49 protein-coding genes, 2 tRNA genes and 2 pseudogenes (2 of these 53 cut by a window edge) are annotated in these 57,671 nt (G+C 63.0%); 19 read left to right on the forward strand and 34 right to left on the reverse strand.

Features of this window, described 5'->3' with window-relative positions; genetic code table 11:
* From CUJ90_RS12155 to CUJ90_RS12185, 7 genes are all read right to left on the reverse strand, one after another.
* Positions 1 to 439 carry the 5' portion of an amino acid ABC transporter permease gene (locus tag CUJ90_RS12155; RefSeq protein WP_083084094.1) on the reverse strand. It extends 239 nt beyond the left edge of the window, so the window shows 439 of its 678 coding nt (coding positions 1-439); its start codon is at positions 437 to 439; the stop codon falls past the left edge of the window.
* A 22-nt stretch (positions 440 to 461) separates the two neighbouring features.
* Complete coding sequence (locus CUJ90_RS12160; protein ID WP_114162853.1) at positions 462 to 1,244, reverse strand: amino acid ABC transporter substrate-binding protein; 783 nt, start codon at positions 1,242 to 1,244, stop codon at positions 462 to 464.
* 347 nt (positions 1,245 to 1,591) lie between these two features.
* On the reverse strand, positions 1,592 to 3,043 hold the full coding sequence (hydA, locus tag CUJ90_RS12165) for a dihydropyrimidinase (protein ID WP_114162854.1): 1,452 nt from the start codon (positions 3,041 to 3,043) through the stop codon (positions 1,592 to 1,594).
* Positions 3,044 to 3,102: 59 nt separating this feature from the next.
* Positions 3,103 to 4,614, reverse strand: coding sequence for an NCS1 family nucleobase:cation symporter-1 (locus tag CUJ90_RS12170; RefSeq protein WP_114162855.1), 1,512 nt, complete (start codon positions 4,612 to 4,614; stop codon positions 3,103 to 3,105).
* 110 nt (positions 4,615 to 4,724) lie between these two features.
* The gene (preA, locus tag CUJ90_RS12175) at positions 4,725 to 6,059 is read right to left on the reverse strand and encodes an NAD-dependent dihydropyrimidine dehydrogenase subunit PreA (protein WP_073430525.1); all 1,335 of its coding nucleotides are present in this window, start codon (positions 6,057 to 6,059) and stop codon (positions 4,725 to 4,727) included.
* Between the two features lie 60 nt (positions 6,060 to 6,119).
* On the reverse strand, positions 6,120 to 7,475 hold the full coding sequence (locus tag CUJ90_RS12180; protein WP_114162856.1) for an NAD(P)-dependent oxidoreductase: 1,356 nt from the start codon (positions 7,473 to 7,475) through the stop codon (positions 6,120 to 6,122).
* A gap of 107 nt (positions 7,476 to 7,582) precedes the next feature.
* A complete protein-coding gene (locus CUJ90_RS12185) occupies positions 7,583 to 8,869 on the reverse strand; it encodes a Zn-dependent hydrolase (RefSeq protein ID WP_114162857.1) in 1,287 nt (428 codons plus the stop codon).
* 301 nt (positions 8,870 to 9,170) lie between these two features.
* On the opposite strand from CUJ90_RS12185, the gene CUJ90_RS12190 reads away from it, so the two are divergent.
* Positions 9,171 to 9,911, forward strand: coding sequence for a TetR/AcrR family transcriptional regulator (locus CUJ90_RS12190; protein ID WP_073430528.1), 741 nt, complete (start codon positions 9,171 to 9,173; stop codon positions 9,909 to 9,911).
* 69 nt (positions 9,912 to 9,980) lie between these two features.
* A complete protein-coding gene (locus tag CUJ90_RS12195) occupies positions 9,981 to 10,217 on the forward strand; it encodes a type II toxin-antitoxin system Phd/YefM family antitoxin (protein ID WP_083084105.1) in 237 nt (78 codons plus the stop codon).
* 64 nt (positions 10,218 to 10,281) lie between these two features.
* Here CUJ90_RS12195 and boxA read toward each other — a convergent pair whose 3' ends face one another.
* The 4 genes from boxA to CUJ90_RS12215 form a co-directional block, all read right to left on the reverse strand.
* Entirely contained in the window at positions 10,282 to 11,508 is a 1,227-nt protein-coding gene (gene boxA / locus CUJ90_RS12200; RefSeq protein WP_073430529.1) for a benzoyl-CoA 2,3-epoxidase subunit BoxA, read from the reverse strand.
* 60 nt (positions 11,509 to 11,568) lie between these two features.
* Entirely contained in the window at positions 11,569 to 12,996 is a 1,428-nt protein-coding gene (gene boxB / locus CUJ90_RS12205; protein WP_114162859.1) for a benzoyl-CoA 2,3-epoxidase subunit BoxB, read from the reverse strand.
* A gap of 119 nt (positions 12,997 to 13,115) precedes the next feature.
* Positions 13,116 to 14,786 carry a 2,3-epoxybenzoyl-CoA dihydrolase gene (gene boxC, locus CUJ90_RS12210; RefSeq protein ID WP_114162860.1) on the reverse strand — a complete coding sequence of 557 codons (1,671 nt, stop codon included), beginning with the start codon at positions 14,784 to 14,786 and terminating at the stop codon, positions 13,116 to 13,118.
* 118 nt (positions 14,787 to 14,904) lie between these two features.
* Positions 14,905 to 15,897 (reverse strand): helix-turn-helix transcriptional regulator, encoded by a 993-nt coding sequence (locus tag CUJ90_RS12215; protein WP_114162862.1) that lies wholly within the window; start codon positions 15,895 to 15,897, stop codon positions 14,905 to 14,907.
* Positions 15,898 to 16,082: 185 nt separating this feature from the next.
* Between CUJ90_RS12215 and CUJ90_RS12220 the strand changes: the two genes are divergently transcribed.
* From CUJ90_RS12220 to CUJ90_RS12250, 7 genes and pseudogenes are all read left to right on the forward strand, one after another.
* Positions 16,083 to 16,562, forward strand: coding sequence for a DUF4863 family protein (locus CUJ90_RS12220; RefSeq protein ID WP_114162864.1), 480 nt, complete (start codon positions 16,083 to 16,085; stop codon positions 16,560 to 16,562).
* A gap of 15 nt (positions 16,563 to 16,577) precedes the next feature.
* Positions 16,578 to 16,880 (forward strand): annotated as a pseudogene (locus CUJ90_RS12225) (aldehyde dehydrogenase family protein); the annotation flags it as partial.
* A gap of 234 nt (positions 16,881 to 17,114) precedes the next feature.
* Positions 17,115 to 18,707, forward strand: a complete 1,593-nt coding sequence (locus CUJ90_RS12230; RefSeq protein ID WP_114162865.1) for a benzoate-CoA ligase family protein — start codon at positions 17,115 to 17,117, stop codon at positions 18,705 to 18,707.
* An 8-nt stretch (positions 18,708 to 18,715) separates the two neighbouring features.
* A complete protein-coding gene (locus CUJ90_RS12235; RefSeq protein ID WP_114162866.1) occupies positions 18,716 to 19,549 on the forward strand; it encodes an alpha/beta fold hydrolase in 834 nt (277 codons plus the stop codon).
* Between the two features lie 374 nt (positions 19,550 to 19,923).
* The gene (locus CUJ90_RS12240; protein ID WP_114162867.1) at positions 19,924 to 20,802 is read left to right on the forward strand and encodes a prohibitin family protein; all 879 of its coding nucleotides are present in this window, start codon (positions 19,924 to 19,926) and stop codon (positions 20,800 to 20,802) included.
* A 176-nt stretch (positions 20,803 to 20,978) separates the two neighbouring features.
* Positions 20,979 to 21,308, forward strand: a complete 330-nt coding sequence (locus CUJ90_RS12245; RefSeq protein ID WP_083084123.1) for a hypothetical protein — start codon at positions 20,979 to 20,981, stop codon at positions 21,306 to 21,308.
* 80 nt (positions 21,309 to 21,388) lie between these two features.
* The gene (locus CUJ90_RS12250) at positions 21,389 to 23,500 is read left to right on the forward strand and encodes a phosphocholine-specific phospholipase C (RefSeq protein ID WP_073430537.1); all 2,112 of its coding nucleotides are present in this window, start codon (positions 21,389 to 21,391) and stop codon (positions 23,498 to 23,500) included.
* A 141-nt stretch (positions 23,501 to 23,641) separates the two neighbouring features.
* On the opposite strand, the gene CUJ90_RS12255 is transcribed toward CUJ90_RS12250, so the two are convergent.
* Complete coding sequence (locus tag CUJ90_RS12255) at positions 23,642 to 24,022, reverse strand: DUF5594 family protein (protein WP_073430538.1); 381 nt, start codon at positions 24,020 to 24,022, stop codon at positions 23,642 to 23,644.
* 51 nt (positions 24,023 to 24,073) lie between these two features.
* On the opposite strand from CUJ90_RS12255, the pseudogene CUJ90_RS12260 reads away from it, so the two are divergent.
* Positions 24,074 to 24,328: pseudogene (locus tag CUJ90_RS12260) on the forward strand (DUF2000 family protein); the annotation flags it as partial.
* A 37-nt stretch (positions 24,329 to 24,365) separates the two neighbouring features.
* Here CUJ90_RS12260 and CUJ90_RS12265 read toward each other — a convergent pair.
* Positions 24,366 to 24,554, reverse strand: a complete 189-nt coding sequence (locus CUJ90_RS12265) for a hypothetical protein (protein WP_114162869.1) — start codon at positions 24,552 to 24,554, stop codon at positions 24,366 to 24,368.
* A 448-nt stretch (positions 24,555 to 25,002) separates the two neighbouring features.
* Here CUJ90_RS12265 and CUJ90_RS12270 point away from each other — a divergent pair, with 448 nt between their 5' ends.
* Entirely contained in the window at positions 25,003 to 26,211 is a 1,209-nt protein-coding gene (locus CUJ90_RS12270) for an acyl-CoA dehydrogenase family protein (protein WP_114162870.1), read from the forward strand.
* Between the two features lie 12 nt (positions 26,212 to 26,223).
* A complete protein-coding gene (locus CUJ90_RS12275) occupies positions 26,224 to 27,363 on the forward strand; it encodes an acyl-CoA dehydrogenase family protein (RefSeq protein WP_114162872.1) in 1,140 nt (379 codons plus the stop codon).
* Here the strand turns inward: CUJ90_RS12275 and CUJ90_RS12280 are convergent.
* From CUJ90_RS12280 to CUJ90_RS12295, 4 genes are all read right to left on the reverse strand, one after another.
* A complete protein-coding gene (locus tag CUJ90_RS12280; protein ID WP_422879689.1) occupies positions 27,356 to 28,903 on the reverse strand; it encodes a UxaA family hydrolase in 1,548 nt (515 codons plus the stop codon). The genes CUJ90_RS12275 and CUJ90_RS12280 overlap by 8 nt on opposite strands.
* Before the next feature lie 5 nt (positions 28,904 to 28,908).
* Complete coding sequence (locus CUJ90_RS12285) at positions 28,909 to 30,195, reverse strand: MFS transporter (protein ID WP_083084130.1); 1,287 nt, start codon at positions 30,193 to 30,195, stop codon at positions 28,909 to 28,911.
* 130 nt (positions 30,196 to 30,325) lie between these two features.
* Positions 30,326 to 31,462 carry a mannitol dehydrogenase family protein gene (locus CUJ90_RS12290; protein WP_114162873.1) on the reverse strand — a complete coding sequence of 379 codons (1,137 nt, stop codon included), beginning with the start codon at positions 31,460 to 31,462 and terminating at the stop codon, positions 30,326 to 30,328.
* A 16-nt stretch (positions 31,463 to 31,478) separates the two neighbouring features.
* Positions 31,479 to 32,489, reverse strand: coding sequence for a zinc-binding alcohol dehydrogenase family protein (locus CUJ90_RS12295; protein ID WP_114162874.1), 1,011 nt, complete (start codon positions 32,487 to 32,489; stop codon positions 31,479 to 31,481).
* A 331-nt stretch (positions 32,490 to 32,820) separates the two neighbouring features.
* Between CUJ90_RS12295 and CUJ90_RS12300 the strand changes: the two genes are divergently transcribed.
* The 4 genes from CUJ90_RS12300 (at position 32,821) to CUJ90_RS12315 (ending at position 38,557) form a co-directional block, all read left to right on the forward strand.
* The gene (locus CUJ90_RS12300; RefSeq protein WP_244219919.1) at positions 32,821 to 33,537 is read left to right on the forward strand and encodes a FadR/GntR family transcriptional regulator; all 717 of its coding nucleotides are present in this window, start codon (positions 32,821 to 32,823) and stop codon (positions 33,535 to 33,537) included.
* 172 nt (positions 33,538 to 33,709) lie between these two features.
* Positions 33,710 to 34,336, forward strand: a complete 627-nt coding sequence (locus CUJ90_RS12305; RefSeq protein ID WP_114163542.1) for a dihydrofolate reductase family protein — start codon at positions 33,710 to 33,712, stop codon at positions 34,334 to 34,336.
* A gap of 253 nt (positions 34,337 to 34,589) precedes the next feature.
* Complete coding sequence (locus CUJ90_RS12310; protein ID WP_114162878.1) at positions 34,590 to 35,726, forward strand: substrate-binding domain-containing protein; 1,137 nt, start codon at positions 34,590 to 34,592, stop codon at positions 35,724 to 35,726.
* Positions 35,723 to 38,557, forward strand: a complete 2,835-nt coding sequence (locus tag CUJ90_RS12315) for an ATP-binding protein (RefSeq protein ID WP_114162879.1) — start codon at positions 35,723 to 35,725, stop codon at positions 38,555 to 38,557. The genes CUJ90_RS12310 and CUJ90_RS12315 overlap by 4 nt, the downstream gene beginning before the upstream one ends.
* Before the next feature lie 190 nt (positions 38,558 to 38,747).
* Here CUJ90_RS12315 and CUJ90_RS12320 read toward each other — a convergent pair.
* The 15 genes from CUJ90_RS12320 to CUJ90_RS12395 all read right to left on the reverse strand — a co-directional run bounded on the left by CUJ90_RS12320 (position 38,748) and on the right by CUJ90_RS12395 (position 52,626).
* Positions 38,748 to 38,824: transfer RNA gene (locus CUJ90_RS12320), tRNA-Pro, on the reverse strand.
* A 63-nt stretch (positions 38,825 to 38,887) separates the two neighbouring features.
* A complete protein-coding gene (locus CUJ90_RS12325) occupies positions 38,888 to 39,301 on the reverse strand; it encodes a MerR family transcriptional regulator (RefSeq protein WP_073430548.1) in 414 nt (137 codons plus the stop codon).
* A 46-nt stretch (positions 39,302 to 39,347) separates the two neighbouring features.
* Entirely contained in the window at positions 39,348 to 39,758 is a 411-nt protein-coding gene (locus CUJ90_RS12330; protein ID WP_028200202.1) for an integration host factor subunit alpha, read from the reverse strand.
* Between the two features lie 69 nt (positions 39,759 to 39,827).
* Positions 39,828 to 42,263 (reverse strand): phenylalanine--tRNA ligase subunit beta, encoded by a 2,436-nt coding sequence (gene pheT, locus CUJ90_RS12335; RefSeq protein ID WP_114162880.1) that lies wholly within the window; start codon positions 42,261 to 42,263, stop codon positions 39,828 to 39,830.
* Between the two features lie 143 nt (positions 42,264 to 42,406).
* Positions 42,407 to 43,420 (reverse strand): phenylalanine--tRNA ligase subunit alpha, encoded by a 1,014-nt coding sequence (gene pheS / locus CUJ90_RS12340; protein ID WP_073430550.1) that lies wholly within the window; start codon positions 43,418 to 43,420, stop codon positions 42,407 to 42,409.
* 158 nt (positions 43,421 to 43,578) lie between these two features.
* On the reverse strand, positions 43,579 to 43,938 hold the full coding sequence (rplT, locus tag CUJ90_RS12345; RefSeq protein ID WP_006052502.1) for a 50S ribosomal protein L20: 360 nt from the start codon (positions 43,936 to 43,938) through the stop codon (positions 43,579 to 43,581).
* 29 nt (positions 43,939 to 43,967) lie between these two features.
* Positions 43,968 to 44,165: a 50S ribosomal protein L35 gene (gene rpmI, locus CUJ90_RS12350; protein WP_006052501.1), complete on the reverse strand. Its 198-nt coding sequence runs from the start codon at positions 44,163 to 44,165 to the stop codon at positions 43,968 to 43,970.
* 248 nt (positions 44,166 to 44,413) lie between these two features.
* Entirely contained in the window at positions 44,414 to 44,938 is a 525-nt protein-coding gene (gene infC / locus CUJ90_RS12355) for a translation initiation factor IF-3 (protein ID WP_073430551.1), read from the reverse strand.
* A gap of 49 nt (positions 44,939 to 44,987) precedes the next feature.
* The gene (thrS, locus tag CUJ90_RS12360; RefSeq protein ID WP_114162882.1) at positions 44,988 to 46,895 is read right to left on the reverse strand and encodes a threonine--tRNA ligase; all 1,908 of its coding nucleotides are present in this window, start codon (positions 46,893 to 46,895) and stop codon (positions 44,988 to 44,990) included.
* Between the two features lie 250 nt (positions 46,896 to 47,145).
* Positions 47,146 to 47,222: transfer RNA gene (locus CUJ90_RS12370), tRNA-Val, on the reverse strand.
* A 131-nt stretch (positions 47,223 to 47,353) separates the two neighbouring features.
* Complete coding sequence (locus CUJ90_RS12375) at positions 47,354 to 49,597, reverse strand: RelA/SpoT family protein (RefSeq protein ID WP_073430553.1); 2,244 nt, start codon at positions 49,595 to 49,597, stop codon at positions 47,354 to 47,356.
* A 63-nt stretch (positions 49,598 to 49,660) separates the two neighbouring features.
* Complete coding sequence (locus CUJ90_RS12380; protein ID WP_073430554.1) at positions 49,661 to 50,014, reverse strand: RidA family protein; 354 nt, start codon at positions 50,012 to 50,014, stop codon at positions 49,661 to 49,663.
* Between the two features lie 95 nt (positions 50,015 to 50,109).
* A complete protein-coding gene (locus tag CUJ90_RS12385; protein ID WP_114162883.1) occupies positions 50,110 to 51,021 on the reverse strand; it encodes an alpha/beta fold hydrolase in 912 nt (303 codons plus the stop codon).
* Between the two features lie 256 nt (positions 51,022 to 51,277).
* Positions 51,278 to 51,919 (reverse strand): CoA transferase subunit B, encoded by a 642-nt coding sequence (locus CUJ90_RS12390; RefSeq protein ID WP_114162884.1) that lies wholly within the window; start codon positions 51,917 to 51,919, stop codon positions 51,278 to 51,280.
* A 2-nt stretch (positions 51,920 to 51,921) separates the two neighbouring features.
* On the reverse strand, positions 51,922 to 52,626 hold the full coding sequence (locus CUJ90_RS12395; RefSeq protein ID WP_073430557.1) for a CoA transferase subunit A: 705 nt from the start codon (positions 52,624 to 52,626) through the stop codon (positions 51,922 to 51,924).
* A gap of 240 nt (positions 52,627 to 52,866) precedes the next feature.
* Here CUJ90_RS12395 and CUJ90_RS12400 point away from each other — a divergent pair, with 240 nt between their 5' ends.
* Positions 52,867 to 53,412 (forward strand): LuxR C-terminal-related transcriptional regulator, encoded by a 546-nt coding sequence (locus CUJ90_RS12400; RefSeq protein WP_073430558.1) that lies wholly within the window; start codon positions 52,867 to 52,869, stop codon positions 53,410 to 53,412.
* A gap of 28 nt (positions 53,413 to 53,440) precedes the next feature.
* Here the strand turns inward: CUJ90_RS12400 and CUJ90_RS12405 are convergent, their stop codons facing one another.
* Both CUJ90_RS12405 and CUJ90_RS12410 read right to left on the reverse strand, forming a co-directional pair.
* Complete coding sequence (locus CUJ90_RS12405; RefSeq protein WP_073430559.1) at positions 53,441 to 53,872, reverse strand: acyl-CoA thioesterase; 432 nt, start codon at positions 53,870 to 53,872, stop codon at positions 53,441 to 53,443.
* 62 nt (positions 53,873 to 53,934) lie between these two features.
* Positions 53,935 to 54,711, reverse strand: coding sequence for an SDR family oxidoreductase (locus tag CUJ90_RS12410; protein WP_073430560.1), 777 nt, complete (start codon positions 54,709 to 54,711; stop codon positions 53,935 to 53,937).
* A 188-nt stretch (positions 54,712 to 54,899) separates the two neighbouring features.
* Here CUJ90_RS12410 and CUJ90_RS12415 point away from each other — a divergent pair, with 188 nt between their 5' ends.
* Positions 54,900 to 56,573: an electron transfer flavoprotein-ubiquinone oxidoreductase gene (locus CUJ90_RS12415; protein WP_114162886.1), complete on the forward strand. Its 1,674-nt coding sequence runs from the start codon at positions 54,900 to 54,902 to the stop codon at positions 56,571 to 56,573.
* A 157-nt stretch (positions 56,574 to 56,730) separates the two neighbouring features.
* Positions 56,731 to 57,671, forward strand: the 5' portion of a protein-coding gene (locus CUJ90_RS12420) for an LLM class flavin-dependent oxidoreductase (RefSeq protein ID WP_073432469.1). 55 nt of this gene lie beyond the right edge of the window; only the first 941 of its 996 coding nucleotides appear in the window; its start codon is at positions 56,731 to 56,733; the stop codon falls past the right edge of the window.

Consider the following 57,671-nt stretch of genomic DNA (forward strand, 5'->3'; position numbering starts at 1 on the left):
GCGCCACGCGCGCCGCTTGCGGCAGGATCGCACGACGCAGCGCCTGCTCGCGCGTCATCCCCATCGAATACGCCGCCTCCCACTGCCCTTTCGGAATCGACTCGATCACCCCGCGTATCACTTCGGAGTTATACGCGCCGACGTTCAGCGAAAAGCCGATGATCGCCGCCGTCAACGGGTCGAGCACGATGCCCACGTTCGGCAAGCCGTAGAAGATCACGAACAGTTGCACGAGCAGCGGCGAGCCCCGAAAGAGCCACACGTAAAAGCGCACGATCGCGATCGCCCACTTCGGCCCGAACAGCCGGACCAGCGCGACGACGAACGCGAGCGCGAGGCCGATGCCGAACGATGCCAGCGTGAGCGGCACGGTAAAGACGAGCCCCGCGTACAGCAGGGGCCTCAGCGAGTGCGCCATCAGTTCCAACCATGCCGGCATGATTCAGACTCGCAGGTGGTGTTTATTGGGAGACGTCCTTGCCGAAATACTTCTGCGAGAGTTTCGCGTAGGTGCCGTCTTTCTTGATCTCGGCGAGCGCCTTGTTGATCGCCGCCTGCAACTCCGGATTGCCCTTGCGGATCAGCACCGCGGATTTGTCGCTGCTATCCGGCGAGGTATCGAGCGCGGCGATCTTCACCTTCGCATCCGGCTTGTGCTTCTTGAAGTCGAGGAACGACAGCGAATCGTTGACGGTCGCATCCACGCGGCCCGAGGTCAGCAGGTCGATCGATTCGTTGAAGCCCTGCACGGGAATCACTTCCGCGCCATGCGCCGCCGCGATCTTGCCGAAGTTGCTGGTCAGCGTGTTGGCGGATTTCTTGCCCTTCAGGTCGTCGAAATTCTTGATCGCGCTGTTGTCCGAACGCACGATCAGCGCCGCGTGCGACGTGATGTACGGGTCGGAGAAATCGTATTTGGCCTTGCGCGCCTCGGTGACGGCCACTTCGTTGATCACGGCGTCGTAGCGGTTCACATCGAGGCCGGCGATCAGGCCGTCCCATTTGCCTTCGACGAATTGCGGCTTGACGCCGAGGCGCTGCGCGATCGCCGTGCCGATCTCCACGTCGAAGCCGGTCAGGTTGCCCCATTCGTCGTGATACGTGAACGGCGCATAGGTGCCTTCAGTGCCGATCTTGAACACGCCGGCGGATTTGATTCGCGCGAGTTCATCGGCGGCGAACGCGGAGCTCACGGCCACCGCTTGAAACAGCGCGATCAGCAGGATGGAACGAATCGACTTCATCAGGTGGCTCCGTAAAGTTTGCTACGTCGGTTGCATGGTCTTGTTCGACAGATCCCCGCCTGGGTCGCGCCGGGCGGAGTGGGCGGACTGTAGCAAACGGTCCGCCTTTTTACAAAGGATCAGGTTTGCGATCAATATGCGCACGCGTGCTAAGCGGACAGCGGCGGCCTCCGGTGCGACATGGAATTCCACTCTACAGCAGATAGAGCGGACGCGGCATGCATCGCAACATGGAACGCATGCCGCGCGCCATCGGGGAAAACGCGGGCGAGGTGCTGCCGCGGCGAACGCGCGGCATTGAGAAACGGGCGGCGCCGAAGGCCGCCCGTCGTGCGATGGGCGAGAATCTAGCGCTCCACGCGATGAGGTTCCTTCAACTTGTTGGCCACGCGAATCGCCTCGAAATACGCCGGGTTCGGCGGGCGCTTCAGGTAGCGCCCCGCGCCGCGCACCGCGCGCAGTTCGCCGTCGGTCCACGCGAGCGCGCCGCGCGTGAGCGTATGCATCGCCACGCCCTGCACCGTCATGCCTTCGAATACGTTGAAGTCGACGTTCTGATGATGCGTCTTGACCGAGATCGTCTTGCTCGCATTCGGGTCCCACACCACGAGGTCGGCGTCCGCGCCGACCTGCACGGCGCCCTTGCGCGGATACAGGTTGAAAATCTGCGCGGCGTTCGTCGACGTGATGCGCACGAATTCATTCGGCGTGAGACGTCCTGAATTCACACCGTGATGCCACAGCACGGCCATGCGATCCTCCACGCCGCCGCAACCGTTCGGGATCTTCGTGAAGTCCTCGCGGCCCATGGCCTTCTGCGACGCGCAGAACACGCAGTGATCGGTCGCCGTGGTATGCAACTGGCCGGCTTGCAGACCGCGCCACAATGCCTCGCGATGCTCGGCCGAGCGGAACGGCGGGCTCATCACGTGCGCGGCGGCGCGGGTCCAGTCCGGATCGCGATACACGGCCTCGTCGATCACCAGGTGGCCCGGCAGCACTTCGCCGAACACGCGCAGGCCCTCGCTGCGCGCGCGGGCAATCGCATCGACCGCGTCTTTCGCGGACACGTGCACGATATACACCGGCACGCCCAGCACCTGCGCGATGCGGATCGCGCGATTGGCCGCCTCGCCCTCCACCTCGGGCGGCCGCGACAAGGGATGCGCCTCCGGTCCCGTCAAGCCTTTCGCCAGCAACTGACGCTGCAACTGAAACACCAGTTCACCGTTTTCCGCATGCACGGTAGGCAGCGCGCCGAGTTCGAGCGAACGCGAGAAGCTGTTCACCAGCACTTCGTCGTCGGCCATGATCGCGTTCTTGTAGGCCATGAAATGCTTGAAGCTCGACACGCCATGGTCATGCACCAGCGTGCCCATGTCGCGATACACCGACTCGTCCCACCACGTCACCGCGACGTGAAATCCGTAGTCGGCCGAGGCTTTTTCGGCCCAGCCGCGCCACGCGTTGAACGCATCCATCAACGGTTGCTTCGGGCTCGGAATCACGAAGTCGATGATGCTCGTCGTGCCGCCCGACAAACCCGCGGCCGTGCCGGTGTAGAAATCGTCGCTTGCCGTCGTGCCCATGAACGGCAGTTCCATATGCGTGTGCGGATCGATGCCGCCGGGCATCACGTATTGCCCGCCGGCATCGACGATCGTCGCGCCCGCCGGCGCCTCCAGGTCCGCGCCGATTTGCAGGATCGTGCCGCCGTCCTGCGGGTCCGCGCACAACACGTCCGCGCGATACGTGTTCTGCGCGTCGATGATGGTCCCGCCGCGAATCAGGGTCGTCATGTTGCCGCCTCCTCATTGCTGGTTTTCATGCCGCGTACTTCGTTCGAGCGCGCGGCTGTTCATGCGCTCGCCACGCGCGCGCTGGTTCCCTTGCTCAGCTTCATCCACGCGCTGTACACGATCGACGCGAGCGCGAGTCCCACAAACCATGCATACGTGTAGAGCGTATTGAAGATCGCCGGCACGTTCGGAAACGCCGCGGGAAACGCGGTGTGCAGGAAGCCCGGCAAATTCGGCAGCACGCCGATGACCAATGCGACCACCGCACCGATATTCCAGCCGCCCGTATAACTGTATTCGCCATGCTCGTCGAACAATTCTCGCGGGTCCAGCCGCGTGCCGCGAATCAGGGAGTAGTCGACCATCAGAATGCCCGCCACCGGACCGAGCAACGCCGAATAGCCGACCAGCCACGTGAAGATATAGCCTTGGGTGGTGGCGAGAATCTTCCACGGCATCATCACGATCGCGATGGTCGCGGTAATCATGCCGCCGACGCGATACGAAATACCCTTGGGCCACAGGCTCGAAAAATCATAAGCCGGACCGACGAGATTCGCCGCCAGATTGCAGCACATCGTGTCGAGCGTCAGGATGATCAGCGCGAGGCCGACGCCGATGCCGGTCATGCGGCTCGTCAGATCGATCGGATCCCAGATCGCCTTGCCGTAGATCACCACGGTCGCCGACGTCACCACCACCGAAATCACGGAGAGCAAGGCCATCGGCACGGGCAAGCCGATCGACTGGCCGATGATCTGGTCGCGCTGCGTTTTGGCGAAGCGCGTGAAGTCGGGAATATTCAGTGCGAGCGTGGCCCAGAAGCCCACCATCGCAGTCAGGCCCGGCCAGAACGTCGCCCAGAACAAGCCCTCTTTCTTGCCGCCCGGCACGAACTGCGACGGCGCGGACAACATCGAACCGAGCCCGCCCGCCTTCGAGGTCGCCCACCACACGAGCGCGATGCACATCACGATCTTGATCGGCGCGGACCAGCTTTCGAGCCAGCGGATCGAATCGGTGCCATGCACGATGAAGTAGATTTGCAGCGCCCAGAACACCAGAAAGCACGCGAGTTGCGCCGCCGAGATGTCGAGAAACGGCAATGCCGCGCCGTGCAGCGCGTTGCCGGTGAGAATGTTCAGCAGCGTATAGATCGCGCTGCCGCCGAGCCAGGTCTGAATCCCATACCAGCCGCACGCGACGATCGCCCGCAGCATCGCCGGCAATTTCGCGCCCTGCGTGCCGAACGACGAGCGCACCAGCACCGCGTACGGAATGCCGTGCTTCGCGCCCGCGTGACCGATCAGCAGCATCGGCACCAGCACGATCAGATTGCCGAGCAGCACGGTCAACACCGCCTGCCAGGGCGACATGCCCTCTTCCGTCAGGCCGGCGGCGAGCATGTACGACGCGATGTTCATCACCATGCCGACCCACAGCGCGGCGAAGTGATACCACCTCCACGTGCGTTGCGCGACGCCGGTGGGCGCCAGGTCGTCGTTGTAAAGACTGCTGCCCTGCGCGCCGGCCGCGAACTGCGGATCGACGGGATGCGCTGTCTGCTTCATCGAAAGATCTCCACTGGATCGTTGGGGCCCGCGCGGCTTCTCGTGGCGCGTCGGGTCTTTGGGGACACTCAGGTTCAGTACAGGCGCTTCCTCGATGGGGACTGCGTGTTTCAAGCCGCCTTGGCCGCATGAGCCTGCGCGTGTTCGGCGGTTTCAGCCGCGCTCGATGTGTCGCTCTCTTGCGCCGTCGCCCTCGTGGGATTGTTCGGATGCGTGGTCCAGTTCGCGTACTCGCCGTTGTCCACGCGTTCCATCGTGATGCACTGCTCCACCGGGCATACGTGCATGCACAGATTGCAGCCGACGCACTCGGAGTCCATCACTTCAAAATGCCGGACGCCATCTTTTTCTTTCATGATCGCCTGGTGCGCGGTGTCCTCGCAGGCGATATGGCACAGCCCGCACTGAATGCATTTGTCCTGATCGATGCGCGCCTTGATGTCGTATTTGAGGTTCAGGTATTTCCAGTCGGTGACGTTCGGCACCGCGCGGCCGCGAATCTCGTCGAGCGTCGCGTAGCCTTTTTCGTCCATCCAGTTCGAAAGGCCGTCGGCCAGATCGGAGACGATGCGAAACCCGTAGTGCATCGCCGCCGTGCAGACCTGCACGCTTCCCGCGCCCAGCACGATGAATTCGGCGGCGTCGCGCCACGTCGAAATGCCGCCGATGCCGGAGATCGGCAAATTCGGCGTTTCCACGTCGCGGGCGATTTCCGCGACCATGTTCAGTGCGATCGGCTTCACCGCCGGGCCGCAGTAGCCGCCGTGCGTGCCTTTGCCATCGACCATCGGCAACGGCGACATCGCGTCCAGATCGACCGCGACGATCGAGTTGATCGTATTGATCAGCGAAACGCCGTCGGCGCCGCCTTGATACGCCGCGCGCGAACCGAGCCGTATATCGCTGATATTCGGCGTGAGCTTCACGAGGCACGGCAGCTTCGTGCCTTCCTTGACCCAGCGCGTGACCATCTCGATGTACTCGGGCACCTGGCCCACCGCCGCGCCCATGCCGCGTTCGCTCATGCCATGCGGACAACCGAAATTCAATTCCACCGCGTCGGCGCCGGTGTCCTCGACGAGCGGTAGGATCCATTTCCAGTCGCGTTCGTTGCACGGCACCATCAGCGAGACGATCATCGCGCGCTCGGGCCAGTCGCGCTTGACTTGCGCGATCTCGCGCAGATTGACGTCGAGCGGACGGTCCGTGATCAGTTCGATGTTGTTCAGGCCCGCGATGCGCTGGCCGTTCCATTGCACCGCGCCGTAGCGCGAGCTGACGTTCACGACGTGCGGGTCGAGGCCGAGCGTCTTCCACACCACGCCGCCCCAGCCCGCTTCGAACGCGCGGTTCACGTTATAGGCTTTGTCGGTCGGCGGCGCGGAAGCGAGCCAGAAAGGATTCGGCGAGGTGATGCCGGCAATCGTACAGCGCAGATCGGCCATGTTCGGCTCCTTGGGGACTGCTGTTTTTGTCTGGTGTGATGCGTGGCTTCGCGGCCGCCGCTAGGCGGCCTTGATCGCCATGCGGGCGAACTGCGCATCGATCGCCGCGGCGGCGAGCTTGCCGTCCTGCACCGCCTGCACCGTGAGATCCACGCCGCCGGTCGCCGCGCAATCGCCGCCCGCCCAGACGCCTGCAAGCGAAGTCTGCCCGTTCGCATCGACGGCGATGCGGCTGCCGTCGAGCGTCAGCAATTCCCGTTCGATACCCACGGCAACCAGCGTTTGACCGATCGCCTTGAGCACCATGTCGGCCTCGACCACGAAGCGCTCCTGCGCCTGATTGCCTTCGTCCGCTGTCCGTTCGAATTCGACACCGGTGACGACGCCGCCCTCGCCGATCAACCGCACCGGCCTCGCATGCGTGACGAGCGTGACGCCGTTGGTCTGCGCGAACTCGCGCTCGGCCCACGTCGCGCTCATCGCTTGCACGCCGCGCCGGTACGCCATCGTCACGGCGGTCGCGCCGAGCTTGCGGCTCTGCACGGCGGCGTCCACCGCCGTATTGCCGCCGCCGATCACGACCACGCGGCGGCCTACCGGCACCGTGCCGAGGTCGCTCGCGCCGCGCACCTGTTCGATGAAATCCACCGCGTTCATCACGCCGCTCAGGTCTTCGCCTTCCATCGCCAGCGCGCGCACGCCGGTCAGGCCGATCGCGAGAAACACGGCGTCATGGTTCTTGCGCAGCATGTCGAGCGTGACGTCACGCCCGAGCGCCACGCCGTATTCGATCTCGATGCCGCCGACCGAACACAGCCACGCCACTTCCCGCTGCGCGAAATCGTCGACGGTTTTATAAGCGGCAATGCCGTATTCGTTGAGGCCGCCCGCTTTCGCGCGGGCGTCGAAGAGAGTGACGCGATGCCCCGCGAGCGCGAGCCGATGCGCGCATGCGAGCCCCGCCGGCCCCGCGCCGACCACCGCGATGTGCCGCCCTGTTTCCGCCGCGCGCTTGAACAGCACCTCGCCGCGCGCCATCGCCCAATCGGTCGCATGGCGTTGCAGCGCGCCGATCGCCACCGGCTTCGCGTCCTGGTGGTTACGCACGCAAGCGCCCTCGCAAAGAATCTCGGTCGGGCAGACGCGCGCGCACATGCCGCCCATCGGATTGGCCGACAGGATATCGACAGCCGCCCCCTTCAGATTGCCGTTGCCGATCTTGCGGATGAAGCTGGGAATGTCGATCCGCGTCGGGCACGCATTCACGCATGGCGCGTCGTAGCAGTAGTGGCAGCGGCTCGCCGCCGCGGCTGCGGCGCTTGCGTCGAGCAAGGGTGCGATGTCGGAGAACTCGCACGCCAACTGCTCGGGCGACAGGCGCTGGGCGGCAATATCGCCGGTTTGCTTGATGGCCATACACGTTCCTTCTTCGTTGTGAGGACGTAGCCGTACCTGCCGGCTGCGTTTCAGGCGAAGCCGGGACGGCGTGTTTCATGGGCACTACGGTGAAGCCGCAAAAAGCGTTATGAAACCGGCTCGCACGCCCGTCCGAGCATCGCGTGCAACAACACGTTGGCACCCGCCTCGATCCATTCGAAGGTGGCGTCCTCGATTTCGTTATGGCTGATCCCGTCGACGCAAGGCACGAACACCATCGAAGTGGGCGCGACTTGCGATAGATAACAGGCGTCGTGCCCCGCGCCGGACACCATGTTGCGATGCGGATAGCCGAAACGTTCGGCCGCGGCGCGCACGGATTTCACGCAGGCTTCGTCGAACGCGACCGGCGCGTAGTAAAAGATCTGTTCCAGTTCGGTTTCGAGACCGATGCCGCTCGCGATCTTCGCCACGCCTTCACGCAGCGCGGCATCCATCTTCGCGAGCACCGCATCGTCGGGATGACGAAAGTCGACGGTAAAAAACACGCGGCCGGGAATCACGTTGCGCGAGTTCGGATGGACTTGCATCATGCCGACCGTCGCGCAGCCGAACGGCGCGTTATCGAGTCCGATGCGATTGACCAGATCGACCACGCGCGCGGCGCCGAGCAATGCGTCACGACGGCGCGGCATCGGCGTCGGACCCGCATGCGCCTCCTGTCCCGTCAACGTGATCTCGTACCAGCGCTGACCTTGCGCGTCCGTCACCACGCCGATGGTTTTCTGCTCGGCTTCGAGAATCGGCCCCTGTTCGATATGCAGTTCAAAAGCCGCATGCAACGCGCGCCCGCCGCACGGAACATCGCCCGCATAGCCGATACGTTGCAGTTCCTCGCCGATGGTCTTGCCGTCCACGTCCTTGCGCGAGAGACCATACTCCAACGTGAACACGCCGGCGAACACGCCCGACGCGACCATCGCCGGCGCGAAGCGCGAGCCTTCCTCGTTGGTCCAGATCACTACTTCGACGGGGTGCTCGGTTTCGATGCCGTGATCGTTCAGGCTGCGAATCACTTCGAGACCGCCGAGCACGCCATAGATGCCGTCGAAGCGGCCGCCGGTCGGCTGCGAGTCCGCGTGCGAGCCGGTCATCACCGGCAGCGCATCCGGGTTGCGCCCGGCGCGGCGCATGAACACATTGCCCATCTGATCGACACTGACCGTGCAGCCCGCTTCCTTCGCCCAGCCGACGATCAGATCGCGCCCCTGCTTGTCGAGGTCGGTGAGCGCGAGACGACAAACGCCGCCCTTGGGCGTCGCGCCGATCTTCGCCATCGTCATCAGGCTGTCCCACAGCCGCTGGCCGTCGACCTTGATCGACGTAGCAGGTTCTGGGTGGGCCTTCTTCAGCGCTTCGGATACCGCGTTCATTCGTCTCGCTCCTTTCGGTGAACCGACATGAAACTGGTGCATTGACGGCGAATTCCGGGGCGTGGCCGCACGGCGGCGGTGCACATTCGATCGCTTCGCTCGCCCCTTAGGGAAAGGGCAAACCCTGGCCATCGCCCGCTCTCTCAATCCTGTCCAGTTGGACAGGTTGTAGACGATTAAGACCGCCAAATCAATGCCTTTCGTGCGGTGACAAACAGAGCGAGAAGCGTGCCATTGCATCGCAGCACGCGCTCGATGCGCGTGGCGAATCCGCATGTCCACGCGCCGCCAAACGACTAGAATGAAGCGCGACGCGGCACACATGCCGCTGCGGGTGAACATGAGAGACGACCACGTGGCTGCCGACATCACCGAAAACGAAGAAACGCGCGCACCTTTGCGGCGGCGCAAGGCGCACATTCGCGAGTCGAATGAAGCGCATCTTCTGGCGTGCGCCGAGGCGGTTTTCGCCGAGCGCGGGCTGGAGGGCGCCAGCACCGCGATGATCGCCGAACGTGCGGGTTTACCAAAAGCCAACTTGCATTACTACTTCCCGACCAAGCTCGCGTTGTACCGGCGCGTGCTGGAAGATCTGTTCGAGGATTGGTATCGCGCGGCGGATACGTTCGAATGCAGCGACGATCCGGTCGAGGCGATCGGCGGCTATGTACGCGCGAAAATGGAACTGTCGCGGCGCCGGCCGCTCGGCTCGAAGGTGTGGGCGAGCGAGATCATTCACGGCGCCGAACACATGGACGACATACTCACGCAACGCGTGAAGCCGTGGCTCGACAGCCGTGTGAAAGTGATCGACGACTGGATCGCGCGCGGCCTGCTCGCGCCGGTGAATGCGCAAACGCTGATGTACATGATCTGGGCGACCACGCAGCATTACGCCGACTTCGACGCGCAGATTCGCGCGCTCAGGGGCAAGCGCGCGCTGACGCAAAAAGCGTTCGAGGCGACGACGGAAGAAGTGGTGCAGTTGGTGATTCGGGCGTGCGGGGCGGTGTCACCTGGGCAGGCTGGAGGCTCGCGTTAGAACAGGTAGTGGAAATCGCCGAATTTCATTTAGGATGATGCCTTCGGGCAGATGGCTATGGAAAAAGTCATGCAAGACAAGCGGGTATCCAAGTCCGAGTTCAAAGCCAAGGCGCTGGAATTTTTTCGGCAAATCGAATCTTCCGGCGAAAGCATGATCGTCACGGATCACGGCAAACCAGCGCTGGAAGTACGGCCCTACCACGGTGCAGAGCGCAGTCCGCTCGAAGTGCTGCGCGGCTCAGTTGTGCGTTATGACGAGTCAGCTTCGCCTATCGAAGAAGACGACTGGGAGACCGCACAGTGACCATCTGGTAAAAAACGCAGGGCTCGCAAGCGCGCGAGCCGCTTCGCGTGGAAACGTAAGCCGCTCAATACGTCTCCAGATGCAACCGCCCCTCCCGCTTCAACTTCGCCCACAGCGCGTCCCAATCCATCCGATGCTGCTCGCCGATTTCCCTGAGCGCCTGCAGCACGCCCTCTTCCATGCCCTTCAACCCGCACACGTAGATATGCGTGTTGTCGTCCTTGAGCAGCTGCGCGACATCGACCGCGCGCTCGCGCATCGCGTCCTGCACGTAGCGCTTCGCCTGCCCCGGCGTGCGTGAAAACGCCAGATTCGTATCGATGAAATCCTTCGGCAGATTCGTGAGCGGCCCAAAATACGGCAACTCTTCTTTCGTGCGCGCGCCGAAGAACAGCATCAGCTTGCCGGTCGCGCCTTTCAGCCGACGACGCCGCCGATACTCGGTCATCGCGCGCATCGGCGCCGAACCGGTGCCCGTGCAAATCATCAGCAGATGCGAGTTCGGATGGTTCGGCATCAGGAACGTGCCGCCGAACGGGCCGATCACGTTGACCACGTCGCCCTTCTTCAGATCGCACAGATAGTTCGAGCACACGCCGTCGATCGCATCGCCGTGCTGTTGCGACACACGTTTTACCGTCAGCGACACGTTGTTATAGCCGGGCCGTTCGCCGTCGCGCGGACTCGCGATCGAATACTGGCGCGCGTGATGCGTCCGGCCATCGGCGCTCGCGCCCGGCGGCAGAATGCCGATCGATTGGCCTTCCAACACCGGAAACGGCATCGAACCGAAATCGAGCACGATGTGATGAATGTCGCTATCGGTCGAAGCGTCCGTGAGCCGGTAGTTGCCGACCACCGTCGCGGTGGTCGGCGCCTTGTGCGTGTAGAGATTCACGTAAGGCTTCGCCGCCGACCACGGCGGCACCACCGAGCCGCGCACGGTGTCCACTTCGACGCCGCTCGCGTCCGCCGCCGGGTCTCCCGGCGCTTCATCGGCGGCGGGAACCGCCATCGTGTTCTGTTCCGGCAAGACGTCCCACGTGAACTGCTCGTCGACCGGATAGGCATCGGCCTTCGATACCGTGCGCCAGTTATCGATCGCGCCGGTCGGACACGGCGGCACGCATGCCATGCAGCCATTGCACACATCGGCCTTCACGACATAGTTGTTGTCATCGTGCGTGATCGCATCGACCGGGCAAGTCTCTTCGCACGTGTTGCAGCGAATGCAGATTTCCGGATCGATCAGATGCTGCCTGAGAACCTCGATCGACACTGGGCCGTTCATCACTACCTCCACCTCTATTGCGGCGCATGCGTGCCACGCGCATCCCGGCTTCTCGTGCGTTCAGTTAAAGCGCACGTATTCGAAATCGACCGGCTGGCGATTGACGCCCATCGCCGGCGGCGCAATCCAGTTCGCGAACTTGCCGGGTTCCGTGACGCACCCCATCAGCGACGCGACATACGCGCGGTCTTCCGGCGTGGCGAGCCACTTCGCTTCGTTCGCGGCCCATTCGGTTTCGCTCACCACGCGGCCATCGGGCGACACGCGCGTGCCGGCAAACGTGCCGATCTGGCGATTGAACGCCTTATGCGGCACCGTCATGCGGAAATCGATGCCGGCCTTGTCGAGCACCTTGTTCCAGCGCCCCACGCCCGCCATCGAGTCCTTGATGTAATCGTCGCGCAGCACTTCGTTCATGGCGTTGAGCATCGGCACTTCGCGCTCGACCAGCTTGCCGTCCTGCACGTCGAGCAGCTTGTAGCGCTGCCCGCTCAACTGATGATCGTCGTCGCGCTTGTTCTCTTCATAGCGTCCCTTCAAACCCGAGCTATAGAACGTAGCCGCATTCGATGAATGATCGGCGCCGAACAGGTCGATCGTCACCGAGTAATGGAAGTTCAGATAGCGCTGGATAGTCGGCAGATCGATCACGCCGGCCGCGCGAAGTTTCGTGACGTCGTCGGTGCCCAGTTCGTTCATCACTTGCGCGGTGCGCTGGATCACGCGCGACACACCCGATTCGCCGACGAACATGTGATGCGCTTCCTCGGTCAGCATGAACCTGGTGGTGCGCGCGAGCGGATCGAAACCCGACTCGGCGAGCGCGGACAACTGGAACTTGCCGTCGCGATCGGTGAAATACGTGAACATGTAGAACGCGAGCCAGTCCGGCGTTTTCTCATTGAATGCGCCGAGAATGCGCGGATTGTCGTCGTCGCCCGAGCGGCGGCCGAGCAATGCCTCGGCTTCCTCGCGGCCGTCACGGCCGAAATAACGATGCAGCAGATACACCATCGCCCACAAATGGCGGCCTTCCTCCACGTTCACCTGGAACAGATTGCGCAAGTCGTACAGGGAAGGCGCCGTCAAGCCGAGATGACGCTGCTGCTCGACCGAAGCCGGCTCCGTATCGCCCTGCGTCACGATGATGCGGCGCAGATTCGCGCGATGCTCGCCGGGCACGTCCTGCCACGCCGCTTCTCCCTTGTGCTCGCCGAAGTGGATCTTGCGGTCCTGCTCGCCGGGTGTCAGAAAAATGCCCCAACGGTAGTCCGGCATTTTCACGTGATCGAAATGCGCCCAGCCGCCCGCATCCACGCTCACCGCCGTGCGCAGATACACGTCGTAACCCTGCGAGCCTTCCGGGCCCATATCGCCCCACCACGACAGAAAGTTCGGCTGCCATTGTTCGAGCGCGCGTTGCAGCGTGCGGTCGTCGGCGAGGTTGACGTTGTTCGGAATCTTTTCGCTGTAGTTGATCGTCGACATGGTCGGTTCCTTGAGCGGATGCAGTGCCGCGCGTATCCGGCGGGCCGCGTTGCGTTAAATCGCGTTAATGGCGTGGATGCTTGTCAGGCGCGCGCATTCACACGCGCATCACACACGCATCACACGCGCGAAGCATCGAACTGCGCCTTGCTGCCCTTGCCGTACACCTTGAGCGCGCCTTTCTCGCCCACTGCGTTCGGCCGGTTGAAGATCCAGTTCTGCCATGCGGTGAGACGGCCGAAGATGCGCGTCTCCATCGTTTCAGGCCCGTTGAAGCGCAGATTCGCTTCGAGGCCGGTGAGCGCGTCCGGCGACATCGCCGCGCGTTCTTCGAGCGCGATGCGGATTTCGTCGGCCCAGTCGATATCGTCGGGAGAGGCGGTGACGAGTCCGAGGCGCTCGGCGTCGACCGGTTTGATCGGCTGGCCGATTTTCGAGCGCACGGCGTCGAGCGGTTCGGCTTCTTCATAGAACCGGCGAGCAAGCCGCGACTGATGCGTCACCATCGGATAAAGCCCGAAGTTGACCTCCGAAAGCGTGATGGCCGGCTCCTCGTCCTCATTGCTCGGCAGCGCGGCCATATACGCGCGGTCGGCGGCGAACGCGAGTTCCGCGAAGGTGCCGGCAAAGCACGAGCCCGGTTCGATCAGCGCGAACAGCGAGCGCGACGAGACGTCGATGCGCGCGAGCGTGCGGCGCAGCAGGCCGATCGTTTCGCGCACGAACCAGTGATCGCGGTGCTGCATCAGCGTGGCGTCCGTGGCGAGCAGGTTGCGCGCGTCGCCCTCGGTTTTGAACACCCAGGTGCCGACTTCGAGCTCATTGGTACGCATCGAGAGAATCGCGTCGTCGAGCTCGCGCGCGAATTGCAGCGGCCACCAGTGCGCGCCGGCTGCAACGATGGCGTCGATCTGCGTGGGTTGCTCGGCTGGCGGCGCTTTCGCCGTGAACGTCGCGATGCGCCTGGCGCGCTCGATCGTGACGTCGAGCGTCTGGTACGTCAGGCCGTCTTCGCGGTCGGTGCGTTCGACGCGCGTGAGCATCACGCCCGGCGCATCCGCGGGACGATCGCTTTTTGCCGCGAGTTCAAGCGCGCGCGCCTGGATGGCCTGATCGAACTGATTCGGCTTCACGACTTCATCCACGAGACGCCAGGCTTTCGCGCGCTCGCCGCGAATGCCTTCCACCACCGTGCAGAAGATATCCGCGCGATCGTGGCGCACCTTGCGTTTGTCGGTCACGCGCGTCAGGCCCCCGGTGCCCGGCAACACGCCGAGCAACGGCACTTCCGGCAGCGACACCGATGACGAGCGGTCATCCACCAGATAGATTTCGTCGCAAGCCAGCGCGAGTTCGTAACCGCCGCCGGCGCATGCGCCGTTCACCGCCGCGAGAAACTTCAAGCCCGAGTAACGCGACGAATCCTCGAGACCGTTGCGCGTCTCGTTGGTGAACTTGCAGAAGTTGACCTTCCACGCATGCGAGGACAAACCCAGCATGAAGATGTTGGCGCCCGAGCAGAACACGCGGTCTTTCAGGCTGGTGAGCACCACCGTTTTGACTTCGGGATGCTCGAAGCGGATGCGTTGTATCGCGTCGTGCAGTTCGATATCGACGCCGAGGTCATATGAGTTCAGCTTCAGCTTGTAGCCGTCGCGAATGCCGCCGTCCTCGGCGATATCGATGCCGAGCGTCGCGACCGGACCGTTGAAGCTCAGCTTCCAATGCTTGTACTGCGAGGGATCGGTGCGGTAGTCGACCGGCGCGACCGCGGTTTCTGCTGTGGACATGGGGCGTCTCCTGACTTGGACGATGCAACCTGTTTTTTTGAACCATAGTGCATCGTCATACCCATGTAAAGCATTTTACTTCATGTTTATTGGTAAACCCTAGGCGCCGCAATGCATGTCAAATCGCGCGCGCGTCGTCCGGCGATTCCGCCGCAAGCCTTGCGGCAAGCCGGTCGCGTAGCTGCAAATAGGCGTCCGCCAAGGTTTTCTCGCTGGTGTCGAAGCTCATGTCGGCGCGGCCGTACAGCTCGCCGCGACCCGCCAGAATGCGCTTCAGGTCGTCCATCGCTTCGCGGTTGCCCGACATCGGCCGCAGGTCGCCTTGCGCGACCACGCGGCGCATGTGCTCTTCCGGCGTGGCTTGCAGCCACACGGTGAAGCAATGCGACAGCAGCGTATTGAACGTGCCCGACTCCGACACGATGCCGCCCGGCGACGCGATCACCGCGCGCTCATGCTCCTGAATCACCGCCTCGAGCGCGCGGTGCTCGTAGCGCCGGTAAGCGCTCGCGCCGTACAGCGAATGAATCTCCGAGGGCGGGCAGCCGGCAAGTTGCTCGATCACGCGCGTCAACTCGACGAACGGCACCTTGCGCTCCTGCGCGAGCATGCGCCCGAGCGTCGATTTGCCGGCGCCGCGCAGCCCGATCAACGCGATCCGGTCCTTGCGATGCGGGTCGCGCGGGGCCTGCGCGAACATCTCGGCGAGCGCCACGCGAGCGCGCTGCAAAGCCGCCTGATCCCGGCCGTGCAGCAGTTCGCGGATCAGCAGCCATTCGGCGGAAGCCGTGGTTTCGTCGCCGATCACCTCCGCGAGCGGACAGTTCAAGGTCGTCGCGATCTGCCGCAACACCAGCACCGACGCGTTGCCCACGCCCGATTCCAGATTCGCCAGATGACGCTCCGACAAACCGGTTTCGGTCGCCAGCGTCTTGCGGGTCATGCCGCGGCGCGCGCGCAAGAGGCGCACGCGCTCGCCCATCGCCGTGAGAAAGGGATCGCGTTCCTCACGCTCGCCGCCGCGCTCGGTCGCGCTGTCGGGCCGATCCGCGCGGCTTGCGTCGTCATTGGCGGCGTCGTCCGACGGCGCTGGAGTGTTATTTTGGTTCATGTTTTGCTACCTCACGACTGCGATACATGTACTATAGTGCTTGACACGACCCAAGCGAACGGTTAATTTTCGCCAAATATTGATGCAATCACAAACGCCGTCGAGATATTTCGGCCGCGTCACGGAGACGGCTCGACCACACGCATGAACTAACGTGCGTGCGCGGGTCGATATGGAGGGCTCGCATGTCCCCACATGAATTCCAGCGCCTGATCGCGGGCGTGACCGGGCAACTCGCCGGCCGAGCGCTCGACGGCGAACTCGCCGCGTGGTTGAACGCCACCTGGCCCGCGGATAGCGAAACGTTCCGCGCGCTCGCCGACGCATGCCGCACCGGCGTGGCCGAAGGCTGGCTGTGCAATCGCGAAGGCGGCGGCATTCGCTACGGGCGCATCTTCAAGGCGCTGCCCGACACTCACGGCTTTTCCGTCGACGTAGTCGATATGAAGGACATTGCCGGTCCGCATCACGTTCATCCTCACGGCGAGATCGACCTGATCATGCCGCTCACCGAAGGCGCCACCTTCGACGGTCATCCGGCCGGCTGGTGCGTGTACGGTCCCGGCAGCGCGCATCGTCCGACCGTGGCGAACGGTCAGGCGCTGGTGCTGTATCTGCTGCCGCAAGGCGCGATCGAATTCACCACGTCCCCCGCTTCCGCCTGACGCACCGAGACAGCCATGACCGAACTTTTGAAGAACTACGTGGGTGGCCAATGGGTCGCGGGCAGCGGTGAAGGCGTGACCCTGACCGATCCAATAACAGGCGAGGCGCTGGTGCGCGTCTCGAGCGAGAGTCTCGACCTGGCGCGTGCCTTCGGCTTTGCCCGTGAACAGGCAGGCGCCGCGTTGCGCGCGTTGACCTATGCGCAGCGCGCCGCGAGCCTCGCCGAAATCGTCAAGCTGCCGCAAGCCAGGCGCGACGACTACTACGCAATCGCCACCGCGAACTCGGGCACCACGCGCAACGATTCGGCGGTCGATACCGCGCGTTCGGCTTCTATCACCGGCGCTCGGCTGTTCAGACATCGAGCGCGGCAATCGACGCGCTGAGGCGAACAACCCACTTGCCCGCGGCATAGCGGAAGCCACCCGCGGAAGTACACGCGCAAGCCGCACGCGGAGCGCACGAGACGTACACAAGCAGCAAGCAGCAAGCAGCGAGCGGATCAGGAGCAGATAACAGCCGGACCGCCCCTCACCCGTTGGAGGAGACATATGGAAGCCCTGCTGGAACCGGCTGCGAGTCAGCCCGCCGTGACGGTCGAGCCGCCGCCCGCGCTGTTCAATTTCGCGGCTTACCTGTTTCAACTGAACCAGGCGCGCGCCGCCAAAACCGCTTATATCGACGACGCCGGCGCGACCACCTACGGCGAACTGGAGAACCGCGCGCGGCGCTTCGCGAGCGTACTGCGCACGCTCGGCGTGCATCCCGAGGAACGCGTGCTGCTGGTGATGCTCGACACAGTCGAATTGCCGATCGCGTTTCTCGGCGCGCTCCTCGCGGGCGTCGTGCCGGTGGTCGCGAATACGCTGCTCACCGCGCCCGATTACGTGTACATGCTCACGCATAGCCACGCGCGCGCCGTGATCGCATCGGGCGCGCTGCTGGCGAACGTCACGCAGGCGATGGAAGCCACCGAGCACGACGGCTGTCAGTTGATCGTCTCGCAGCCGCGCGAAGGCAACATGCTCGCGACGCCGCTACTCAAGGATCTGCTCGACGCCGCGACGCCGGCAGGCAAATCCGCCGCCACCGGTTGCGACGACATCGCGTTCTGGCTGTACTCGTCCGGCTCGACCGGCAAGCCGAAGGGCACCGTCCACACGCATGCGAATCTCTACTGGACCGCCGAACTGTATGCGAAGCCGATCCTCGGCATTGTCGAAAACGACGTGGTGTTCTCGGCGGCGAAGCTGTTCTTCGCCTATGGGCTCGGCAATGCGCTGACGTTCCCGCTGTCGGTCGGCGCGACCGCGGTGCTGATGGCGGAGCGCCCCACCGCCGACGCGATCTTCAAGCGTCTCGTGCAGCATCGCCCCACCATTTTTTACGGCGTGCCGACGCTCTATGCGAGCATGCTGGTCTCGCCCAATCTGCCCGCGCGCGCCGATGTCGCGATGCGCGTGTGCGCGTCGGCGGGCGAGGCCTTGCCGCGCGAAATCGGCGAGCGCTTCACCGCGCACTTCGGCTGCGAGATACTCGACGGCATCGGCTCGACGGAAATGCTGCATATCTTCTTGTCGAATCGCGCGGGCGCGGTCGAATACGGCACCACGGGCCGTCCCGTGCCGGGCTATGAGGTCGCGTTGCGCGACGAGTTGGGTCAGCCGGTGCCCGACGGCGAAATCGGCGATCTGTTTATCAAGGGGCCGAGCGCGGCGCTGATGTACTGGAGCAATCGCGAGAAGTCGCGCGCCACGTTTCTCGGCGAATGGATTCGCAGCGGCGACAAGTACTGCCGTCTGCCGAACGGCTGCTATGTGTACGCGGGGCGCAGCGACGACATGCTGAAAGTGAGCGGCCAGTATGTCTCGCCCGTCGAAGTGGAGATGGTGCTCGTGCAGCATGACGCGGTGCTGGAAGCGGCGGTGGTCGGCGTGGATCACGGCGGGCTCGTCAAGACGCGCGCGTTCGTCGTGTTGAAGCGTGAGTTCGCCGCCTCTGAGATACTCGCGGATGAACTGAAAGCCTTCGTCAAGGGACGGCTCGCGCCGCATAAGTACCCGCGCGATATCGTGTTCCTCGACGATTTGCCGAAGACCGCCACCGGCAAGATTCAACGCTTCAAACTGCGCGAACAGTCATAAGGTGATCCATGCAGAACCCCGCCGCCGCAAGCGCCGCCAGCGATTTCGCCGACCTGCCCGCGACGGCGTCGCATGGGCCGTTGCGCATCGAATATCGCTGGGTGAACGAGGCTGCGGGCGACGCGCCGCTCGCCGTGTTCCTGCACGAGGGACTCGGCTCGCTCGCCATGTGGCGCGACTGGCCGCAATCCCTATGCGAGCAACTCGGCATGCGCGGGCTCGTCTATTCACGGCCCGGTTACGGACGCTCCACGCCGCGCGCGCATGACGTGAAATGGCCGGCCGATTTCATGACCGCCCAGGCGCGCGACATTCTGCCCGCCTTGCTCGACGCACTGAATATCGACATGCGTCAGCGCCAACGCATGTGGCTCGTCGGCCATAGCGACGGCGGCTCGATCGCGCTACTGTATGCAGCGCTCTACCCCGAGGCATTGGCCGGCGCGGTGGCGATCGCGCCGCACGTATTCGTCGAAGACATTTCGGTGCAAAGCATCGCGCAGACCAAGCAGCTTTACGAAACCACCGACCTGCGCGGCAAACTCAGCCGCTATCACACCGACGTCGATTCGGCGTTTTATGGCTGGAACGACATCTGGCTGAATCCGGCCTTCAGGCAGTGGACCATTGCCGAGGAACTGCCTGCGATCCGCGAGCCGCTGCTCGCGGTGCAAGGTCACGACGACCATTACGGCACGATGGCGCAGATCGAGACGATCGCGCAGCGCGTGCCGCATGCGCGGCTCGTGAAGCTCGACGCTTGCGGACATTCGCCGCATCGCGATGCGCCGCAGGCGTTGAACGAGGCCATTGCCGCGTTCATTGTTCGACAGCGCCAGTAGAACTTCGGCGTTGGGGCATCACATAACTGCGCGATGCCGGCGCGGTTTCCTCATGCGGTTCAAATAAACAACGGCGAGACAACGGCGCAACATTAAAAACCGCGCCACGCGCATTCGCGTTTCAATTTTCCGCTCTAAAAGATACCGTTGCGCAAGCGTTCAATATGCTTGTAGACTTCGCGATCATTCGCCGGCGCCTTTAATCGCCGGCGACATTAAAAACACAAATTTGCTTAACGATTTCACACTGCTTCAATGCAAAGGAACACGCTTCCCCGTTTGCTGTTGCAGATTTTCATAAGGCCGGCTGCGCAATGCGGATAATTCAGCCCGCCATTTTCTGTTTGTATGACTTCACCTGATAGAACATCGACATGGGCCAAATCATCTTTATTCTTTTTCTTGCCGTCATTATCGGCGCGGCAGCCGTATTCGCATCGAAATCGCTGCGCAAGGATCATCAGCCGCAAATGCGCTATGGCGTAATCATCTTCGTTCTCGTCGTCGCCGTTGGCGCGTTGTTCTCGAGCTTCGTGCAGGTTTCGCAATCGCACATCGGCGTGGTGACGACCTTCGGACATATCGAGGCGGAAACGCTGCCCGAAGGCCCGCACCTGGTGAGCCCGGTATCGCGCCTGCACGAAATTTTCATCGGGCTCGACGTCGCCAAGGTGGAAGGCGCGCAGGCGGCGTCCAAGGATCTGCAGTCGGTGCACACCGATCTGACGATGAACTACCGCGTCGATCCGAACAAGGTTCGCGCGCTGTATGCCATGGCGCCGTCGCTCCAGTATGAAGCCTCGTATGTGCAGCCAGCCATGTTCGAGGTGTTCAAGGCGGTTGCGGCGCGCTACACCGCGGAAGAACTGGTGACCAGGCGCCAGCAGGTCTCCACCGACATCATGAGCGGGCTGATTACGAAACTGAAAGGCTATGGCTTCCTGATCCAGGATATCAACATCACCAATTTCAAGTTCAGCGCGGCGTTCGACCAGGCCATTGAAGCCAAGGTCACCGCGAGCCAGCGCGCCGAGCAGGCGGAGCGCGAACTCGCGCGCGTGAAGTTCGAAGCCGATCAGCAGATCGCCAAGGCGCGCGGCGAGGCCGAATCGATCGCGATTCAGGCGCAAGCGGTCAAGACCAACGGCGGCAAGGAGTATCTGCAACTGCAGGCGATCAACCGCTGGGACGGCAAGCTGCCGACCTACCTGGGCGCGGGCGCGCCGCTGCCGTTCCTGAATCTCGACAAGTAAGCACCGCTTTTGCCATGCCGTTGCCGCTGCCCTTTCGTAGTGCAGCGGCATGCCGACAATAAAAACCCCTCACTACCTCTTCACAAAACTTACACAGGTAAGCGATTATGCTTCTGCATCGCTGACCTGGGCACACGGATGCCCTCGCACCCCTTCCCCGTGCCGGAGTCGTTGCCATGTCCGTTGTGCCGAAGCCATCCCTTGCTGTTTATCGCAAACGTTTGGCGGGCGCGCTGGTCACCGCGTCCTTGTGCGCGCTGATCGGCGCATGCGGAGACGAGGGCCGCGACCCGAGCCAGGCCGGCGCTGCCCGACGTTCAGACAACGCTTCGGCAGATAACAGCAACACCCCGGCGGTCCTCTCAGCCGATCCGTCATCCGCATCACCCGCACCCGCAGCAGTCACGATTCAAAGCCCAGCACTGCCCGCATCAAGCGCCGACCCGGCACTGTCCGCCGCCGCGTCGACGCCGCTCGCCCCACCCGTCATTCATACCGTTGATTGAGTTCCGCGTCCACGCAATGCGCGGGTTCATGCTCGCGCGTCGCGTGGTTCGTTCCTCTACCGAGATCGAAGGCCAAAACCATGACATCAAAAAATCGCCGTGATTTTCTGCGCTCCGCCGCGCATGCCGCCGGGTCCGTGACCGCGTTGAGCATGTTGCCGCTGGGCATTCGCAACGCTCTCGCCATTCCGGCGAACAACGCAACCGGCACCATCCGCGACGTGGAGCACATCGTCGTGCTGATGCAGGAAAACCGCTCGTTCGACCACTACTTCGGCACGCTCAAGGGCGTGCGCGGTTTCGGCGACACGCGCGCGATCAATCTGCCCAACGGCAAACCGGTGTGGTATCAGCCGCTCGCCGCGGATGCCGGCTACGTGCTGCCGTTTCGTCCCACCGCGTCCAACCTCGGCATGCAGTTCCTGCAGGATCTCCCGCACGACTGGAACAGCTCGCAGGCGGCATGGAACGGCGGCCGCTACGATCAGTGGGTGCCCGCGAAGAGCGCCACGACGATGGCCTACCTCACGCGCGAGGACATTCCGTTTCACTACCAGCTCGCCGACGCCTTCACGATCTGCGACGCGTATCACTGCTCGCTGATGGGCCCGACCGATCCGAACCGCTATTACATGTGGAGCGGCTGGGTGGGCAACGACGGCAGCGGCGGCGGTCCGGTGATCGACAATTCCGAGCTCGGCTATGGCTGGTCCACCTACCCGGAAGTGCTGCAAAACGCGGGCATCTCGTGGAAGATCTATCAGGACGTGGGCGTGGGACTCGACGCGAAGGGCTCATGGGGCTGGACCGAGAATCCGTACATCGGCAATTACGGCGACAACTCGCTGCTGTATTTCAACCAGTACCGCAACGCGCAGCCGGGCAACCCGCTGTACGACAACGCGCGCACCGGCACGAACGCCACGAAGGGCGACGGCTATTTCGACATTCTGAAGCGCGACGTGCAGAACAACACGTTGCCGCAAGTCTCGTGGATCACCGCGCCCGAGGCGTATTCCGAGCATCCGAACTGGCCGGCCAATTACGGCGCGTGGTACATCGATCAGGTCTTGCAGATTCTCACGTCGAACCCCGAGGTGTGGAGCAAGACGGTCCTGCTGATCAATTACGACGAGAACGACGGCTTCTTCGATCACATCTCGCCGCCGTTCGCGCCGGCCTCGAGCGCGAATGGCTTGTCCACCGTCGACACGGTCAACGAGATCTATCCCGGCGATGCGAAAAGACCCGCCGGTCCCTACGGACTGGGCGCGCGCGTGCCGATGCTGGTGGTCTCGCCGTGGTCGAAAGGCGGCTATGTGTGCTCGGAACTGTTCGACCATACGTCGGTGATCCGCTTCATCGAACAGCGCTTCGGCGCGCAGAACAATCTGGGCGAAGCGAACATCTCGCCGTGGCGCCGCGCGGTATGCGGCGACCTGACGTCGGCCTTCAACTTCAGCAACCCCAACGATGCGTTCCCGAAGCTGCCGAGCACGAGCGGCTATGTGCCGCCCGATCAGAATCGCCACCCGGACTACGTGCCGCTGCCGCCGGCCGTGCAGGCGGTGCCGAAGCAGGAGCCCGGCGTGCGGCCGGCTCGCGCGCTGCCGTACGAACTCTTCGTGCGCGTTCACGGCGAAGGTTCGCTCAATAAGCTCGTGATGCGTTTCGTCAACACGGGCAGCACCGGCGCGGTGTTCCTGGTCTACACCGCGAACGGCCTCGCCGCGCCGCGCACCTATACGGTGGAAGCGGGCAAGCGTTTGCAGGACGAGTTGCCGCTGAATGCCGACGGCACCTACGACTTCACCGTGCACGGTCCGAACGGTTATCTGCGGCGCTTTGCGGGCCGGCCGGTCGCCCGTAGCTGGTGGGACGGATCGGGCATCGCGCGTCCTGAAGTCGAGGAAGGCTACGACGTCGCGAACGGCAATCTGCAGTTGCGGCTCATCAATGTGGGCAGCGAGCGTTGCCGCTTCCATATCGTCAACGCCTATGACCCGAAACACGAAATCAAGCATTGGGTGCGCGGCGGCGATACGGACCAGATCTACCTCGACCTGCGCAACGCCTACGGCTGGTACGACCTGGCGATCACGGTGGAGAAGGATGCGCTGTTCGCGCGGCGTTTTGCCGGCCACGTGGAAACCGGCAAGAGCAGCATGAGCGATCCGGCGCTGGGCGGTTGACGCTCGCTTAGCATTCGGCCGAAGCAGTCAGACGTCCGCGGGAAAGATAGCGGCCGCTGCGAAGCGAGCAGCGGCCGCTTTTTCATTCGTCTTCGCAAGCGCGCCGCGAGCGGCTTCGAGCGGCTGCGAGCCGCACCACCGTCACGACTCGAAGTCGAGCCCGCCGATCAACATCACCGGCTCGCCCTGCGTATGCGAGAGAAAATCCAGTTCGCGCGCATGCCGCCAGGCCGTGAGCTTGCGCGGCAACGCGGCCAGATAGTTGTCGAAGCGCGCCGGCTCTCGCGCGCTCACCAACCTTTCAATCTCGTCGCTGTCCCACGTCAGATACAGATTCAACGGATGCGCGTAGTGGCGGATATCGTCGATCGGCGCGGCATGAATCCGCACGCGCGTCGGATGCCCGTGGCCGCCGTAAGGCAGCACTTCGGTATGCACGGTGGTGGCGAAACACGCGGCGATGGCCTCGGCGATGCGCGGCGCGAACTGTTCATCGAAACGGGCGGCATTCTGTGGACGCATGGGTGTCTCCGACGCTCTGCGCAATGAGCGAAGCATCGTAGCACGCGTGTGCGGCTGCTCGGTCAACCGATGATGGTGTACCAGGCGGACAACGCTGGTTTGTTGCGGGCCTTTCGCCAGCGCATCGAGCGTGAACTGATGCGCGTGGTCTATGTGCGCGCGATGTTCTCGACCGGCCACGATCAGGCGAACCGCGAGGTGTTCCGCGCCGAACCCGCCGATGCGCCCGATCTCGTCGGGCTCGCGGTGCGCGGCGCGAAGAAGGCCGTCGACAAGGCGGTCAAGGGTCTATCGCTGCATGCCTGATTGTCGCGCGCGACGCTTTGCACGTCGGCTTGTCGGTTCATCGCGGCGCCTTTCGTTGCTCGCGTTTGGCGGCCCGCCAGCGAAACAGCAAGCTGACCAGCGCGGCAAGGAGCGCGGTGCCCGCATAACCGGCGAAACGGATGGCCTGCTCGGCAGGCAGGCGCGCGACCAGTACGACGACAATGGCGCTTGCAAGCAGCGCCAGAAAGGCGATGGCCCATTTCATCCGTGTCTCCTCTGGGTTTCACGTGTCGCCCGATGGCGCACGGCTCTTCGTTTTTGTTGAGCATACCCGCGACCGCTCAAGCCGTAATTCTCTTCCGCTTTCCCACGCCTGCTTCAGAACAAGCTCGATGAAAGTCACCGACGCCCGCGTGTGATGTGGTTCGGCCTATACAGCATCTACTCCATGTGATTGTCAATAAAGCCTGACCGACCGACAATCGGGCATTCACCGGACTCGGCACACCCGATCGGAATCAGGAGACAACCCATGAGCCTCAACCCTTCGGCCGACGCCGTGACGCGCGAATTGCGCGGCGCGGATTTTGCGAGCCTCGATCAAAAGGTTTGACTTGCCACATCATCGAGCTTCGTTGCGGTAAGCACATCTCGGCCGGCGGCGGCCTGCCCGCGCACCGCTGCTCTACTCAACCTTCACGGACACCCTCGTCATGGATCTGAACTTCACTGCCGAAGAAGAAGCTTTTCGCGCCGACGTGCTGGCCTTTTTGCGCGACAAGCTCCCGCAACGTCTCGCCAGCAAGGTGCACGGCGGACGCCGCCTCACGCGCGACGACATGGCCGAGTGGCACGCGATTCTCAACGCGCAAGGCTGGCTCGCGAATCACTGGCCGAAGGAATACGGCGGCCCAGGCTGGGATGCGGTGCGGAAATTCATCTTCGAAAACGAATGCGCGTTGGCGGGCGCGCCGCGCGTGGTGCCGTTCGGCGTCAACATGCTCGGCCCCGTGCTGATCAAATACGGCAGCGACGCGCAGAAGCGCCACTGGCTTCCGCGCATACTCGACGGCTCCGATTGGTGGTGCCAGGGCTATTCGGAGCCGGGCGCGGGTTCCGATCTGGCCTCGGTGAAAACCACCGCGGTACGCGGCATGGACGCGCAAGGCGAACACTACATCGTCAACGGCCAGAAGACGTGGACCACGCTCGGCCACTACGCGAACATGATCTTCTGCCTCGTACGCACCGCGACCGACGTGCGCAAGCAGGAGGGCATCAGCTTCCTGCTGATCGATATGACGACGCCGGGCGTCGAGGTGCGGCCGATCATCACGCTCGACGGCGAGCACGAAGTCAACGAGGTGTTTTTCACCGACGTGCGCGTGCCGGCCGCGAATCTCGTCGGCGAGGAGAACAAGGGCTGGACCTACGCGAAGTATCTGCTCACGTATGAGCGCACCAATATCGCGGGCGTCGGTTTCTCCGTGGCCGCGTTCAACCGCTTGCGCACGATCGCCGCGAAACAGCGGCGCAACGGTCGGCCGCTGGCGGAAGATCCCTTGTTCGCGGCGCGCATGGCGCGCGTCGAGATCGACCTGGAGAACATGAAGACCACCAACCTGCGCGTGATCGCGGCGGTGGCCGGCGGCGGCGTGCCGGGCGCGGAGAGTTCGATGCTGAAGATTCGCGGCACGGAGATTCGCCAGGAGATCTCGTCGCTCACGCGCCGCGCGATGGGCGCATACGCGCAGCCGTTCATCGAAGAAGCCTTGCATGACGGTTTCGCGGGCGAGCCGGTCGGCCCCGACGAAGCCGCGAGCGCGGCGGCTTCGTACTTCAACAACCGCAAGCTGTCGATCTTCGGCGGCTCCAACGAAATCCAGAAGAACATCATTTCCAAAATGATCCTGGGACTGTAAGGGGCGCAACTCATGGACTTCCAGCACACCGAAGACCGCCGCATGCTGGCCGATACGCTCAACCGTTTTATCAGCGAGCAATACGGCTTCCAGACGCGCGACCGGATTGCGGCCTCGGCGCAGGGCTTCAGCGCCGAACTGTGGCATCGCTTCGCGGAGCTAGGCATCATCGGCGCGTTGTTCGACGAGGCGAACGGCGGCTTTGGCGGCGACGGGTTCGATATCGCCGTGGTGTTCGAGTGCCTGGGCCGCGGCCTCGTCGTCGAACCGTTTCTCGATACGTTGATCGTCGGCCAGGCGATTGCGAAGAGCGGCAACGAGATGCAGAAAGCGCTGCTCGGCGAATTGATCGACGGTTCGCGCATCGTCGCGCTCGCGCATGGCGAGCCGGACAGCCACTACGAGCCGGCTCGCGTGACGACGCGTGCCGAGCGCCACGGTAACGCATGGCACTTGAGCGGCGCGAAGGCGGTCGTTCAGCACGGCGAGAATGCTTCGCTCTTTCTGGTTTCCGCGCGCACCGCCGGCGCCGACGACGAAGAAGAAGGCGTGACGCTCTTTCTCGTGCCGCGCGATGCAGCGGGTGTCGGCGTGCGCGGCTATCGCAAGATCGACGGCGGGCGCGCGGCCGAAGTGACGTTCGACAACGTGTCGCTCGACGACGGCGCGCTGCTCGGCCTATCCGGCGAGGGTTACGCCACGCTGGAATACGCGATTGCCCGCGGGGTACTGGCGCTGTGCGCCGAAGCGGTCGGCGCAATGGATGTCGCGAAGGAGCACACGCTCGAGTATCTGCACACGCGCAAGCAGTTCGGCGTGCCCATCGGCAGCTTCCAGGCGTTGCAGCATCGCATGGCCGATTTGCTGCTCGAAATCGAGCAGGCGCGCTCGGCGGTGATCAATGCGGCGGCGGCGTTGGGCGCTGCGCGCACGGTTCGCGAGCGTGCGCTTTCGGCGGCGAAATACAGTATCGGCCGGATCGGCACGCTGGTCGCCGAGGAGTGTATTCAACTGCATGGCGGAATCGGCATGACGTGGGAACTGCCGCTCGCTCACTATGCGAAGCGCCTCGTGATGATCGATCATCAGCTAGGCGATGAGGACCATCATCTGGAGAGATTCGTGGCGCTGGGGCGCGAATCGTTCAGGTGATGACGCCCAATTGCCACGGCACGAACTCGTTTTGTCCATAACCGTTCGCTTCGCTTTTCGACGGGGCCCCGGATGCGCATTCGAGCATGCGCTCGAAGATGAGGTCGCCGAGTTCCGCAACCGAGGCGCTGCCGTCCACCACGCCGCCGCAATTGATGTCCATGTCGTCCTCCTGCCTTTCCCACAGCGCTGTATTGGTCGCGAGTTTCAACGAAGGCGATGGCGCGCAGCCGTATGCGGAACCGCGCCCGGTCGTGAAACAGATCAGATTGGCGCCTGACGCGACCTGCCCTGTCGCCGAAACCGGGTCGTAGCCCGGTGAGTCCATGAAGACGAATCCCTTTGCGTCGATGCGTTCAGCGTACTGATACACCTCGACGAGATTGGTCGTGCCGCCCTTGGCCACCGCGCCGAGGGATTTTTCGAGAATCGTCGTCAAACCGCCGACCTTGTTACCCGCGGACGGATTGTTGTCGAGCGCCGCGCCGTTCCTCGCGCAATAGTTTTCCCACCAGGCAACGCGTGCCAGCAGTTTCTCGCCCACCTCGCGACTGACGGCGCGACGTGTCAGCAAATGCTCGGCGCCGTAGATTTCCGGTGTCTCCGAGAGAATCGCCGTGCCGCCGTTCCGTACCAGCCGGTCGACCGCGGCGCCCAGCGCGGGGTTCGCCGAAATGCCCGAGTAGCCGTCGGACCCGCCGCATTGCAAACCGACGATCAGATGCGAGGCCGGCAACGGTTCGCGCGTGACACGATTGGCATCGGCGAGCATCTCCCTCACCATGTCGACACCGCGTTCGATGGTCTTTCGCGTTCCGCCGGAGTCTTGAATCGTGAAGCTGCGCAGCCGCTCTCCCGCTTTTAACCCGGCCGATTCCAGTACACCCGAAATCTGGTTCGTCTCGCAGCCGAGCCCGACGAACAACACCGAGTGGAAGTTCGGATGAATCGCATAGCCGGCCAGCGTGCGCCGCAGCACCGCGAGACCTTCGCCCATCGTGTCGATGCCGCAGCCGAGGCCGTGCGTCAATGCGACCACGCCGTCGACGTTGGGGTAAGGCGCGAGCGCTTGCGGATGCACGTCGCGCCGGAAGTGATCGGCGATGGCGCGCGCGACGGTGGCCGAGCAGTTCACGCTCGTCAAAATGCCGATGAAATTGCGCGTCGCGACTCGTCCGTCGTCGCGGCGGATGCCCATGAAGGTCGCGGGCTCGCGCGCGTATTCAGTCGGATGCAGATCGACACCGAATGCATGCTCTCGTGAAAACTCGGCCATGCCGAGGTTGTGAACGTGGACGTGCTGACCACGAGAGATCGGTTCCTTGGCCACGCCGATGATCTGGTTGTAGCGTTTCACCGGCTCACCGGCGGCCATATCGCGTGTCGCGATCTTGTGGCCGGGCGGAATGAGTCCGGCGACCACCAGATTCTCCGACGCGATGCGCGCGCCGGACATCAATTGCCGGGTTGCGATCACGACATCGTCGTTGTCGTGGAGACGAATAGCTGCAAGATCGGATACGGTCGAGATCGAAGGCATGATGTTTATACCGCTGACTGAACAGGGCTCTCTGCGGGGGAATGTGCGTCGTCGTCCACGGACAACGGTTCGATTTTTTTCACGATCACCAGATAGCTGAACGCGCCAAGCACACAGAAGCCGCCCGCCACGCACAGCGGAATCGTGAACGACCCGTGCGTGAGCGACACCATCAGGCCGGTGAACGTCGTGATCACGATGCCGGCGAGATTCGACGCAAAGTTCTGAATGCCGCCGATGGATGCGACGTGATCGGGCGTGGGAGCGACATCGCCGGGCAGGGACCAGATGCTCGCCCCGGCAAACGACAGGCTGCCATACGCGATGCCGAAGAATGCCAGCATCAGATAGATATTCGTCGTGAACGCGCAGAGCGTGATGATCGACGAAAGAAGCATGCCGCCCACCATGCAGGTCTTGCGAGCCCTGGTCAGACTCCAGCCGCGGCGATACAGCGCATCGGACACATATCCGCCGAGCCAGCCGCTCGGAATCGCCATGAGCGCGGGAATCATGCCTAGCGTACCCAGCGATTTCAGCGAGAAGCCGCGCGTCTGAACAAGATAGCTAGGGAACCAGGTAATGAAAAAATAGATGACGAAGTTCAGGCAGAAGAAGCCGAGCATCATGCCCCACAGCGTCCGGTGCCTGAAGAGCGAAAGCCACGGAATCTTCTTCTTCGGCGCGGCCTGTTGCCGCGCAACGGCGTCGGCCTCGCCGGTGAGATCCCCGCGCGATGAACTTCTATAGATCAGGAACCAGCCGAGCACCCAAACGAACCCGACGGCGCCGGTGATGATGAACGACGCTTCCCAGCCGAGCGCGTTGATGATCAGTGCGACCAGCGGAATCGAAAGCGCGGAGCCCACGCGCGATCCGCTATCGAAGATACTCGTGGCGAGCGCGCGTTGCGCCGGCTTGAACCATTGGCTCACGAGTTTTGCACAGGACGGATAGGCCCCCGCTTCACCCACGCCAAGCAGCAGACGGCAGCCGAACATGGCGGTGACGCTCGTCGCCGCGGCGGTGAGCGCCGTAAAAAGCGACCACCAGCCGACCGCCAGCGGCAACGCGATTCGCGCGCCGATGCGATCGACGAACCAACCGAACGGCATTTGCATCAGCGCATAGGTCCAGAAGAATCCGCTCAGGATGAGTCCCATCTGAGCCGGGCCGATATCGAGCGCCTTCTGGATTGCCGGTGCCGCGACGGCCATATTCGCGCGATCGACGTAGTTGATCGCGATGGCGAGAAAGCAGAGAAATATCACTACCCAACGCATACTGCGCATATTCGTCTCCTATGCTTCTGAGTTGACGGTCTCCGGTTTTTCCGCTGGACCGATTGTTTTTGGATTGAGGACAGCGAGGAACTGATTCGGGCCGCTGAGGTGCAACTTAGGTGCGAACTTAGGTGCCGCCTTAAGTGCCGCCCCCGAGCGCGTGCCGGAGCCGTTTCTGCTCGACCCGGATGCCTAGTTCACTCGCGAGATCGACGACCGGCTTCAGTCGGCGCTGCTTTTTTTCCTGATGATTGCCGGCGATATCGGCGAGACGGTGGGCGAGAAACGGGTTTTCGAAACGATCGCGCACGTCGTCGAGATATTTGCTGGCGATTTCGTACTGGCCCAGTGCCTCGAAAACCGGAAGCACTTCATCCTTCCATGTCGATTCAAGCGCTCCACGCCAGGATTCGTTGCGCATGCCATCCAGTACGGTGGTGCCGGCTTCTCCTCGCGAACCGAGCCAGAACTCCGCAAGCATCGTGTGGCCGAGATTGAGCAGGAAAAGCTTCAAGCGTTCGAAATGGGCCAGATCGTCGGTGACGATGATGCTCTCGTGCCGGCACGGCAGCACCATGCCCTCCTGACGCTCGATCGCCCACAGCGCGTAGGGCTCGGCCACCGCCCCGACGGGATCGATGGCTTCCGAGACGATCCGGTCGACCAGCGAGTTGACCCAGATGCAGTCATGCGCCAGGTAGTGGAGGAAGCCCGGCTCCATGTGCCAGCCACGCGCGACCGACATCACCAGATCGCGCAGGACATCGCCATTGCGCGAAATCAGTTCGCAGGGCAGCACGGTGATCGCCTTGCCTCCCGCGCGATAACGTTCGTGCAGCAAAGCGGCCAGCTTCGCCGCGAAGCCGCGCGGCGCGGAGCCTGCGGCCAGCGTGGAGGCCGTGTCTTCGGCGAACAGCGCATAGCCGTTGTCCGCCGTGTTCGACACGATCACCTCCACCTGATCCCGGATGCGCTCGAGCAATGCGGGCCAGTCATCGTCGGCGTGGAGCGCTTGCGCGACGCTATCGCATTCGATGGTCAGGTCGACTGTCTGCTTGCGCTGCAAACCGCGGATGCGAACGGGATATCGGCCGGTTGCGCGAAGCGCCTCGATACGCGCGCGGCTTTGCGGGCTCGTGGTCGTTTGCACGACGGCGATCTTGCCCAACGTGTCGTCTGGATGACGGCGCGCCGCCTCGCACACGAACAGGTCGACATGCGCTTGCAAGAATCGGCTGGTTCCAAACTGAAGAATCGGACAGGTCGTGATTGTCATTCGCAGAGCTCGCCCTTCAGCATTCGACAATCGCTTTGACGACACCCGCGGAGGGCGCCAGCAGCTTCGAAAATTCGGTGGGAAGGGACGACAGTTGCAGACGATGGGTGTTGAGCGCCGCGTCGGGAATCTTCCCCGCGCGCATGGCGTCGAGGACGGTGTCGAAGTCTTCCAGCGTCGCATTTCTGCTGCCCAGCAGCGTCGCCTCGCGCTTATGGAACTCGGGGTCGGAGAACGATATGACGTCCTTGACGACAGAGATGAGGACGTATTTCCCGCCGTGCGCAATAAACTCGAAGCCGCGCCGCATGGCGTCCGCGTTGCCGGTTGCATCGAATACCACGTCGAAGAATTCGCCGTCCGTGAGTTCGCTCAGGCGCTCGACATCCCCCTCGCCGAGGGCAACCGACGCCGCCACTTCTATCTTCGCGGAACAGAAGGCCAGGCGATCCGCTCGTGAATCGAGGGCGGTCACGGTGGCCCCTCGCAGCTTGGCGAAGATCATGGCCGCCATGCCGATGGGCCCGGCGCCGACAACCAGCACGCGCTGTCCGGCGCTGACGTCCGCGCGCCGTACCGCATGCGCGCCGATCGCGAGAAATTCGACCATGGCGGCCTGGTCGAGCGTCACGCCTTCCGCCTTGCGTACGAACTGGGCCGGCACGCTCAGATACTCGGTCATCGCGCCGTCCCGGTGAACGCCGAGGACCTGGATGTTCACGCAGCAATTGGTCTTGCCGTTACGGCACGCAATACATTTGCCGCACGACAGATACGGCATCACATACACGGCATCGCCGACGTTCAAGGCCGAACTGTCGTCGGCCTCTTCGACCGTGCCCGACAGTTCGTGGCCCATCACGCGGGGATACTGGAGGTAGGGCTGATTCCCCGTGAAGATGTGCATGTCGGTGCCACACACACCCACGCGCCTGACTCTGAGCAGAACCTCGCCCGCCGCGCGTTCGGGAATCGAGCGCATCTCCGAGCGGAGCGTTCCGGGGTTGTCACAAATAACAGTAAGCATGATTAAGTGGCCTTTATTGACGATTCGTCATGGATCGGACAGAGACATTCTCTGCCTCCACGCTGTCTTTTTCGCGGGCTCGTGAATGAGCGGGAAAAGACTCGCTGACTACCCGAAGCCGCCGCACACTGCGCAAATCAGAGCAGCAGCCCGACGCGTTTGTTGGGCGTAGAATAGTTTTCTCAATAAGAATTGGTCAAGCCACTTTGCCGATTCGCGGGTAAATACGGAGATGTTTCGGGCGAATCCACGGGTGTTTTAGGTGTAAACCCGTACCTATGTGGCGTTTCGGCGCCCTTTCAGGTCAGGCCAATTTAAACCAAACCGATGCATGAAAGCTCAGACCATGGAACTCAAATCGGTACAGCCGCGCCGGCTTTATCATCTGATCGGCGATCAGATTCGCGCGTATATCGCGGCGAATCATCTTTCGACGGGCGACCGGCTCCCTCCGGAACGCGACCTGGCCCAGCAGTTGAATGTCTCGAGGCCCTCCGTGCGCGAGGCGCTGATCGCGCTCGAAATTCAGGGTGTGGTCGAGATCAAAATGGGCGCCGGCGTTTTCGTGTGCTCCGCCGCACCGGTCTCCGAGGCGCTACGCGACAAGATCGGCGATAGTCCAAGCGACATCATGCAGGCGCGCGCGGCAATCGAAGGTTGCGTTGCGTCGCTGGCGTGCGCGCGTCTGACCGACGAGGGCCTGTCACGTCTACAAGAACTCGTTGCGGACATGCGGCGCTCGATCGCGGAAGGCGGTTCGCCCGTGGAGGCTGATCGGCAATTTCACATGTGTATTGCCGAGATGGCGCAGAACGCGGTGCTGACACGTGTGGTCGGCGAACTGTTCGACGAGCGTCACGCACCCATCGCGGAAAAGTTAAGACGTCAGACGGAAAACGCATCGACCTGGAGTGCGGCGCTCGTCGAGCACGAAATGATCGTCGCCGCGCTGATCGCGCGCGACGCGCTGGAGGCGCAAACGGCCATGCGGTTGCATCTGAAGGCGTCTGAAGTTCGCTGGATCGGCTCGCTCAACACGGGTCATTAGCCGGCGTCATCAGATCGGCGCGACACCTGGAACCGGGACATCGAGCGACGCTTGTTAACCGCGGGCGCTCGGAGCGCGGCCGGCACGTGCAGGCCGCTGGCGGTTGTCGATCCCCATGCGACTCGTTCGTCGTATCTACGAACCGATCGGGTTCGTGGACCAGGAGAGCATCATGCGCAAGCTCATCGTTTCCGCTTTCATCAGTCTGGATGGCGTCATTCAATCGCCTGGCGGGCCGCGAGAAGATCCCAGCGGCGAATTCCGCCTTGGCGGCTGGATCGTTCCCTATGCGGACGAAGCCACCGGCCAACACTTGCACGATCTGCTCTCGCAGCCGTTCGACTTGCTGCTGGGGCGCCGCACCTACGACATATTCGCGTCGTATTGGCCGCGCGTACCGGCCGATTCAAACAGCCGCGCCATCGCCGACCTGTTCAACAGCGTACCCAAGCACGTGGCCACGCATCGATCCGACACCCTCGACTGGCAGAACAGTCATGCGCTGGAGGGCGAGCTTGCCGACGCGATACGCGCGCTCAAAGATCGGCACGGCGCCAATCTGCTGACGTTTGGCAGCGGCGACATGGTGCGCCAACTGCTCGCGGCCGGTTTGGTGGACGAGCTTCGGCTTCTGATTTATCCCGTCATGCTGGGGCGCGGCAAGCGCCTGTTCGGCGACGACGCGGCAGCGTCCGCGTTGACTCTGGCGCACTCGGCCAGCACCCCTCACGGCGTGCTGGTCACCCGCTACCTGCGCAACGGCGCGGTACGCACAGGAACGTTCGAAGAAGTCGATTAACGCTCCGCGCAGCGAGAGCGCGCGTCCCGGCAAGCTGCCAGGAAGCACGAATCGCAGCCGTTTCAAAGACTTTTACCGGCGCTGCGCGCTCTGGCTGTCACCACGGCCAGGCGTCGTTTTGCTCGCCAACGCACGACCGACGCCATGCGGCCCGGGGTATAGTATGTCGTTCGCGGGGTCACGCTGCGGGCTGCATCTGGGTACATCTTCAACGGCGGGTCCAACGACCCCGATAGTGCCCTTGGGGAACAGCATGAGGGGCTTGCTTCTGGCATTGGCATGCGTGTGTATGCCGTGGGTTGCCACGGCGCAGGGTGTGTTGACGGCCCCCGTGTCCGCCGCCTCGGTCGTCGCCACGAGGGACTACCTGGAGGAAGCGAAGCGCGTTGTCGAAGCCGCGACGCAACCCGCCGCGCCCTGGAACGGGCCGCGCAAGGGACCGCGCGCCCAGGCCGGCAAATACATCGCCGTCGTCGCCGAGGATTTGCGCAACGGCGGCATCCTCGGCGTGGTCGACGGGGTGCTGGAGGCGGCCAAGGCCATCGGCTGGAGCGTGAAGATATTCGACAGCGGCGGCACCCCGAATCTGCGGCTCAAGATGCTGGCCAACGGGCTGGCAAGTCGTCCGGACGGGCTGATCATCGTCGGCGGCGACGCACGCGCATTGCTGCCCGGGCTGCAGCCGTTCGCGGAACGGGGCATCCCGATCGTCGGCTGGCATGTCGCGGCCCAGGCCGGACCCGTACCCGGCACGCCCGTGGCGATGAACGTATCGACAGATCCGCTCGAGGTCGCGCGCGTCACCGCGCTGGCAGCCATCGCGCAGTCCGGCGGGCATGCGGGAGCCGTCGTGTTCACCGACACCAATTTCGAGGTTGCGCAAGGCAAGGCGGATGCAATGGCTGCCGTCGTGCGCGCGTGCGGCGGCTGCACGTTGCTCGAAGTGCGCGACGTGGCGATCTCGCGCAATCAGGAACTGATGCCGGGCACGACACGCGCATTGCTCGCGCACTATGGCAAGCGCTGGACGCATGCGCTGGCGATCAACGACATCTACTTCGACTACGCCGCCCCGGTGCTGACCCAGGCCGGGCTATCGAACGCCGCCATGGTCATGCTCTCGGCCGGCGACGGCAGCGAGTCCGCCTTTCTGCGCATCCGGACGGGCACGTTCCAGACCGGCACGGTGGCCGAACCGCTGAACCTGCACGGCTGGCAGTTGATCGACGAGATGAACCGGCTCCTGGCCCGGGAAGCCGTCACGGGTTACGTGTTTCCGGTGCATCTCGTGACGGCGGACAACATCGCCGCGGACGGCGGCGACCGCCTGATCTACGACCCCGCCAACGGCTATCGCGACATCTATCGCCGCATCTGGCAACGCCCGTGAAACTACCGCTCCCACAGTCGCTCACCGCGCAATTCGCGCTCGTGGTTTCGTGCCTCGCGGCCCTGGTGGTCGCGGTCGGCGCCACGACCATCTATTCGTTGACCGGTTCGGCCTACGCGATCCGCCAGTTGGCCGAGCAGCGGCTGGCGCGCCTGGAGGATGCGCAGGGCCTCGCGCAGCACACCCTGATGATCGAACGCATGGCCTTGCAGTTGTCGAGCGACGATACCGTCGACGCCGTGCGCGAGACGCATCGGCACATCCTCGACGAGTTGTCCTCCTTCGATCGTCTGATGGACCGCGTGGCCTCCGCGACCACGGGCGAGGACGTCGGTGTCGACGCGCTCGCGCTGCGCCGATCGAGCCAGCACTTCCGCAACACGGTCAACATCGAGGCGCAGGTGCGCGAGACCGCGTTGAGCGCCAGCGCCACGCCGATGTCCGCCTCGCAGCCCGGCGCGTCGTTGGCGAGCCTGGACGACGATCTGCGCCGCCAGGCCGACACCCTCGCCGTCGCGGCGCGCCGGCAGTCGGACTATTTCACGCACAAGTACCGCGAAGCGGTGCAGGATCTGGCCGAGCACTCGGACCGCACGCGCAGATGGGTCATCGGCGAGGTTGCGATAAGCCTGCTGCTCGCCTGGCTGATTGCCAGCGCATTCCTCGGACGCCACGTCGTGGCGCGACTGCGCCAGGTCAGCCACTCGCTGCGGCACGGTGATGTCGACAGCGCGCAAGCCGGCGTGCCCGTGCACGGCGGCGACGAAATTGCCGACATGGCGCGCGCGGTCGAGCAGTTCCTGGAAGACCGGCGCCAGCGCAGGCAAGCCGAGGACGCGCTGAAGGAACTCAATGCCGAACTGGAGGCGCGCGTCGCGCGACGCACGGCCGAACTCAGCACCGCGCTTGCGGGCCGGACCGCCGAGATCGTCGAACGTCAGCACGCGGAAGAGGCCGCGCGAGCAAGCGAGCACTTCCTGAACAGCATCGTCGAGCACATCCCGGACACGATCTTCGTCAAGGATGCGGCGACCCTGCGCTTCGTGCGCTTCAACAAGGCGGGAGAGCAACTGCTCGGCTACCGGCGCGAGGAACTCATCGGCAAGTCCGTCCACGACCTGTTTCCGGCGCGGGAGGCCAGTTTCTTCGCGCAGAAGGATCGTGCCGTGCTCGAGTCGCGGCAGATGATCGACGTGCCGGAGGAACTGGTTCACACGCGTCACGGAACGCGCCTCGTGCATACGATGAAGATCCCGATCGTCGATGTGCATGGCGAACCGAAGTTCCTGCTCGGCATCTCGCGCGACATCACGGAGCACAAGCGCGCCGAAGAGGAACTGCGGCGCTATCGCGAGCACCTCGAGGACATGATCCGCGAACGAACGGCCGAACTGGCCGTCGCCAAGGAGCGCGCCGACGCGGCCAACCAGGCCAAGAGCGACTTTCTTGCGCACATGAGCCACGAACTGCGCACACCGTTGAACGGGATTCTCGGCTACGCGCAGATCCTCAAGCGCGACAAGAATTTCGATCAACGCCAGATCGACGGGCTCACGGTGATCCAGCGCAGCGGCGAATACCTGCTGGCGCTCATCAACGACATCCTGGATATGGCCAAGATCGACGCCGCGAGGGTGGAGCTCAACATGTCCGATATTCCGCTCGACCGGTTCATCAACTTCGTTGCCGAGACGATCCGGGTGAAGGCAACGGAAAAGGGCCTGGCCTTCGCGCTTGAAATGCCACCTGATCTTCCCGCAGGCGTACGAGTCGACGAAAAACGCTTGCGCCAGGTGCTGCTCAACCTGCTCTCGAATGCAATCCGCTTTACCGACGAGGGAAGTGTGCGTCTATGCGTCGGTTTCTCCCCGCCGGGGCGGCTGCGTTTCGAAGTGCGGGACACGGGCATCGGCATAGACCGGGAACATCTGGAGGCGATCTTCCGGGCTTTCGAGCAAGTGGGCGACGTTTCGCATCGGCATGGCGGCACGGGGCTGGGTCTCGCCATCAGCCGGCAGCTCGTGCGCTTGATGGGCGGCGAGATCCACGTCGAAAGCCGCCGCGGTGCTGGCAGCACTTTCTGGTTCGAACTGGACGTGCCGGTGGTTGCGCCCATGGCGGCTGTCGTCCCGCCCGAGTGGGCGGCAAGCGGCTACAAGGGGCCGCGCAAGACTGTGCTGGTCGTGGATGATGTGGCGGAAAACCGTGCCGTGGCCGTCGATATGCTCGGCCAGTTCGGATTCGACATGGCCGAGGCCGGCAATGGACTGGAAGCCCTGGAGAAAGCCAAAGCGCTGCGGCCGGCGCTCGTCCTGATGGATGTCGTCATGCCGGGGATGGACGGGCTCGAAGTCACGCGCCGCCTGCGCCAGATGCCGGAGTTCCGCGATCTGCCCATTGTCGCGGTTTCCGCCAGCGCCTCGAGGACCGATGCGGCGGAAAGCCTGGCAGCCGGTGCGAACGCCTTTCTGCCAAAGCCGATCGACTTCAGCGGGCTGTTGTCACAGCTCGCGGCCCTCCTGAAGATCGAGTGGTGTGACGAGGTTCCGAATACGCAAGCCATTGCATCGGGCCGAACGACAGTACCTGCCGCCGACTCCGCCGCCGAGGCGTTGATCGTGCCACCGCCCGAGGAGATCGAAGCGCTGCACTACCTGGCGCGACTCGGCGACATGCGTGCCATCGCGCAACACGCCGCGCACCTGATTGAACTCGACGAGCGCTATCGCCCTTTCGCCGATCACCTTTGCCAGTTGGCGAAGAACTACCAGTCCAAGGCAATCCTTCGTTTCATCGAGCAATACAGAGCCGCCGTTGGGACGTCTGAGTGAGAATCGTGGAGCGTGCTTGATGGGCCGTGAGGTGATGACGGGCATCGTCTCGCCTGTAGACCGTCATGCTGTGCTTTCAACGCGGTAACGCAACGTGGATATGGAAGCGTCTCATGCGCCTTGAAGGCGGCTCGAATTTCAGGCGCCAATGAAAAAGCCGCAACGCCTTTCGGCGTGCGGCTTTGATCTTTGGTCGGGGCGAGAGGATTTGAACCTCCGACCACCTGCACCCCATGCAGGTACGCTACCAGGCTGCGCTACGCCCCGAACAGCAAGGAATTATAACAGACACTTTATTCGATTAGAACCGCCGCACACCAACAAAGCGACCTAGCGACCCAACAGGTCGATCACCTGCAGCAATTCCTTGCGCAACTGCTCGACATCAACCGTGGGGGTGGCTGTTGCCGCTGCCGGCATCGCGACGCCCTCGCCTTCTCCGACCATCTCCGCCGACGCAGCGTGTGCCCCACCACCATGTGAGTCGAGCCGGTTGCGCGCACCGTTGATCGTGAAGCCCTGCTCGTACAACAACTCACGAATCCGCCGGATCAACAGCACCTCATGATGCTGATAGTACCGGCGATTGCCGCGCCGCTTGACCGGCCTCAACTGCGTGAACTCCTGCTCCCAATAGCGCAGCACATGCGGTTTCACGCCGCACAGTTCGCTAACCTCACCGATGGTGAAGTAGCGCTTCGCCGGAATCGGAGGCAAGACGACTTTTTCGATCGTCGCTGTCATCGTCAGTTAGCCGTCGTGGTGGGTTGCGCAGGAACGCGCCAGTCGATCAGCGCGTGAAGCTCGCTTCAGCGCCGTTCTCGACCAGTGCCTTCAGCTTTTGACTTGCATGAAACGTCACAACGCGGCGCGCGGCGATTGGAATCGCCTCGCCGGTCTTCGGGTTTCTGCCGGGACGCTGGGGTTTGTCGCGCAACTGAAAGTTGCCGAACCCGGACAGCTTCACGCTGTCGCCACTCTCCAGCGCGTCGCGAATCACTTCGAAGAACGCCTCGACCATGTCTTTCGCTTCCCGCTTGTTGAGCCCGACATTGTCGAACAGCAACTCGGCAAGTTCCGCCTTGGTGAGCGTGGGCGTTTCGGTGGAAACGGCCGCGGGTGATGTCGGAATATCGCGAATCATGGCGCTGCGTTGCGCCGTAAGAAGGGCTTCGAAATCACTCGAGTTCATTTCATTCATATCTATCAAATGGCGCGCCAAGCAGAAACAGAAGTTGCGGAAAAATGCCGTGCAAATATTAAATGCGGGTTATCCACGCAACCTTGCGCCAAATGCTCGAGCCAGACGTTCCACCAGAGTTTGAATGGCCAGATCGACCGTTTCATCCTGAAGGGTTCCGCCAGTATCTTGCAAGGTCACACGGAACGCAAGGCTTTTCTCGTGCGCGGCCAGACCACCGGAAGTGTTTGATTTTGGACGGAATTCGTCGAAAATTGCAACCCTCTGAACGGTCTTGCAGGCCTCTTCCGATTGCGCTTTCCCAAGCTCGTCCAGCAGCGCCTGAACCTCGATTTTCTGGTCGACGACCACCGCGATATCGCGACGCACCGGTGGGAATTTAGACACTTCCACCGGCGTGGGCAATACCCGCTGCATTAATGCGTCCGCTTCGATTTCAAACAGAATCGGCGCATGCGGCAATTCATATTTCTGCATCCAGCGCGGATGCAATTCACCAATCCAGCCGACTGCGCGTCCATTCAGTTCGATACGCGCGCAGCGGCCCGGATGCAATGCCGGATGCTCCGCTTTCACGAAGCGCGCCACTGCTGGCGCGAGCACCGCTTCGAGATCTGCCTTCACATCGAAGTAATCGACCGTGCGCGTGGACGCGCCCCACTGCTCCTCGAGCGCGGCGCCGTATGCGAGCGCGCCGATCATTTTCGGCTGCGCGAAACCTTCGACCGTCAATTCGCCCGCTTTGATCGACGGATCATGCAGGAATACGCGGCCAGCTTCGAATACGCGCACGCGGTCGGCCGCGCGGCGGTTCAGGTTGGTCCGCAGCACGTGGATCAGGCTGCCGAACAGCGTGGTGCGCATGACCGACAACTGGCTGGCAATCGGATTCAGCAGACGAACCGGTTTGTCGTTGCCGGCGAAGTCCTGCTCCCACTCGGCGTCCACGAAACTGAAGTTGACCGTTTCCGCGTAATCGCGCGCGGCGAGCGCGTGACGGAGCACGTGGATCGAGCGCTGCGTTTCATGGGTCGCGCGCATTTCGCTGGTGGCGACCGGCGGACGCGCCGGGATCTTTTCGAAGCCGTAGATACGCGCGACTTCCTCGATCAGATCTTCTTCGATTTCAATGTCGAAGCGATACGACGGCGGCATCACCGAGAACGTATCGCCCTCGCGTTCGAACGTGAGGCCGAGGCGCGTGAAAATCCGCGCGATTTCGTCCGCGTCGATCTTGATGCCGATGATGCGATTCGCGCGCGAGACGCGCATCTTCACAGGCTCGCGCTGGGGCACATTGACGATCTGATCGTCGACCGGGCCGGCTTGCCCGCCGCAGATATCGAGGATCAGTTGCGTGATGCGCTCGATGTGCTCGACCGTGGTCGCGTAATCGACGCCGCGCTCGAAGCGGTGGCCCGCGTCGGTGGAAAAATTGTATTTGCGCGAGCGGCCGCGAATGCTGTCCGGCCACCAGAACGCGGCTTCCAGATAGATGTTGGTCGTGTCGAGCGTGACGGCGGTGCTGTCGCCGCCCATGATGCCGGCGAGACTCTCGATATGCTGTTCGTCGGCAATCACGCCGACGCTTTCGTCGAGTTCGACCGTGTTGCCGTTCAAGAGCTTGAGCGTTTCGCCCTTGCGGCCCCAACGCACGTCCATGCCGCCGTGGATTTTGTCTAGGTCGAACACGTGCGACGGACGGCCGAGTTCGAGCATCACATAGTTCGAGATGTCGACGAGCGCGGAGATGCTGCGCTGGCCTGAACGTTCGAGGCGCTCGACCATCCAGTGCGGCGACTTCGCGCGTGCGTTGACGCCACGGATCACGCGGCCCGAGAAGCGGCCGCACAGATCAGGCGCCGAAATTTTCACAGGCAGCGTTTCGTTGAGCTGGACAGGCGCCGGCTTGATCTCGAGCGGGCGCAACGGCGCACCGGTGATCGCCGAGGTCTCGCGCGCCACGCCGAACACCGACAGACAGTCGGCCTTGTTCGGCGTCAGCTTGATTTCGAAGACCGTGTCGTCGAGATTGAGCGTCTCGCGGATGTCCTGGCCGATCGGCGTATCTTCCGGCAGGATCATCAGGCCGCTATGGTCTTCCGATAGCTTCAGTTCGCGTGCCGAGCACAGCATGCCCTGGCTTTCCACGCCGCGCAGTTTCGAGAGCTTGATCGCGAACGGCGCGCCGCCCGCTTCGGCTGGCGGCAATTGCGCGCCCACCAGCGCGACCGGCACCTTGATGCCCGGCGCGACATTCGGCGCGCCACATACGATGTTCAGCGTTTCGCCGGTGCCGGCATTGACCTGACACACGTTGAGCTTATCCGCGTCCGGGTGCTTGACGACTTCCAGCACCTGGCCCACGACGATCTTCGAGGTCGGTGGCGCGGCCGGCCGCAGGTCTTCGACTTCGAGACCCGCCATCGTCAACGCGTGCGACAGTTCATCGGTCGTGAGTTGCGGATCGACAAAAGTTCTCAGCCAGGATTCCGGGAATTGCATGGTTCTGTGTACGTTCTGATCAGGTTAGGTCCACGTCCGGCGGTGCGCTTGATCGAGTGATTCATCCACACTGCCGGGGACGCTGGCGGCATGCACTGTGTGCGGTGCCGCGCTCTATGCTTGTCGCGTTCGTACGCGCCGGTTCACGCAAATTGGCGCAGGAAACGCAGATCGTTCTCGAAGAACAGACGCAGATCCTGCACGCCGTAACGCAACATCGTGAGCCGTTCGAGCCCGCTGCCGAAAGCAAATCCGATGTAGCGCTCGGGGTCCAGACCCATGTTGCGGATCACCGTGGGGTGAACCTGGCCTGAGCCCGAAATCTCGAGCCACTTGCCGGCATTCTTGCCCGTTTCGAACAGCATATCGATTTCGGCCGACGGTTCCGTGAACGGAAAATACGACGGACGGAAGCGCACGAGAATATCGTCGCGCTCGAAGAATTTTTTCAGGAAGTCGGTATAGACGCCCTTCAGGTCCGCGAAACTGATGTTCTCGTCGATCCACAGACCTTCGACCTGGTTGAACATCGGCGAATGCGTTGCATCGCTATCCACGCGATATGTACGGCCCGGCACGATCACCTTGATCGGTGGCGTGTTGGTGCGCGCGTAGCGCACCTGCATCGGGCTCGTATGCGTGCGCAGCAGCAGTTGGCGGCCGTCGGCATCCTTGCCGTCGACGTAGAAAGTGTCCTGCATGGAACGCGCCGGATGGTTTTCCGGGCTGTTCAGCGAGGTGAAGTTGTACCAGTCGGTTTCGATTTCGGGGCCATCGGCCACGTCGAATCCGATCGTACGAAAAATCTGTTCGACGCGCTCCCATGTGCGCATCACCGGGTGCAGGCTGCCGGCTCCGGTGCCGCGACCGGGCAGCGTGACGTCAATGGCTTCAGCGGCGAGACGCTGATTCAGCAACGCGTCGGCCAGCGCCTGACGGCGCGCCGTCAACGCGGCTTCCACTTGTTGCTTGACGAGGTTGATCCGTGCGCCTTCAGCCTTGCGCGTTTCAGGATCGAGTTTGCCAAGGCCCTTCAACAATTCGGTCAGCGCACCCGATTTACCGAGAAAGCGGGCTTTCTCGTTCTCGAGGGTGGTGACGTCGGAGGCTTCTGCGAAGGCTTTTTGCGCGTCGGCGACAATCTGGTCCAGATCCATTGATCCCATCATTTCAACGTCAGTGTTCAATCGATGCAAAACTGGTTCTACCAACAAAAACGGGGCTCGGTGAGGAGCCCCGTTTTTGCTGCAGCGTCACCGAGACTACCGGATGTTCGCTGCAACGAACCACGCAGTGTTAATTGCCCAAAGCGCAATCAGGCTGCAACGGCGGCTTTCACCTGCTGAACGATCGCAGCAAAAGCAGCCTTGTCGAACACAGCCATGTCGGCCAGCACCTTGCGGTCGAGTTCGATCGAAGCCTTCTTCAGGCCGTTGATGAACACGCTGTACGTCATGTCGTGCTGACGCACCGCCGCATTGATACGCGTGATCCACAATGCACGGAACACACGCTTCTTGTTGCGGCGATCGCGGTAGGCGTACTGGCCTGCGCGCATGACCGCCTGCTTGGCGATGCGATAGACGTTATTGCGACGGCCGCGGTAACCCTTGGCCAGCTTGATGATCTTCTTGTGACGGGCCCGTGCGGTAACCCCACGTTTTACTCGAGGCATGTTTCGCTCCTATGAGTTTCGGTTAAGGGTTAAGCGAACGGCAGCATTGCGCGCACGGAGTTCAGATCGGAATCATGAACTGCCGTCGAACCACGCAGATGGCGTTTGTTCTTGGTGGTCTTCTTGGTAAGAATGTGGCGCTTGAAGGCTTGACCGCGCTTGACGGTACCGCCCGGACGCACCACGAAGCGCTTCGCAGCACTCTTCTTGGTCTTCATCTTCGGCATGACAACTCCATTATTAGATGGATATGGGTGTGCGGTCGGCCAGATGGCCATAACCCGCCCTTCGAAACCCATTCCACTTGGTATGCAGACCACCGATACTGCCGGCAGCCGCTTTTCAGGAAGCGGCGCGCATTTGCATAGGCGCCGTTCCGAAACTGCTGATGCCGCGCCGGACACCCGGCACAGCCTTCAATTCAACCGTTGACAACCGGAGCGCACACCACATGGCGCGCCGCCACTCCAGCCGCTTACTTCTTTTTCTTTGGAGCGAGCACCATGATCATCTGGCGCCCTTCCATTTTCGGCATTTGCTCGACCTGACCCACTTCGTCGAGGTCCGTGCGCAAGCGCTCGAGCATGCGCATACCGATTTCCTGGTGAGCCATTTCGCGGCCACGGAAACGCAACGTGATTTTCGTCTTGTCGCCGTCTTCGAGGAAGCGGATGAGGTTGCGCAGTTTGACGTTGTAGTCACCGTCGTCGGTACCCGGGCGGAACTTGACTTCCTTGACCTGGATGACCTTCTGCTTGAGCTTGGCCTCGTGTTGCTTCTTCGCTTCCTGGTACTTGAACTTGCCGTAGTCCATCAAGCGGCAAACCGGCGGAACCGCTTGCGGCGCGATTTCGACCAGATCCACGTCTTGCTGTTCCGACATGCGGAACGCATCAGCGAGTTTCACGATGCCGAGCGGTTCGTTCTCGACTCCGACCAGACGCACCTCGGGTGCCGTAATTTCACCGTTGATGCGGTGCGCAGACTTATCAGTAGCGATGTTACGTTTCCTCTAAAAATTAAAAAAACGAGCCGGGCTGCCAAGTGGCTCAGTTGAACGACTGCACGTCCTGACGCAGACGCTCAATGAAGGTATCGAGAGGCATGACGCCGAGATCGACACCACCACGGGCACGCACGGCTACCGTTTGGGCTTCACGCTCTTTGTCGCCGACCACAAGCAGGTACGGCACCTTTTCCAGCGTGTGCTCGCGTATTTTATAGCTAATCTTCTCGTTGCGCAAATCGGCCTCTACTCTAACCCCTTGTTTTTGCAACGATTGGGCTAGCGACTGTGCGTATTCGGCCTGACTTTCCGCAATGTTCATCACGACGACCTGCATCGGCGCGAGCCAGACAGGCATTGCACCGGCATGGTGCTCGATCAGAATGCCGAGGAAACGCTCCATTGATCCGACGATTGCCCGGTGCAGCATGATCGGCCGGCGGCGGCCATTGTCCTCGGCGACGTATTCCGCGCCCAGACGTTCCGGCAACACCATATCCAGTTGCAGCGTGCCGCATTGCCACGAGCGGCCGAGCGCGTCCTTGATGTGATATTCGACCTTCGGCCCGTAGAACGCGCCCTCGCCGGCCAATTCTTCCCACGTCACGCCGCATGCCGTCAACGCCTCGCGCAGACCCTGCTCCGCGCGGTCCCACGTCTCGTCCGTGCCGGCGCGCGCATCCGGGCGCAGAGACAGCTTGATCTCGACATTGTCGAAACCGAAGTCCTTATAGACGCTCATCGCCAGCGTGTTGAACGCGATCGACTCGCTGATGAACTGGTCTTCGGTACAGAAAATATGAGCGTCGTCCTGCACAAAACCGCGCACGCGCATCAGGCCGTGCAGCGCGCCCGACGACTCATTGCGGTGGCACGAGCCGAATTCCGCGTAACGCAACGGCAGGTCGCGATACGAGCGCAAGCCATGATTGAACACCTGCACGTGACCCGGACAGTTCATCGGCTTGATCGCATAGTCGCGCTTTTCCGATTCCGTCGTGAACATGTTTTCACGGTAGTTCTGCCAGTGGCCCGACGCTTCCCACAGCGAGCGGTCCATGATCATCGGCGTCTTGATTTCGAGGTAGCCGGCATCGTTCACGCGGCGGCGCATGTACTGCTCGACCTGCTGCCACAGCGTCCAGCCACGCGGATGCCAGAACACCATGCCCGGCGACTCGTCCTGCATGTGAAACAGATCGAGTTGCTTGCCGAGCTTGCGGTGGTCGCGCTTCTCCGCTTCCTCGAGCATGTGCAGATACGCGTCCTGGTCTTCCTTCTTCGTCCAGGCCGTACCGTAGATGCGCTGCAATTGCTCGTTCTTTGAATCGCCGCGCCAGTACGCGCCGGCCACCTTCATCAGCTTGAAGACTTTCAGCTTGCCGGTGGAGGGCACGTGCGGGCCGCGACACAAGTCGGTGAAGCCGCCATGCGAGTACAGCTTGATTTCGTCGCTGGCGGGAATCGATTCGATGATCTCGGCCTTGTACTTTTCGCCGATGCTCTTGAAGTAGTCCACGGCTTCGCCGCGCGACACCACGCGGCGCGAGACCGGCTCGTCTTTCTTCGCCAGTTCCTGCATGCGCTTTTCGATCTTTTCGAGGTCTTCCGGCGTGAAGGGACGGCTGTACGCGAAGTCGTAATAGAAGCCGTTGTCGATTACCGGGCCGATCGTGACTTGCGCTTCCGGATACAGATCCTTCACCGCGTACGCGAGCAAATGCGCCGTGGAGTGACGAATGATGTCGAGACCGTCTGCGTCTTTTTCCGTGACGATGGCAAGCGCCACATCGTGATCGATCAGCGTGGACGTATCGACGAGCTCGCCGTCGATCTTGCCGCCGAGCGCGGCTTTCGCGAGGCCGGGGCCGATCGAGGCCGCCACTTCGGCGACGGTCACCGGATGCTCGTACTGTCGAACAGAACCGTCAGGCAGACGTATCGAAACCATTTTGTTCTCCGTTGCCGACCGGCGGCGGCACATGCAATCAGGTCAAAAAGCCAAAAAAAATGCGGCCCCACTTTCGAGGGGCCGCATTCACATTTCCTGCAAACTACAGTGGCGAAAGTGGTCCTCGACTAGCGTCGCTCCGAAGTGGTTTCGGTCAACGTTCGCGGTGCCATAACCGTATTTGCCTTTTGCGCCAGGGCGCTTGCTGCAGTTTGCGAAACCCCGGCGCAAGCCGGAATTTCTCTTTCGTTGGTAGGCTCGATTGGACTCGAACCAACGACCCCCACCATGTCAAGGTGGTGCTCTAACCAGCTGAGCTACGAGCCTGAAGAAACGAGATTATATGGAGCACCACACTGCTTGGCAAGTACTTTTATGCACCGACTTTAAATTTCCAACGACCGCCTAAACAGCCAGCGAACGGCTGCCCCGGCGATGTGAGCCGCGGCACCTGTCCGTCAATTTTTGCGTGAGGCGCGCACCACGCCCGTCACCTCGCCGAGCAGCGTGCATGCGCGTTGAATCTGCGCGGCGCTCGACACCTCGACGGTGAATTGCATGAACGCGGCGTTCCTGCGGGTCTGCGTTTTCACGCCGATCACGTTCATCTTCTCGCGCGCGAACACTTCGGAGATATCGCGCAACAGGCCTTGCCGATCCGTTGCCTCGATCGTGAGGTCGACAGGATAGACGGACTGCCCGCGCCCGCTCATCACGTCCGCCGACCACGCCGTTTGCAACACACGCTCCGGCGCGCGCTCGGCCATGCGCAGGAAGGTCGGACAATCGCTGCGATGTATCGACATGCCCTTGCCGCGCGTCACGAAACCGCTGATATCGTCGGGCGGCGCGGGCCGGCAGCAGCGCGCAAGCTGCGTGAGCAACGCATCCACGCCGACCACCAGCACGCCCGTGGACGCGCCGCGCGCAACGCTCGCACCGCTGCTGCGCTTTTCGAACTGCTCGGGCGCCTCGACAACGGGCTCGGGCGGCGGCGCGTCGTGGAGCGCCTGCTCGACGAGCCGCAAACTGAACTCCTCCTTGCCGACCACCGAGAACAGATCGTCCGTCGTCTTGAAGCCGAGCTTGGCGGCAAGCTGATCGAGATTGACCGACGTCTTGCCCTCGCGCTGCAAGGTCTTTTCGACCATGGCGCGACCGCTCGCGATGTGCTCCTGGACCTCGACCGCGTTGAACCACGCGCGCACCTTCTGCCGCGCGCGCGGACTGTGCAGATAGCCAAGCTGCGGGTTGAGCCAGTCACGCGACGGACCGCCCTCCTTCACCGCGACGATCTCCACCGTCTGACCGTTCTGCAACGGCGTGTTGAGCGGCACCATCGCGCCGTCCACGCGCGCGCCGCGGCAGCGATGCCCCAGTTCGCTATGCAGGTGATACGCGAAATCGATGGGTGTGGCGCCGTGCGGCAACGGGATCACGCGCGCTTGCGGCGTGAGCACGTAGATGTGGTCGTCGTCGAGCGTGGCCTGGCGCAGTTGCTCCCACGGCTGCGCGGCGCGCTTCTCACCGTGCTCGCCCTCGGCGACATCGTCTTTCCAGGCGAGCAGTTGACGCAGCCACGCGATCTTCTCGTCGTACTTCTCGTTGGCGGCGAACTGACCGCCGTACCCGCGCGTGCCCGCTTCCTTATAGCGCCAGTGCGCGGCCACGCCGTACTCGGCGAACTGATGCATTTCGTGCGTGCGGATCTGCACTTCGAACGCGCGGCCGTCGTCGCCGATCACGACCGTATGCAGCGACTTGTAGCCGTTAGGCTTCGGCCGCGAAATGTAGTCGTCGAACTCTTTCGGCACCGGTTGCCACAGGTTGTGCACGATGCCGAGCACGGTATAGCAATCCTTGATGTCCGGCACGATCACGCGAAACGCCCGCACGTCGTACAGTTCGGCGAAGTCCAGTTCCTTGCCGCGCATCTTGCGCCAGATGCTGTAGATATGCTTCGGCCGGCCGCTGACTTCGGCGCGAATGTGCGCCGCGGCCAGTTCCTGCTGCAGCCGTTCGATGGCCTGCGCCACGTAGCTCTCGCGCTCCACGCGCTTTTCGTCGAGCAGCCGCGCGATGCGCTTATAGGTCTCGGGCTCTTCGAAGCGGAACGCGAGATCCTCGAGCTCCCACTTCAGTTGCCAGATGCCGAGACGGTTGGCGAGCGGCGCGTAGATATCGAGCGTCTCGCGGGCCACGTCCGGCGACGGCGAGAGCTTCGCCGCCGCGTAATAACGCAGCGATTGCAAGCGCGAAGCGAGCCGGATCAGCACCACGCGAATGTCTTGCGCGAACGCGAGCAGCATCTTGCGCAGCGCCTCGACCTGCGCACGGCGCGCGGCCTGCGCATCGCGCCCGGCTTCGGGCATCGTATTCTGCGAGGCGCGCAAGCTGACCGAGCCGAGGCGCAGCAACTTGCGCACGTTGCCGACCAGTTGCGCGACCTCGTCGCCGAACTTCTCGGCGATCATGCGCTCCGGGTCTTGCAGGTGCGGCGTCAACGCAAACAACGCCGCGGCCAGCACCGCCGGCGGGTCGACGTTGAGCGTGAGCATGATCGACGCCGTACCCGCCGCGTGATCCGCCAGCAACTCGCCCGAGGAGAAGCGCACCCCGCCCGCATGCTCGCGCACGAACGCCACCGCTTCGTCGAAAGAAGGAAGGGGTGTCGGCGTGCTCGTAACGATTTCGGTAGTCATGGTGCGGCGGCCCACCGGGCCAGACGGATCAACGGAATTTCAACAACGACAACTGGGCCGGCCTTAGCTGCGCTGAGCCGCGACCACCACGATTTCGACGAGGCACTTCGGGTTCGCGAGCGTGGCCTCGACGGTTGCGCGCGGCGGCGTGGCGCCTTGTGCGACCCACTCGTCCCACACGGCGTTCATGCCGGCGAAATGCACCATGTCCGAGATGTAGATCTGCACCGACAGCAAATGCGACTTGTCGCTGTTCGCCTCAGCCAGAAGACGGTCGATGTGGCCAAGCACCTCGCGCGTCTGGCCCGTGATGTCCTGATCCGTGTCTTCGGCGATCTGGCCGGCCAGGTATACCGTGCCGTTATGTACGGCGATTTCCGAAAGGCGCTTGCCGACGTGATGACGAATGACTGCCATGAAGAATCCCGAGGTTCGTTGAAAATTGATCGAAGATGCGTTCCGCGTTGCGGCCGATGAACGAAGCCGCGATGAGCGCCGCGCGGAACTGCATATTATGACGCGTCGGCGGGCGGGCCGATAAAGAACCGCCTGGCAATCTCGATCTGATCGGCCGACAGAAACGCCGGCGCATGCCCGACCCCGGGAATCTCCACGCTCGATACGGCGCGCCCGACCTCGACCATCTTCGCGACGGTTTCGCGCGACAGCAAATCGGACTGCTCGCCGCGCGCCACCAGCACCGGCCCCTGGAACGCGGCCAGCGAATGCCATAGCGCGGCTTCGCCCAGCTTCGTTGCTTCCTCGGTGGTCGCGGCAAACGGCTGCGCAATGCGCGGGTCGTAGCGGAATTGCCAGCCGCCGTTCTGCTCGTGCAGCAGCGGGGTATTGATTTCGCGCCACTCGTCCGGCGTGAGCGGGCCGAACGTTTGCGCGAGCAAACCCGCGTAGTCGATGCCTTGCTGCAACGTTTCGAAGCGCACCGGCTTGCCGAGGTAGTCGCCGATGCGCTGCACCGCCACCGGCTCCAGATGCGGACCCACGTCGTTGAGCAACAGCTTGCGGATCGGCGTGTCGGCCAAGCCGGCCAGCGCGAGCCCGATCAGGCCGCCCATCGACGTGCCGAACCAGTCGACCGTTTCGACGTTCAGGCGCGCGATCAGCGTGACCATGTCGGCGACGTATTGCGGCACGCCATAGAAGTTGGGGTTGGCAAGCCACGACGACAAGCCCCGCCCCACCACATCGGGACAGACGACGCGATACGTGCCGGCGAACTGCGCCGCGACGCGGTCGAAGTCGCGCCCCGAGCGCGTCAATCCATGCACACAGAGCAGCACGCGCGGATTGGCCGGGTCGCCCCATTCGGTGTAGGCAATGCGGTGCAAGCCACCAGGACTCGCGCACTGCACATAACGTTGACGCGGCGCGAGCGGCGCAGCGGCGGAAGCGGGCGTTGCGGTCATTGGAGTTCCTTGCAAAAGCGCTGCGGATCTGGCGTGGGCAAAGCGGGAATCAATCGGCGTCCAATCTGCGAACGATTGTAAACCGCTTTGCCGCGCCGCACGGATCGGCCACACGGCATAGGACTGGCCGAGACTCGCCAGGAACAATCCGATTGCGCCAAGACAAAGCGGGCGAGACTCACGCCTCGCCCGCCTGCTTTTGCCGCGCCACCGCCGCGCGCCGGCCACGTCGACCGGCGGCGCAGCGACAAGCCGTTCAACTCACCGCGCTCACATCGAGCGGCGCGCCCGTCTTCGCCTTGATTTCCTCGATGGTGACACCCGGCGCCAGTTCGGTCAGCTTCAGACCGTCTTCCGTCACCTCGATCACGCCGAGGTCGGTGATGATCTGATCGACCACGCCCACGCCCGTCAGCGGCAGCGTGCATTCCTCGAGGATCTTATGCTGGTCGCCCTTCGCGACGTGCTCCATCAGCACGACCACGCGCTTCACGCCCGCGACCAGATCCATTGCGCCGCCCATGCCCTTGATCATCTTGCCGGGGATCATCCAGTTGGCCAGATCGCCCTTCTTGCTGATCTGCATCGCGCCGAGAATCGCCAGGTTGATGTGGCCGCCGCGAATCATCGCGAACGAATCCGCCGACGAGAAAATCGACGAACCCGGCAGCGTGGTCACCGTCTGCTTGCCGGCGTTGATCAGGTCGGCGTCCACTTCTTCCTCGGTCGGCGAGGGGCCGATGCCGAGCAAGCCGTTCTCCGACTGCAGCCACACTTCCATGCCGGCCGGCACGTGGTTCGCCACCAGCGTCGGCAAGCCGATGCCGAGGTTCACGTAAAAACCGTCCTGCAATTCCTTCGCCGCGCGCGCGGCCATTTGGTCACGAGTCCATGCCATGATCAGTCTCCTTTCGCGCGGACGACGCGTTGTTCGATGCGTTTTTCCGGATGCGCATTCAGCACGATGCGCTGCACGAAGATGCCCGGCGTATGGATCGCGTCCGGATCGAGTTCGCCCACCTCGACGATTTCCTCGACTTCCGCGACGGTGATCTTGCCGGCCATCGCGCACATCGGATTGAAGTTGCGCGCGGTGCGGCGGTAGATCAGGTTGCCCGACTTGTCGGCCTTCCACGCCTTGACGAGCGCGACGTCGGCTGTGAGCGAATGTTCGAGCACGTAGTGGTTTTCGCCGAACTGGCGGGTTTCCTTGCCCTCGGCGATCAGCGTGCCGAAGCCGGTGTTCGTGAAGAATGCCGGAATGCCCGAGCCGCCGGCGCGCAGCTTCTCGGCGAGCGTGCCTTGCGGGGTGAATTCGAGCTCGAGCTCGCCGGCCAGATACTGCCGCTCGAACTCCTTGTTCTCGCCGACATACGAGGAAATCATCTTTTTGATCTGGCGCGTTTCGAGCAGCAGGCCCAGGCCGAAACCGTCCACGCCCGCGTTGTTGCTGATGCACGTGATGCCCTTCACGCCCGAATCGCGCAGCGCCGCAATCAGCGCCTCGGGAATGCCGCACAATCCGAAGCCGCCGACGGCGAACGTCTGCCCGTCCTTGACGATGTCTTTCAGCGCCTCGGCGGCGCCTGGATAGACCTTGTTCATCAGTATGTCCCTTCCTTTATGGAAATCCGAAACCGGATCAATGCGCTCGGCATGACGTTTTGGGGCAAAACCCACACGTCATTCTAGTCATCCGCGGCGGACCGTGCGTTCAGCCCGGAGGTGCCTCGCGCCCATGCCTGCCGCGGATCGCTTCGCCGCGTTGTGATGTGCCCGAAAGGGTACGCTGCGCGCGCCATGCGGCACAATACGCAAAAATACATAAGTACTTGCCGCCAACCCATGCCCGCACTGGATTATCAAACCGCCTTTCACCTCGCCCCGATCGGGCTCGTGCTGTCACGCGAACGGATTATCGAAGACTGCAATGACGAACTCGCGTCGATTTTCGGCTGCCCGCGCGAGGCGCTGCTCGGCCAGTCGTTCCAGGTGCTGTATCCGTCGGCGGACGAATTCGAGCGGATCGGCGCGCGGATTCCGCCGATCATGACCGCGCAAGGCAGTTACGCGGACGACCGCATCATGAAGCGGGCCAACGGCGAACTGTTCTGGTGCCACGTGACGGGCCGCGCGCAGCGGCGCGCCGATCCGCATGCGGCGGGCGTCTGGACCTTCGAGGACTTGAGCGCGACGCGGCGCGTGGCGGTCGAACTGACGCCGCGCGAACGCGAAATCGCCGCGCAACTGGTGACGGGGAAAACCAGCAAGCAGATTGGCCGGGTGTTGGATATCAGCCCGCGCACGGTCGACGTCTACCGGGCGCGGCTGATGCGCAAATACGATACGGGCAACGCCACCGAGCTATTGCAGAGACTGCTCGGGCATTGATTGAAAACGCGGGCGCGAAACCTCGCGCTCAAGCCGCGTTGACCAGCGCGGCGCGCTCGATCGTGGCGCGCAGCAGATCAGGAACCGGCACCGACTTTCCGGCCGCGTAATCGATCCATACGCAGCGCGCGGCGCCGCGCGCGTACACGGTGTTCGGATCGTCGGCGCGCACGAGCTCGAAACCGGTATCGAAACTGCTGCGCCCCGGCGTGGCCACGGTCATCCGGCCGATCACCTCGCCGGGATAGTGCAGTTGCTTGAGAAATTCCATCGACGCGTTGACGATCACCGGCCCCTGCCCGTCGGCGTTGCTGCCGGCAAGACCCAGTTGCTCGAACCAGGAAATGCGCACCTGCTCCATGTAGCGGAAATAGACCGTGTTGTTCACGTGGCCGAATGCGTCCATGTCACCCCAACGGATCGGCATCGACATCTCGAAGACTGCGTGGAAATCGCTCATCGTACTTCTTTGAAGGATTGAAACCAGGTTGAAGCCGGCGCACCGACCGGCGTGAAGCGCGCTCAGGCGAGCCCGAAGCCGTCGTCGGCGGCGATCACCGAGCCGTTGATGAACTGTGACTCGTCGGCCGCGAGCAGCAGCAGCAGACCGTCGAGATCGTCCGGCTTGCCGACGCGATGACGCGGCAGCATCGACACCAGCTTCTGCCCCTGCTCGGTCGACCAGTGATGGTGATTGATCTCGGTGTCGATATAGCCGGGGCAAATCGCGTTCACGTTGATGCCGTGCTTGCCCCACTCCAGCGCCATCGCTTTCGTCATATGGACGACGGCCGCCTTGCTCATCGAATACAGGCCGATTTGCGGCAGCACGCGCAGGCCCGCCATCGACGCGATATTGATGATCCGGTACGACGGTTTCTGCGCGCTGTTGCCGCGCATGATCATGCGCTTGGCGACTTCCTGGGCGACGAAAAACGCGCCGCGCGTGTTCGTATCGAACACGTATTCGAAGTCGGCGGGCGTGACTTCGGAGAGCTTTTGCGTGGTCGAGACGCCCGAATTGTTCACGAGGATGTCGATCGTGCCCGCCTCGGTTTCCGCATGGGCCACCGCCGACTTGATGCTCTGATAATCGGTCACGTCGAGCGAAACGACGTGCGCCGCGCCGCCGGACGCCTCGATCTCGGCGCGCAATTCCTTCAGACGCTCGGTACGCCGGCTCGCCAGCACGACCTTCGCGCCCGCTTGCGACAACACCTGAGCAAAGCGCTTTCCCAACCCGCTCGAGGCGCCGGTGATCAGCGCGACCTTGCCTTCCAGATTGATCGAACGGCCCATTGTCGTTCCTTGTTCGGTTGTGGTTGCAGATACGATTGACAGGTGCGGTAGGACCATCGCGGCGGGTCGATACCGTATCCCATTAATAGAACGATCGTGCTAATGTCGGCTCGTCAGGTTGCAGTGGTTCAGGTCATCACCCACAATACGAACCCGAAAAAAGCATTCTAACGGTAAGAGGAGCATCAATGACCCCCGCAAGTCTCATTGAGCAGTACGGCCCGCGCGAGTCGATGGAATACGACGTCGCGATCGTCGGCGGCGGCCCGGCCGGCCTGTCGGCGGCTATCCGCCTGAAGCAGCTGGCGGCTGCGAAAGGCGTCGAGCTTGGCGTGTGCGTGCTGGAAAAAGGCTCGGAGATCGGGGCGCACATCCTCTCGGGCGCGGTGATGGACCCGCGCGCGATCACCGAACTGATTCCCGACTGGAAGGAACAAGGCGCGCCGCTCACGGTGGACGTGACCGAGGACCGCTTCCTGTTCCTCACCGAAACCGGCTCGAAGAGCGTGCCGGCCTGGGCGCTGCCGGATAACTTCAGGAACCACGGCAACTACGTGATCAGTCTCGCGAACGTCACGCGCTGGCTGGGCACCATGGCGGAGGCGGCGGGCGTCGAGATCTTTCCGGGCTTTCCGGCTGCCGAGATCCTTTACCACGACGACGGCTCGGTCAAGGGCGTCGCGACCGGCAATCTCGGCATCGGCAAGGACGGCCAGCCCACCGAGAACTTCCAGCTCGGCATGGAGCTGCATGCGAAATACACGCTCTTCTGCGAAGGCGCGCGCGGGCATCTGGGCCGTCAGCTGGACGAGAAATTCCGGCTGCGCGACGGCGTCGATCCGCAGGTCTACGGCATCGGCATCAAGGAACTGTGGGAAATCGAGCCGTCGAAACACAAGCCGGGTCTCGTGATGCACACCGCCGGCTGGCCGCTGAACACCGATACCTACGGCGGTTCGTTCCTCTATCACATGGATAACAACCAGGTGGTGGTGGGCTTCGTGGTCGGCCTCGGCTATACGAACCCGTATCTGTCGCCATTCGAGGAATTCCAGCGCTACAAGACGCATCCGGCGATCCGCGGGTTTCTGGAAGGCGGCAAGCGCGTCTCGTATGGCGCGCGGGCGATTACCGCGGGCGGGCTGATGTCGCTGCCGAAGCTGGTGTTCCCCGGCGGCGCGCTCGTCGGTGACGACGCGGGCTTCCTGAACGCCTCGCGCATCAAGGGCAGTCACGCGGCGATCAAGACCGGCATGCTGGCCGCCGAGGCGGCGTTCGATGCGGTGCAGGCCGGCCGTCGGAACGATGAACTCACGGCGTACCCGGAGTCGTTCCGCACATCGTGGCTGCACACCGAACTGCATCGCGCGCGCAACTTCAAGCAGTGGATGAGCAAGGGCCTGTACCTCGGCACGCTGATGGTCGGCATCGAGCAGAAGCTGTTCGGCGGCAACGTGCCGTGGACGCTGCATCACCAGCACGCCGATCACGAGATGCTCAAGCCCGCTTCGCAATGCACGCCGATCACGTATCCGAAACCGGACGGCAGGCTGACGTTCGACCGGCTGTCGTCGGTGTTCATCTCGAACACCAATCACGAAGAGAACCAGCCGGCGCATCTGACGCTGAAAGACCCCACGGTGCCGGTGAACGTGAACCTGCAGACCTATGCCGGTCCCGAAGCGCGCTACTGTCCGGCCGCGGTCTATGAATTCGTGAAGACCGACGACGGCGGCGAGCGCCTCGTGATCAACGCGCAGAACTGCGTGCACTGCAAGACCTGCGACATCAAGGACCCGACGCAGAACATCGTGTGGGTCACGCCGGAAGGCGGCGGTGGGCCGAACTATCCGAACATGTGAGTCGGCGCGTTGTTTGCAGCACGCGGTGCGGGTTCGCTGACCGCGTGCGAACCCCCTTCGACGAACGTGGGCATCGCCGCGTCGTCAGCAGAAAACCAGAACCTTTGCCACAATGCCCCATCGCGCGAAAGCGCCCGAAATGGCATGTGAGCAGACAATGATCCCCTTCTCGGTCCTGGACCTATCGCCGGTCATCGCTGGCGCGACACCTGCCGACGCATTCAGGAACACGCTGGACCTCGCCCAGCACGCGGAAAACTGGCACTACCACCGCTACTGGCTGGCGGAACATCACAACATGACCGGCATCGCCAGCGCGGCCACTTCGGTGGTGATCGGCTACGTGGCCGGAGGCACCCAAAAGATTCGCGTCGGTTCGGGCGGCGTCATGTTGCCTAATCACGCGCCGCTCGTCATCGCCGAACAGTTCGGCACCCTCGCCTCGCTCTACCCCGGCCGGATCGATCTCGGCCTCGGCCGCGCGCCAGGCACCGACCAGAGCACCGCGCGTGCGCTGCGCCGCGATCTGCAAAACAGCGCCGAGTCTTTCCCCGACGACGTGGTCGAGCTGCAACGCTATTTCGCCGACCCGGTGCCGGGCCAGCGCATTCGCGCGGTGCCCGGCGCCGGGCTGAACGTGCCGCTGTGGCTGCTCGGCTCGTCGCTCTTCAGCGCGCAACTCGCCGCGGCGCTCGGTCTGCCGTTCGCGTTCGCGTCGCATTTTGCGCCCGACCATATGCTCACGGCGCTGCGGGTGTATCGCTCGCAATTCCGGCCCTCGGCGGCGCTCGACAAACCGTATGCGATGGTCGGCGTCAATCTGTTCGCCGCCGATAGCAACGAGGAAGCGCAGCGCCTCTTCACGTCGCTGCAGCAGCAGTTCATCAACTTGCGGCGCGGCACACCCGGTCAATTGCATCCGCCGGTCGAGCGGCTCGAGGCGTCGGAGATGGAATTGAACGGCGTCGCGCATTCGCTCGCCTGCACCGTGCTCGGCGATCGCGATGCGGTACGCGCAGGACTGCGCTCGATCATCGATCAAACCGGCGCGGACGAATTGATGCTCACCGCGCAGATTTACGATCACGCGGCGCGGCT

Origin of the sequence: Paraburkholderia terricola, assembly GCF_003330825.1 — a bacterium.
GTDB classification, from domain to species: domain Bacteria; phylum Pseudomonadota; class Gammaproteobacteria; order Burkholderiales; family Burkholderiaceae; genus Paraburkholderia; species Paraburkholderia terricola.

Coding starts and splice junctions, on each gene's coding strand:
- CUJ90_RS12270 (WP_114162870.1), top strand. CDS start 25,003: ATGGATCTGAACTTCACTGCCGAAGAAGAAGCTTTTCGCGCCGACGTG.
- rplT (WP_006052502.1), bottom strand. CDS start 43,938: ATGCCTCGAGTAAAACGTGGGGTTACCGCACGGGCCCGTCACAAGAAG.
- CUJ90_RS12250 (WP_073430537.1), top strand. CDS start 21,389: ATGACATCAAAAAATCGCCGTGATTTTCTGCGCTCCGCCGCGCATGCC.
- preA (WP_073430525.1), bottom strand. CDS start 6,059: ATGGCCGATCTGCGCTGTACGATTGCCGGCATCACCTCGCCGAATCCT.
- CUJ90_RS12235 (WP_114162866.1), top strand. CDS start 18,716: ATGCAGAACCCCGCCGCCGCAAGCGCCGCCAGCGATTTCGCCGACCTG.
- pheT (WP_114162880.1), bottom strand. CDS start 42,263: ATGCAATTCCCGGAATCCTGGCTGAGAACTTTTGTCGATCCGCAACTC.
- CUJ90_RS12310 (WP_114162878.1), top strand. CDS start 34,590: ATGAGGGGCTTGCTTCTGGCATTGGCATGCGTGTGTATGCCGTGGGTT.
- CUJ90_RS12295 (WP_114162874.1), bottom strand. CDS start 32,489: ATGCTTACTGTTATTTGTGACAACCCCGGAACGCTCCGCTCGGAGATG.
- CUJ90_RS12265 (WP_114162869.1), bottom strand. CDS start 24,554: ATGAAATGGGCCATCGCCTTTCTGGCGCTGCTTGCAAGCGCCATTGTC.
- boxC (WP_114162860.1), bottom strand. CDS start 14,786: ATGTCCACAGCAGAAACCGCGGTCGCGCCGGTCGACTACCGCACCGAT.
- CUJ90_RS12215 (WP_114162862.1), bottom strand. CDS start 15,897: ATGAACCAAAATAACACTCCAGCGCCGTCGGACGACGCCGCCAATGAC.
- CUJ90_RS12180 (WP_114162856.1), bottom strand. CDS start 7,475: ATGGCCATCAAGCAAACCGGCGATATTGCCGCCCAGCGCCTGTCGCCC.
- CUJ90_RS12405 (WP_073430559.1), bottom strand. CDS start 53,872: ATGAGCGATTTCCACGCAGTCTTCGAGATGTCGATGCCGATCCGTTGG.
- CUJ90_RS12160 (WP_114162853.1), bottom strand. CDS start 1,244: ATGAAGTCGATTCGTTCCATCCTGCTGATCGCGCTGTTTCAAGCGGTG.
- rpmI (WP_006052501.1), bottom strand. CDS start 44,165: ATGCCGAAGATGAAGACCAAGAAGAGTGCTGCGAAGCGCTTCGTGGTG.
- CUJ90_RS12390 (WP_114162884.1), bottom strand. CDS start 51,919: ATGGCATGGACTCGTGACCAAATGGCCGCGCGCGCGGCGAAGGAATTG.
- CUJ90_RS12410 (WP_073430560.1), bottom strand. CDS start 54,711: ATGGGCCGTTCGATCAATCTGGAAGGCAAGGTCGCGCTGATCACCGGC.
- CUJ90_RS12300 (WP_244219919.1), top strand. CDS start 32,821: ATGAAAGCTCAGACCATGGAACTCAAATCGGTACAGCCGCGCCGGCTT.
- CUJ90_RS12305 (WP_114163542.1), top strand. CDS start 33,710: ATGCGCAAGCTCATCGTTTCCGCTTTCATCAGTCTGGATGGCGTCATT.
- CUJ90_RS12220 (WP_114162864.1), top strand. CDS start 16,083: ATGTCCCCACATGAATTCCAGCGCCTGATCGCGGGCGTGACCGGGCAA.
- CUJ90_RS12330 (WP_028200202.1), bottom strand. CDS start 39,758: ATGAATGAAATGAACTCGAGTGATTTCGAAGCCCTTCTTACGGCGCAA.
- CUJ90_RS12185 (WP_114162857.1), bottom strand. CDS start 8,869: ATGAACGCGGTATCCGAAGCGCTGAAGAAGGCCCACCCAGAACCTGCT.
- CUJ90_RS12415 (WP_114162886.1), top strand. CDS start 54,900: ATGACCCCCGCAAGTCTCATTGAGCAGTACGGCCCGCGCGAGTCGATG.
- pheS (WP_073430550.1), bottom strand. CDS start 43,420: ATGGATCTGGACCAGATTGTCGCCGACGCGCAAAAAGCCTTCGCAGAA.
- CUJ90_RS12230 (WP_114162865.1), top strand. CDS start 17,115: ATGGAAGCCCTGCTGGAACCGGCTGCGAGTCAGCCCGCCGTGACGGTC.
- hydA (WP_114162854.1), bottom strand. CDS start 3,043: ATGACGACCCTGATTCGCGGCGGGACCATCATCGACGCGCAGAACACG.
- CUJ90_RS12385 (WP_114162883.1), bottom strand. CDS start 51,021: ATGACCGCAACGCCCGCTTCCGCCGCTGCGCCGCTCGCGCCGCGTCAA.
- CUJ90_RS12240 (WP_114162867.1), top strand. CDS start 19,924: ATGGGCCAAATCATCTTTATTCTTTTTCTTGCCGTCATTATCGGCGCG.
- CUJ90_RS12255 (WP_073430538.1), bottom strand. CDS start 24,022: ATGCGTCCACAGAATGCCGCCCGTTTCGATGAACAGTTCGCGCCGCGC.
- CUJ90_RS12245 (WP_083084123.1), top strand. CDS start 20,979: ATGTCCGTTGTGCCGAAGCCATCCCTTGCTGTTTATCGCAAACGTTTG.
- CUJ90_RS12380 (WP_073430554.1), bottom strand. CDS start 50,014: ATGGCAGTCATTCGTCATCACGTCGGCAAGCGCCTTTCGGAAATCGCC.
- CUJ90_RS12400 (WP_073430558.1), top strand. CDS start 52,867: ATGCCCGCACTGGATTATCAAACCGCCTTTCACCTCGCCCCGATCGGG.
- CUJ90_RS12190 (WP_073430528.1), top strand. CDS start 9,171: ATGAAGCGCGACGCGGCACACATGCCGCTGCGGGTGAACATGAGAGAC.
- CUJ90_RS12275 (WP_114162872.1), top strand. CDS start 26,224: ATGGACTTCCAGCACACCGAAGACCGCCGCATGCTGGCCGATACGCTC.
- CUJ90_RS12325 (WP_073430548.1), bottom strand. CDS start 39,301: ATGACAGCGACGATCGAAAAAGTCGTCTTGCCTCCGATTCCGGCGAAG.
- CUJ90_RS12280 (WP_422879689.1), bottom strand. CDS start 28,903: ATGCCTTCGATCTCGACCGTATCCGATCTTGCAGCTATTCGTCTCCAC.
- CUJ90_RS12290 (WP_114162873.1), bottom strand. CDS start 31,462: ATGACAATCACGACCTGTCCGATTCTTCAGTTTGGAACCAGCCGATTC.
- boxB (WP_114162859.1), bottom strand. CDS start 12,996: ATGTCGACGATCAACTACAGCGAAAAGATTCCGAACAACGTCAACCTC.
- CUJ90_RS12170 (WP_114162855.1), bottom strand. CDS start 4,614: ATGAAGCAGACAGCGCATCCCGTCGATCCGCAGTTCGCGGCCGGCGCG.
- CUJ90_RS12375 (WP_073430553.1), bottom strand. CDS start 49,597: ATGACTACCGAAATCGTTACGAGCACGCCGACACCCCTTCCTTCTTTC.
- CUJ90_RS12285 (WP_083084130.1), bottom strand. CDS start 30,195: ATGCGCAGTATGCGTTGGGTAGTGATATTTCTCTGCTTTCTCGCCATC.
- boxA (WP_073430529.1), bottom strand. CDS start 11,508: ATGAACGGCCCAGTGTCGATCGAGGTTCTCAGGCAGCATCTGATCGAT.
- thrS (WP_114162882.1), bottom strand. CDS start 46,895: ATGGTTTCGATACGTCTGCCTGACGGTTCTGTTCGACAGTACGAGCAT.
- CUJ90_RS12195 (WP_083084105.1), top strand. CDS start 9,981: ATGCAAGACAAGCGGGTATCCAAGTCCGAGTTCAAAGCCAAGGCGCTG.
- CUJ90_RS12395 (WP_073430557.1), bottom strand. CDS start 52,626: ATGAACAAGGTCTATCCAGGCGCCGCCGAGGCGCTGAAAGACATCGTC.